Source organism: Plantactinospora solaniradicis (genome assembly GCF_042658085.1).
Taxonomy (GTDB): Bacteria; Actinomycetota; Actinomycetes; order Mycobacteriales; family Micromonosporaceae; genus Plantactinospora; species Plantactinospora solaniradicis.
Genome location: NZ_JBHSPR010000032.1, coordinates 493,962 through 535,811 on the forward strand (window position 1 = coordinate 493,962; position 41,850 = coordinate 535,811).

Here is a 41,850-nt window from a genome sequence, read left to right on the forward strand (position 1 = left end):
TACTCGGCTCCGTCATCGCGTCGACGGCAGCGTAGCCACGCCCGCCGGAGCTTCGGTAGCGAATATCCGCTTTGGCGTGAGTGGCATCACCCGGCTCGACGCGTGAGCCCGGTCGCCTCTGGTCGATCGACCGGGCCGTTCCGCGTAGGCTCGGATTCGTGACCATCGAGCACACCGCGCCACCCACCGCCGCCGAAGTCGGACGGGTGAGCGTCGTGACCGCACCGGAAACCCGTACCGGTACTTCCGGCATTCCCGGCAATCCTGTCGCTCCGGAGGGACGCCGGCTGCTGCGGGTCGAGGCCCGCAACGCCGCGACTCCGATCGAGCGCAAGCCGCCGTGGATCAAGGTCAAGGCGAAGATGGGACCCGAGTACACCCAGCTCCGTGGTCTGGTGTCCCGGGAAGGGCTGCACACGGTATGCCAGGAAGCCGGCTGCCCCAACATCTACGAGTGCTGGGAAGACCGGGAGGCGACCTTCCTGATCGGCGGCGACCAGTGCACCCGCCGGTGTGACTTCTGCCAGATCGACACCGGCAAGCCGGCCGACTTCGACGCGGACGAGCCGCGCCGGGTCGCCGAGTCGGTGGTCGCGATGGGCCTGCGGTACGCCACGGTCACCGGCGTGGCCCGGGACGACCTGCCGGACGGCGGCGCCTGGCTCTACGCCGAGACGGTCCGGCAGATTCACGGGTTGACCCGGCGGGACCAGCCGGCCGCTGCCGGCGAGGGCGCGGTCGGCGCCCTGGACGCGCTGCCGCACTGCGGCGTGGAGTTGCTGATCCCCGACTTCAACGCGAACCCGGCGCAGCTCGCCGAGGTGTTCGGCTCCCGCCCGGAGGTGCTCGCGCACAACGTCGAGACCGTGCCACGGATCTTCAAGCGGATCCGGCCGGCGTTCCGGTACGAGCGGTCGCTCGACGTGATCACCCAGGCCCGGTCCGCCGGGCTGGTGACCAAGTCCAACCTGATCCTCGGGCTCGGCGAGGAACGGGCCGAGATCTCCCAGGCCCTGCGCGACCTGCACGCGGCCGGTTGTGAGCTGATCACCATCACCCAGTACCTGCGTCCGACCCCCCGGCACCACCCGGTCGAGCGGTGGGTCAAGCCGGAGGAGTTCGTGGAGCTGCGCGAGGAGGCCGAGGAGATCGGCTTCGCCGGGGTGATGAGCGGACCGCTGGTGCGCTCGTCGTACCGGGCCGGCCGGCTGTACCAGCAGGCCATCGAGGCCCGGACGGTGCCGGCTCCGGCCGCGGCGCGGTAACCGCTCCCACACCGGCCTCCACCGGCCCTTTTCCGCCGTTTCGCCGGGGCTCGACGGCCCTGTGGCGCAACGGACTCGACGTGTTGAACCGTGCTAGATTCCGGCCGTCCTCTGCCGGGTGGTTGCCGGCGACACGTCGAAGGTGATGAATAGAAGTATGACAGCACCCCACACCGTAATCATCGGAGCCGGCCCGGCTGGCCTGACCGCGGCGTACGAGCTGACCAAGCGGAACGCCACCGTCGAGGTGTTCGAGGCCGACGACGTGGTGGGCGGGATCAGCCGGACCGTCGAACGTGACGGATGGCGTTTCGACATTGGCGGGCATCGCTTCTTCACGAAAGTGCCCCAGGTCGAGGCGCTCTGGCACGAAATCCTGCCCGACGAGGACTTCCTGCTCCGGCCCCGGATGAGTCGGATCTACTACCGCGGCAAGCTGTACGACTATCCCCTCAAGGCCGGCAACGCACTGGCCAACCTGGGCATCCTCGAGGCACTGCGCTGCGTCGGCTCGTATCTCTGGGCCAAGGTGTCGCCACCGAAGGACCAGTCCCACCTCGCCGGCTGGGTGACCGCCCGGTTCGGCCGACGGCTGTTCACGCACTTCTTCAAGACCTACAACGAGAAGCTCTGGGGCGTACCCGCGACCGAGTTGTCGGCCGACTGGGCGGCACAGCGGATCAAGAACCTCTCGCTCTCCAGCGCGGTCCTCAACGCGCTGCTGCCCAAGCGCAACCAGAAGGACATCACCAGCCTGATCGAGGAGTTCAACTATCCGAAGTACGGCCCCGGGATGATGTGGGAACGCTGCGCCGAGCACGTGGAGAAGCGGGGTGGCGCCGTCACCCTGAAGACCGGGGTGAGCGCCGTGCACCGGGCGGACGGCCGGGCGGTCGCGGTCACCGTCACCGGCCCGACCGGCGAGCGCCGGGTGCCCGCCGACCACGTGGTCTCGTCGATGCCGATCTCGCATCTGGTGCTGGCGATGGACCCACCCGCCCCGCCGGAGGTCGTCACCGCCGCGCGGGAGCTGTTCTACCGCGACTTCCTGACCGTCGCGCTGGTGGTGCCCGAGGAATTCAGCTTCCCGGACAACTGGATCTACATCCACGCTCCGGAGGTCAAGGTCGGGCGGATCCAGAACTTCGGTTCCTGGTCGCCGTACCTGGTCAAGGACGGCCGGACCTGTCTCGGACTGGAGTACTTCCTCAATCTCGGCGACGAGCTGTGGAACAGCCCGGACGCCGACCTGGTCGCGCTCGGCACCGCCGAGTTGGAGCGGCTCGGTCTGGTCCGCCCCGGCTCCGTCGAGTCCGGATACGTGGTCCGGATGCCCCGGGCGTACCCGTTCTACGACTTCGCCTACCGGGACAACGTCGCCACGATCCGGGCCTGGCTCGAGACCGAGGTCCCGAACGTGCATCCGGTCGGCCGGAACGGCATGCACCGCTACAACAACGCGGACCACTCGATGATGACGGCGCTGCTGTCGGTGTCGAACATCCTGGACGGCACCGACCACGACGTGTGGGAGGTCAACGTCGAGGAGGAGTACCACGAGGAGAAGACCCCGGGCGAGCACGGCACCGGACGGGCCGCGCCGGTGCTGCCCCGCGACCGCGTACCCGGCTGACCTTCCGCCGTACCATCACGACGCGGCCGACCGGTCGGGGCAACGACCGGTCCACCGTCACCCGGTCGATCCGTCGGAATCCCGGGTCCCCGCGTCGAGCAGTCCGAGCCGGTGCGCCACCGCCGCCGCCTCGATCCGGTTCGCCACGTCCAGTTTGGCGATGATCCGGGAGACGTGCACGCTGGCCGTCTTCGGCGAGATGTAGAGCCGCTCGGCGATCCGGCTGTTGCTGTGTCCCTCCGCGACCAGCCGCAACACCTCCCGCTCCCGCGCGGTGAGCAGGTCCGTACCGGGTGCCGATCCGGGCGCGGCCCGCAGCCCGAGCCGCCGGGCCAGCACCGCCGCCCGCTCCGCCAGCGGTACGGCGCACAACTCGGCGGCGATCGCCGACACCTCCTCGATCGCGCTCGCGGCGAGCGGACGGTCCCCGACCGACGCCGCCGCCTCGGCCAACGAGAGCAGTGCCCGCCCGAGCGGGTACCGCTGGCCGTCCACCCGCCAGGCCGCCACCGCCTCCTGCCAGGCCGCCACCGCCGCACCCGATCCGGCGAAACTGGCCGACACCTGCGCCGCACACGCCAGCTCGGCCGGATAGCGGGCGACGACCCCGCCGGCCACCTCGCGTACCTGCTCGGCCAGCGTCTCGTCCCCGGACGCCACCGCGGCCCGGGCGGCGGCGGCCAGCGCGGGCCAGCCGTACCGGGGATCGGTGTCGAGCCGCCGGTCGAGCAGGGCCCGCGCGGCGGCCACCGCCTGCGGAACGTCCCCGGCGGCGAGCGCCGCCTCGACCCGCAGCTCGTAGAGCGGCAACTCCAACGGCAGGAACGGCCGGCGGAGAAAACCCAGCGCCTTGGAGACCAGTTCGTCGGCGCCGGCCTGACCCCGGGCCAGCCGCAGGCCGGCCCGCAGTTGCAGCCAGTGGTAACCGGTGATGCCCGGCAGGTCCAGCCGGGCCGCCTGCCCGCAGAGTTCGTCGGCCTCGTCCCAGCGACCGAGTGCGATCAGCGCCTCGGCCTGGTTGGAGAGCAGGAACGCGCCGGTGGACCGGCTGATTCCCACCCGTCTCGCCTCGGCGAAACCGGACGCCGCCGCCTCGGCCGACTCGGCGTACCGGCCGATCTCACAGAGCGAGTCGGAGGCGACCACCAGCGCGGTCACCAGCGCCTCCGAGTCGTTCGCCGCGCGGGCCAGCTCCTCGGCACGGCGCAGGTCCGCGAGCCCGCTCTCCGCCGAGATCTGGCGAGTGCAGACCCAACCGGCGGCGAGCGTGGCGCTCAGCACGGCATCCTCGTCACCGAGCGCCGTCGCGGCGGTCATCGCCTCGCCGACGATCCGACCTCCCTCGGCCCGGTCGACCCGAGCGATCTGGAAGGCGACCTCGGCGAGCAGCCGGATCCGTTGTGGATCGTTGCCGACGTCGCTGACCAGGTCGTACGCCTGACGGAGTTCGTCGGTGCCGTCGTTCTTGCCCAGGATCCGGAGCAGCCGGCCACGCAGCACCAACACCCGCGCGGCACGCACCGGTTCCGCCGAACGGTCCAGCTCGGCCAGCATGGCGCGGGTCAGCGCCAACGCCCGGCTGTAGTCGCCGGCGGTGGAAACCGCCGACAGGGTCGCCTCGAGCAGGGCCAGGTGATCCCTGCCCAGCCGCTGTGCCGCGTCGGGCACCTGCTCCCACAGTTCGAGCATCCGCTCCAGCAGCCGCCCCTGCTCGGCGTACGCGTACCGGGAGCCGGCCGCCTCGGCGGCGGCCCAGGCGGCGGTCAGCGCCCGGGGGTAGTCGTGCGCGGCGTACCAGTGGTGGGCCAGCTCGGCCGGGGCGCGGCCGTCGGCGACGAGCTGGGGCTGCGCCTCGATCGCTGCCGCGTACCGGGCGTGCAGCCGGGCGTGCTCCCCGGGCAGCAGGTCCTCGTGTACGGCCTCCCGGACGAGCGCGTGCCGGAACTCGTACCCGCCGTCCGGGTCGGCGACGACGAGCTGCGCGGCGACGGCGGCCCGGAGCGCCTCCTCCAGTTCGGTCTCCGGCACTCCGGCAACCTCGGCGAGCAGTTCGTGGGCGATCCGGGTGCCGCCGGCGCCCGCGATCCGCAGCACCCGCTGGGCCGGCTCGGGCAGTCGGTCGACCCGGGCCAGCAGCAGATCGCGCAGCGTCTCCGGCAGGTCGGCGCAGCCGCTCGGATCGCTGGCGGCGGCGAGTTCCTCGACGAAGAAGGGGTTTCCCTGGGTCCGGTCGTGGATGGTGTCGATCGCCCGGTCGCTGGGCTCGAACCCGAACAGGTCGGCCAGGACCTGACCGGTGCCCTCCCGGTCCAACCGGTCCAGCTCGACCCGCTCCACGCCACGGGCCCGGTCCAGTTCGCCGAGGAACGGGCGCAGCGGATGGCCCCGATGCAGCTCGTCCGAGCGGTACGTGCAGATCAACAGCACCCGCGCGGGTCGGACGGCCCGGGACAGGAAGGCGATCAGATCCCGGGTCGAACGGTCGGCCCAGTGCAGGTCCTCGATCACCAGCACCAGCGGGCGTTCGGCGGCGAGTCGGGTGAAGAGGCCGGCGACCAACTCGAACAGGTATCCCCGGTGCGGATCCAGGGACAACTCCGGGCCGCCGTAACCGCCGTGGCCGGTCTGGACGTCGCCGACCCCCGTCGGTCCGGCGGCGAGCCGGGCCAGCTCGGGCAGGAGTCGGGCGAACTCCCGTTCGTACCCGTCGAAGGCGGCCGGACCGTCCCGGCGCAGTACCTGACGCAGCGCGGCCGCGAACGGCGCGAACGGCAGACCCTGCTCACCGAGTTCCAGGCACTGGCCGACGAGGACCTGATTGCCCCCGTCGACCGCGTGCCGGCCGAACTCCTCGATCAACCTTGTCTTTCCCACTCCGGCCTCGCCGCCGACCAGCAGCGCGGCCGGCTCGTCGGCACGAACCCGCTTCAGCGCGTCGCGCAGGATGGCGAGTTCGGACTGACGGCCGACGAGGACGGTGCTGGCGGCGCGAGTGGTCACAGGATCGAGAATGCCACGCCGTTCGGAGTGATCGAGCATCCGAGCCCGCTGGCTGGAACGATCACCGCCTCCGGGCCCGGATCCGCCCCCGGATCCCGGGGCGGCGCCCGTCAGCTGAGCACCGGAGCCCGGGACGGCGCCGATCACCTGAGCACCGGAGCCCGGGACGGTGCCGATCACTTGAGCGCCGGATCCCGGGACGCGGCGGAATCGAGCGGGTGGCCTCCGGCGGACTTGGCGCGGCTGCGCCCCGGGCGGCGTACCGATCGCGCCAGCCGGGCGGAGTCGGCCTCGGCCCGCAGTTCGTCGACGTGGGTACGGTGCAGGGTGAGCAGGAAGTGTGCGTCGGTGCTGAACATCGCTGAGCTCCATTCGGTTCGGTTCTCTCTGCTGATGTCCACTCTTCGCCCGAAGGTCCCACCGCGGCATTGGTGCACCGCCTCATGTCTGGCCGGGCAGCCTCCTTACTTCCGGGCCGCTGCGGGTGCTTCCGGCCGTAAGGTCCTTACCCGGCCCGTCGGGCCCGGTGGTTGGGCGCCGGCCGGGGATAAGCCGGCGGCAGTCGGCCCACTAGACTCCGACGCATGGCAAAGGCGCAGGAGAAGGTGTCGTTCGGCCAGCGGCTGAAGCAGATCGGGATGGTGTTCTCGTTCACCGCCAAACGCGACAAGTGGTTCGTGCCGCTCGCCGCCGTCGCGGTGCTGATCCCGCTCGCGCTCACCGTGGTCGCGGTCATGCTCTGGGGCTGGCTGTGGCTGCCGATCGGAATCCTGGTCGCCCTGCTCGGCCTGCTGATCGTGCTGAACCTGCGCTCCAACAAGGCGATGATGAACGCCGCCGAGGGCCAGCCGGGCGCGGCGGCCCAGATCCTGGAGAGCATGCGGGGGGACTGGCGGGTGACCCCGGCCATCAGCTCGACCACCCAGATGGACATGGTGCATCTGGTCGTCGGCAAGCCCGGCGTGATCCTGCTCGCGGAAGGGAACCCGCAGCGGACCCGCGGCCTGCTCGGCCAGGAGAAGCGGCGGCTGTCCAAGGTCATCGGTACGGCCCCGCTGTACGACTACCTGATCGGTCAGGGTGACGACGAGCTGTCCATCCGCAAGCTACGGATGACCCTGATGCGCCTGCCGCGCAACCTCAGCGGCAAGGACGTGAACGCGCTCGACAAGCGACTCAAGGCGCTCTCCGCCGCTCGGCCGCAGATGCCCAAGGGCGCGATCCCGAAGAACATGCGCCCGTCGAAGGGTGCCTTCCGGCAGCAGCGCGGTCGCTAGCACCGCAGATCGCTCCCGCCGTGCCTGACCTGTACGCCCCGGACGGCACCCGACTGGCCCTGCACGATTTCGGCGGTTCCGGCACCCCGGTCCTGCTACTTCCCGGCCTGTGCGGCCAGGCCGGCGAATGGTCGGCAACCGTCGACGGGCTCGTCGGGGCGTACCACGTCTTCGCGCTCGACCCGCGCGGCCACGGCGACAGCGAGCGCCGCCCCACCGACGTCTCCCGGGACGCCCACGTCGCGGACGCGGCGGCGGTGCTCGGCGCGGTCGGCCCCGCCGTCGTGATCGGTCAGTCGCTGGGTGGGCACACCGCCTTCCTGACCGCCGCGCGCCATCCCGGACTGGTGACCGAACTGGTCATGGTCGAGGCCGGCCCGCAGGGGCCGGATGACGACACCCCGGACCGCATCGACCGCTGGCTCGGCGACTGGCCGGTGCCGTTCCCCGATCCGGCCGTCGCCGCCCGCTACCTCGGCGGCGGGCTGGTCGGATCGGGGTGGGCCCGGGGGCTGCGCCAGCGGGACGACGGCTGGTATCCGGCGTTCGACCGGGACGTCATGGTCGCCACGATCGCCGCCGCAATCGGCCCGCGCTGGGAGGAGTTCGCCCGGATCGGCTGCCCGACCCTGGTGGTGAAGGGCGGTGCGGGCTCCCTGGACCCCGACGAGTACGCCCGGATGAGCCGGCACCCGATGGTCACCGCGGTCGAGATACCGGGTGCCGGACACGACCTACATCTGGACAGCCCGGACCGGTGGCGGAGGGAACTCGGTGACTTCCTGGCCCGCGCCCCGGGTCGACCGGTCAGCTAGCCGAGGACTTCGGCACGGCGACGATGATCGAGCCCACCGCCCGGTCGTGCAGGCCGCGCCTGTTCTCGTCCATGATCAGCGCCGGTACCACCAGGCCGAGCAGCGCGCCACGGAGCAGTCCACGGAGGATGCCGATCCGCCCGCCGTCGGCGTACGAGACGCATCGCAACCGGCAGATCCGCATGCCGGGCGTCTGCGCGAAGAGGCCGGCGAAGAAGCCGTACACGACGATCAGGGTGAGCACCGGCGCCCAGTTGTCGCGGAACGGGTCGGTGAAGAGGTTGGTGGCCAGGAGGCAGAGCACCCAGTCGATGCTCAGCGCACCGAACCGACGCGCCAGGCTCGGCGTCGGGTTGCTCGGGTCGGCCGCCGGCGCGAGCGGGGCGGCACTGTTCTGCTGTCTCGCCACGGGGAGTCAGAGTATCGGCAGGTCGTGCTCACCGCCCCGGCACCCTTCTCCCGGGAGTCGCCGGTCACCCGAGCTGCGGTCGCGGGTGGATTGCCGAAGGTCGGAACACGGCAAACGAGGCAAACCGGCTAGACGGGAGTATCATCCGGAGAAGCCCGAGTCGCCACCAGCGGAGATCACGCTCCGCAGATGACGTAACACGGCAGAAACATCAGAGACATGCTCGGGCAATCGCGTGGCCATAGCGTCGCCTACCAGCCTAGCCATCAGTGGACGTGCCAGGAGGACGTGTGTTCGCCAACCCCGAGGAACTCCTGCGATACCTCAAAAACGAGGACGTAAAGTTCGTCGACGTACGTTTTTGTGACCTGCCCGGCGTGATGCAGCACTTCAACCTGCCGGTCGAGTCCTTCGACGAATCGGTCTTCACCGACGGTCTCGCCTTCGACGGATCGTCGATCCGCGGCTTCCAGGCGATCCACGAGTCGGACATGCTGCTGCTGCCCGATGTCGCCACCGCGTTCATCGACCCGTTCCGGTCCCAGAAGACGCTGGCACTGAACTTCTTCATCCACGACCCGTTCACCCGCGAGCCGTACTCGCGTGACCCCCGGAACGTGGCGAAGAAGGCCGAGGCGTACCTCGCCGCCAGCGGCATCGCCGACACCGCGTACTTCGGAGCGGAGGCGGAGTTCTACATCTTCGACTCCATCCGGCACGAGACCTCGGCGCACCAGGCCTTCTACTACATCGACTCGATCGAGGGCGCCTGGAACACCGGCCGCGAGGAAGAGGGCGGCAACCGGGGCTACAAGACCGCCTACAAGGGTGGCTACTTCCCGGTCCCGCCGGTCGACCACTACGCCGACCTGCGCGACGGCATCGTGCGGCGCCTGATCGACTCCGGTTTCACCGTCGAGCGCTCGCACCACGAGGTGGGCACGGCCGGCCAGGCTGAGATCAACTACCGGTTCTCCACCCTGCTGCACGCCGGTGACCAGCTCCAGCTCTTCAAGTACATCGTCAAGAACACCGCCTGGGCGGCCGGCAAGACCGCGACCTTCATGCCCAAGCCGCTCTTCGGCGACAACGGCTCCGGCATGCACACCCACCAGAGCCTGTGGCTGAACGGCGAGCCGCTGTTCTACGACGAGACCGGGTACGCCGGGCTCTCCGACACCGCGCGCTGGTACATCGGCGGCCTGCTGCACCACGCCCCGTCGCTGCTCGCCTTCACCAACCCGACCATCAACTCGTACCGCCGGCTGGTGCCCGGCTTCGAGGCGCCGGTCAACCTGGTCTACTCGCAGCGGAACCGGTCCGCCTGCACCCGTATCCCGGTGACCGGCAGCAACGCGAAGGCGAAGCGGGTCGAGTTCCGGGTGCCGGACCCGTCGGCGAACGTCTACCTCGCCTTCTCGGCGATGATGATGGCCGGCCTCGACGGCATCAAGAGCAAGATCGAGCCGCCGGAGCCGATCGACAAGGACCTCTACGACCTTCCGCCGGAGGAGTGGGGCTCGGTCAAGCAGGTGCCGGGCTCGCTGCCCGCCGTGCTCGACTCGCTCGAGGCCGACCACGACTTCCTGCTGGAGGGTGGCGTCTTCACCCCCGACCTCATCTCCACCTGGGTCGAGTGGAAGCGGACCAACGAGGTCGACCCGGTCCGCCTTCGGCCGACCCCGCACGAGTTCGCGATGTACTACGACTGCTGACGTACCAAGCCGCTGACCTGGGGTTATGCACTCTGGACACGAACCGGCAGGACACCGACGCCTGACCCCGTTCCGTACGTTGCGGGCCCCGACCTCATTCCCGAGGTCGGGGCCCGCTTCTTGCTGTGTCGGTGCCTTCCGATCCGGCCTGCCCACCTGCGGTTGGCCGGGGCCGTGGGTGGGAGTGGACGCTACGGGCTCAGACGTACGGTGACGCGCCGAGGTTTATACCGTTGAGCCCCCCTGCGGAGTCCACCGAGTTGCTCTCAGTTTGGGTCTGTCCGAAGCACACTGACCACGAGTCCGGCGCGACCCCCGAGGGCGAGCATTCCCACTCGCCCAGAAACTCGTTGCCTGAGGTCCACAGATCCGTCCACGCTTCCACGCCGAAGCGGCCGGATCGGTTGTTCCGCACGATCACCGCTCCCTGTACGGAATACCCGTTTGCCGACCTGATCGCGCATGCCTGCGCGGACACACCGCTGATGATCGTCGTGCTGCTGGTGCAGCGCCACGTGGCGGAGCTGGAGTCGATCGGGTTCGTGTTGCCGTAAGAACGCCAGGAGCCTGGGTCTGCGGCGGCGGCGGGGCCGGCGGTTGCCAGAGTCAGCCCGGCAACAGCCATGATGACGGCTGCCAATCCTGCGACCACCCGTGAAAATCGCATGTTGATCCCTTCTTAGGCAAGCGAGCCGACCGATCAGCCGCCCGCGTTCGACGCTCGGGAGTTGCGCTGTGACGAAGTTAGAGGAGAGGTGCGCCAGCTGGGATCCGCCACAGGTCGTACTACCCCTGGTTGGATGCGGGGCGCGGAGCGCCTGGGTGATGATGGCCCCGTCTCGCATCCAGCAGATCGGGCGCTCGTACAGCTTGGTCCGTACCTCCGCACTGTCGCCGATGACGACCGCGCCGGAGCACCCGTGCGGAGTGTCGCCCACCGTCGCGGGTCGCCGCCGATGAGGACCGGGTGGCGGGCCTTGTGGACACCGCTCAGGTTGCCGAGGCTCCACCCGGGGTAGTGGGTTCGCGGATCCAACCCCGTCCAACCCGGAGGCCACCCATGACTCTCGCGCTGTTTCTCTACATCCTCGGCACCGTCGGCCTTGCCCTCGAAGCGGTGGGCGTCCGGGCCCCCCGCGTCTCGCTCGGGTGGATCGGTCTGACCCTCATCGCCTTCACCGCGCTGATCCTGCCCGAGATCGACTAACCGGGGCACCCCGTGCCCGGACTGGGCACGGGGATCGCCCCCGGGCCGGTGGCGCTGAGCCGAGCAGCCTCAGCAGTCTCCTGGCTAAGTCAAGGTCGAAGTCGAGGTCGAGGTCGAGGTCGAAGTCGAGGTCGAAGTCGAGGTCGACACTCCGACCGATAGCTTTCCCACCGATATAGCTTGGTGACCGATATACTGCCGGCATGGCCACACCCACTCCACTGCGGGAACCCACGTTCCTGATCCTGACCGCGCTCGCCCGGGAGCCCATGCACGGCTACGGCATCGTCAACGAGGTCGCCGCGCTCTCCGACGGACGACTCACCCTGCGACCGGGGACGCTCTACGGCGCCCTGGACCGCCTCACCGACGAGGGCCTGGTCGAGCCGGACCGGGAAGAGATCGTCGATGGCCGGCTGCGCCGGTACTACCGGCTGACCGAGGGCGGAACGGCGACACTGGGCGCCGAGACCGAACGGCTGCGCCGCAACGTCGAGGCCGCCAGCCAGCGCCTCCGGGACCGCGCCGCCGGCACGGCGGAGGGATCCGCCACCCGTCCGGCGCCGGCCGCCCGCCCCACCGTCCGACTCGCGGGAGGCCCGGCATGACCGAGCACACCGGACCGGACGAACACACCGACGGTACGCAGGGCGCCACCGCACCCGCCGGAAACGACGACACGTCCCCGCTGAGCGGCCACGCGCCACTGGAACGCCGGTACCGGCGACTGCTGTACGCGTATCCGGCCGACTACCGGTCGATCCGAGGTGACGAACTCGTCGGGACGTACCTCGATCTGGTGGACCAGGAACGGCACTGGCCCTCGCCGCACGACGCCGTGGACGTGCTACGCGGCGGGTTGCGGCAACGGCTGCGCACGAACGGCGCCCTCGGGCTGCTCGCCGGCCTGCCGGTCGCCGCGACGATCGCCGTGAGCACGCTGGCGGCGCTCGCGGTGTTCCTGCTCGTCCAGCTGGAGCTCACGAACCAGCCGGTCGACGTGCCGCCCGCGCATGTCGGCCCGACGCAGACCCTCGGCGCGTTCGTCTGGGTCGGCTGGCTGCTGGCCGCCCTCGCCACGACGGTGCTGCCGGCACACTGGGCACGCCGGGCGGTCGGTGCCGCCATCGGTCTGACCCTGGCCGTGATCCCGGCGGCACCGCTGACCGGGCTGGCCCGGCCACCGCTGTACGTGCTGGTGCCGGTGCTGGCGTTCGGCCTGTTGGCGCTGGCGCTACCGGACCGTCCCGGCTGGGCCGGCCGGATCCCGCCGGTGCTCGGGGCGCTGACCGGTACGGCCGCGGCCGCGCTGTTCCAGGCCGCCGAGGGCAGCGGGAACTGGTTCACCGCCTACTACTCCACGGTGGAGGTACTGGGGATGGCGGGTGCGGTGCTGGTCGGACTGGTTCTGGTCGTCGGCCTTGGTCGGGCGATCACCGGTGACAGCAGCGCGCTGTGGTCGGTCCTGCTGCTGCTGACTCCGGCCAGCCTGCTCGGGCTCCGACCGATCACCTACGAGTACTTCGAATCCGCGACAACCTGGCCCCAACTCGCCACCACCGCCGTCGTACTCACGCTGCTCGGCGCGGGCGTGGTGCTCGCCGTGGTCGCCTGGCACGGCGCCCGGTACCGGGCGGTCCGGGCCCGGTCGGCGGGCGGCACGTGTCCGACATGTGGACACGTACCCGACGTCGCGGAGCGGGCCGGGTCCGTGACACGCCGGGCGACGCCCTGATCAACCCGGCGGAGGAGCGAGCTGGGCAACCAGCTCGCGTACCACCTCGACCAGCAGGTCGATGTCCGCCTCGGTCGTCTGCCAGTTCACGATCGCGGGGCGGAGGGCGATCCGACCGTCGTAGACGGTGGTGCCGGCGAAGACCCGCCCGTCGTCGAGCAGCGCCGCACCGAGCCGGCGGTTGAGATCGTCCAGCTCGCCGGCCGGCAGGTGCGGCGGACGGGCCCGGAAACAGACGATGCAGAGTGGCACCTCGGCGAGCCGTTCCAGGTCCGGCGCCTCGTCGACCAGCCGGGCGAGCCGCTGGGCGAGGTCGAGCTGCCGCTCCACCATCGCCCGGTGCCCGTCGCGCCCGTACGCCGCCAGCGTCGCCCAGATCGGTATCGAGCGGGCCCGCCGGGACGATTCCGGGCCGTGCATGGCGTAGTCCACCGGCCCGGCGGGCACCTCCGGTTGGACCGACCGCGCCGAACTGGGGCGCGAGCCGACCGGGCCGCCGGATCCGTCCGACCAGAGTGGACTCGCCGGCCCCGGCAGGTACGTCGTACCGGGCATCCCGAACGCCGCCGGCAACCGGGACGGCTCCCGGAGAAAGGCAAACCCGCTCTCGTACGGCACGTTGAGCCACTTGTGCGCGTCACAGGCGATCGAGTCGGCCCGCTCGACACCGCGTACCAGGTCGGCGGTGCGTGGGGACAGGGCGGCGAAGAGCCCGAACGCCCCGTCGACGTGCAGCCAGGCGCCGTACCGCTCGGCGATGTCGGCGAGCGTGTCGATCGGGTCGAAGTGGCCGGCGTTGACCTCACCTGCGTTGGCGATCAGCACGGCCGGTCCGGCCAGCTCGGCGAGGCGCCGCTCGATGGCCGGCAGGTCGGCGCGACCGACCCGGTCCCGCGCGTACACCTCGACCGTGTCGCGGCCGTGCCCGAGCATCTGCAACGCCTTACGGGAACTGGCGTGCAGGTACCCGCCGGAGAGCACCGGCATCCGGGGCAGCCCGGTCAGCCCGTCGGCGGCCACGTCCACGTCGTGCTGCTCGGCCCACCAGTGCGTGGCGACGCCGAGCGAGGTGAAGTTCGCGAACGTGGCGCTGGTGACCAGCGCTCCGCCGTACGACGCCGGCAGCCCGAACAGTTCGCGGAGCCAGCGCAGCGCGATCGTCTCCACCGCCGCGGCCAGCGGTGAGGTGGCCCGGAAGGCGGCGTTCTGGTCCAGCAGTGCCGTGGTCCAGTCGGCGGCGAGGGCGGCCGGGGTGGCACCGCCGACGACGAAGTGGAAGAACCGTGGACCGGCCGAGTGCGTGGCGACGGTGGTGCCGACCCGCAGCAGCCGCTCCATCGCCGCGACCGATCCGACGCCCTTCTCCGGCAGCCGGCCACCGTCGGCCAGCTCGGCGAGCTCGACCAGCAGCGATTCGGTGGCCGGATCGTGCACCGGCCGGTCGGCGAGCGTGGCCAGGTACGGCACCGCTGCGGCGTACACCTGGCGCAGCGTCGCCTCCGCCGAGTCCCGATCGTGCAGTGGATCGCTCACCCCGACCTCCGATGTGCTCCTCGGTCCGACAACTCGTCCCACCCTGCCAGCCGCGGGTGGTGCCGGCAGCGGGCCAATTCACAACCGGTGGTCGGGCAGCCCCCTCTGTCCCGGCAGCCCCCTGTCCCGGCAGCCGCCGGTGTCGGTCAGCCGGGACAGCGCGGACCCATCCCGGTGAGGCTGGAGGTGATCCGGTAGCGGCCGGCCTGCGGCACCCGGAGCACGGTCCAGTCGCCGTACGGAGCCAGGCAGGCGGGCACGATCGTGGCGGTGGGATCGGACGGCTCGGCGGGCGCCCCGTCCGGACCGATCGGGCCGGCCACCCGAAGCCAGTTCGACCACCTGAGTCGGACCAGGGTCTCGCCGGACGCCGGTACGTCGACCGTCAGCTCCGCCGACGTGGCCCGGACCACCTCGGCATCGGCCCGCCCGGCACCCGGCCCGACAGGACCGTCCGGTGGATCGCCATCCGCTGGGCCGTTCCCCGACGCGACAGCGTTCACGATGGACGGGGCGCCGGTCACCGCGTACAGGGTCCAGTCCCGATGCTGCCAGATCGGTGTCAGGTACGGCAGCCCGCCCCGGATCAGCTCCGCCTCCCGCCGACCGACCCAGGACGGCTTCGCACCGGGCAGCGCCACGTAGCCGACGCCGTTGTCCCGCAGCCACCGGCCGTACGAGTCCACGTCCACGCTGCCGTCCAGGAAGAGCCGGTTGTACGCCTGGTCGGCCTGGCGCAGCCAGCCCCGGGCCAGCGGTGCGGCCTCCGGCACGTACGCCGCCTCCCAGTAGTTCGCCGTCGGCACCACCTCGATCCGCGCCGGTGGGCGACGGGCGAGTTCGGCCAGCAGCGGCTGGAAGTAGCTCCGCGACGCGGTCGGGTCGCCGGCCGCCCGCAGGTCACCGACCAGCACCGGGGGCTCCACCACCGCGACCAGCGCCAGCACGCCGGCCAGGGCGATCCCCGCCACCCGGGGTGACCAGCGCCGGCTCGGCCCGGCCGGCAGTGCCCCGTAGCCCACCAGCACCGGCAACGCGAACATCGCGGCGAGTCGGGTCGCGTTGAGCCCGACCGGCGTACGGACCGCGAAGGCCGCCAGCACCCCCAGCGTGGCCAGGATCGCACCGATCCGTACCGCACGCCGCGACACCAGCACCGCGACCATCGCACTCGCGATACCGGCGGTGACGGTGTCCGTGAGGCTGATGTTCATCCAGCCCCCGGCACCGAAGACCAGTCCCAGCCCGGCCACCGGCACTCCGGCGCCCAGCGCCAGCGCCGCACCGTCGAGCACGGTGCGTCGCGCGTGCCTCAGGTGTGAAAAGGGGGCCCTTCTTCTACAGAAAGCGATAACAAGGGGCCCTTCCTTACACGCCAGCGCAACCCCCGCGAGCCCCACGAAGAGCCCGGCGACCGGGCTGGCGGCGCCGGCGAGCAGCGCGGCGCCGGCGGCGGTGAGCCGGCGGGGCGTGGGGCGGGGGGTGGTCAGGGCCAGTAGGGCGAGGAGGCCGAAGGCTATGCCGATGGCGTAGGTGATCCGGCCGGAGACGAGGTTGCCGGCTATGCAGGCGGCGCCGACCAGTGAGCCGGCCAGGGGGCGGCGGGCGGCGGTGCGGACCAGGAGCAGGGCCAGCGCGGCGGCCGAGACGAGCAGGGCGAGGGCGCCGGCCAGGCGGGGACCGAGCGAGTCCCCGCCGAGCCAGTGCATCAGCGGCGGGGTGAGGAGGCTGTAGCCGTACGGCGACACACCCGCGTACCAGCCGAGGTCCAGGGGCGCGAAGCCGTGCCGGGCGAAGAAGTTGGCCCGGGCGACCTGTGCGGACAGGTCGGTGCCGAGCGGCGGCGCCAGCAGGAACGCCACCGCCAGCGCCGCCGCGAGCCCGACCGCGCCGAGCACGGTACGGACCGGACCGGCCGGCGACACCGTCCGGCGCTGGTCAGGCATTGAGTACGCGTTCCGCAGCGGCCCGGCTGCGCCGTGCGGTCCGCAGGTAGTCGTCGAGGAACTCGCCCGGATCGTCGCCGCCGAGCAGCCGTACCACCCCGGCGAGCTCGACCCCGTGCCGGGGCAACTGGTCGCCGGCCCGGCCACGCACCAGCATCAACGCGTTGCGTACCTGCGCCGCCAGGGTCCAGCCGGCGGCCATCGCGGCGGCGTCGGCGGCATCGACGACGTCGGCGTCCCGGGCGGCGGCCAGCGCGTCGAGGGTACGCGTGCAGCGCAGTCCCGGCAGCGTGCCGGCGTGCCGGAGCTGCATCAACTGCACCGCCCACTCCACGTCGGCCAGCCCGCCCCGGCCCAGCTTGGTGTGGGTCGCCGGGTCGGCGTTCCGGGGCAGCCGCTCGGTCTCCACCCGGACCTTGATCCGCCGGATCTCCACCACCTGCTCGCGGGTCAGTCCCCGCTCCGGATAGCGCACCGGGTCGGCGACGGCCTCGAACTCGGTGCCGAGGTCGGCGTCCCCGCAGACGTACCGGGCGCGCAGCAGCGCCTGCGCCTCCCAGACCTTCGACCAGCGGGCGTAGTACTGCGCGTACGCGGCCAGGCTGCGGACCAGCGGCCCCTGCCGCCCCTCGGGGCGCAGGTCGGCGTCGACTCCGAGCGGTGGATCGGGTGCCGGCATCCCGAGCAGCCGGCGCAGTTCCTCGGCGATTCCCCGGGCTGCCGTGCTCGCCGCGTCCTCGGCGACTCCGGGCGGCGGGTCGTAGACGAACAGCACGTCGGCGTCGGAGAGGTAGTTCATCTCGTACCCGCCGAGCCGGCCCACGCCGATGACCGCGAACCGGAGTCCGGGCATCGCCGGCTGGGTCGCCCGGGCCACCCGCAGCGCGGCCCCGAGGGTGGCGTCGGTGACGGCGGAGAGCGCCGCGCCGACCGCGGTGACGTCGAACATCGCGGCGTCGGCCGTACCCGCCTCCGGGCGGACGGGCGGCACCGGTCCGGTCGGGCCGCTCGAGCGGCCCGGGGTCAGTGAACCGGCCTGGTGGAGCACGTCGGCGCAGGCGACCCGGATCAGTTCGCGGCTGCGCAGCGCCCGGACGGCCCGGATCGCCTCGCTCGGGTTAGCGGGCTGCGGTCCCCGGCCGCCGAGGTGCCGGTCGGCCGCGGCGGCGAGGCCGTCGCGCAGCACGTCGGTGTCGCGTGGGGTCAGTTCGGCGTCCTCGGCGAGCAGCCGGAGTGCCTCCGGGTCCCGGGCCAGCAGGTCCGCGACGTAGCGGGAACCCGCCAGGATCCGAGCCAACCGGCGGGCCACCGGCCCCTCGTCGCGCAGCAGCCGCAGGTACCAGGGGGTGCCGCCGAGCTTGTCGGAGACCGTCCGGTAGTTGAGCAGGCCCCGGTCCGGCTCCGGCGCGTCGGCGAACTCCTGGAGCAGCACCGGAAGCAGGGTGCGCTGGATCGCCGCCGTCCGGGTCAGCCCGCCGGTCAGGGCCTCCAGGTGGCGCAGCGCCCTGGCCGGATCGCCGAATCCGAGGATCTCCAGGCGGTTCCCGGCCGCCTCCGGGGTCATCCGCAGGCCGTCGGCCGGCACCCGGGCGACCGCCTCCAACAGCGGCCGGTAGAGCAGTTTGGCGTGCAGTCGTCGTACCTCGGTGGCGTGCCCGACCCAGTCGGCCCGGAACGCCTCGACGGCGCTCTGGCCCGGCAGTGCGGTGTAGCCGAGCGCGTGGGCCAGCCAGCGCAGTGCGGATGGGTCCGCCGGCACGGTGTGGGTACGTCGCAGGCCCTGCAACTGGAGCCGGTGTTCGACGCCGCGCAGGAACCGGTACCCGCGCAGCAGCGCCTCGCCGTCGGCCCGGCCGACGTAGCCGCCCGCGACCAGCGCCCGCAGCGCCGGGAGTGTGCCCCGGGACCGCAACGACTCGTCGACCCGGCCGTGTACGAGTTGGAGGAGTTGCACGGCGAACTCGATGTCCCGCAGCCCGCCCGGACCGCGCTTGATCTCGCGCTCCAGCTCCTTGGGCGGAATGTTGTCGATGATCTTCCGGCGCATGGCCCGGACGTCCTCGACCGCCTCCGGGCGCTCCGCCGCCCGCCAGACCAGCGGGGCGAGCTGGTCGATCCACTCCCCGGCCAGCTCGGTGTCCCCGGCCGCCGGGCGGGCCTTGAGCAGCGCCTGGAACTCCCAGGTCCGGGCCCACCGCCGGTAGTACGCGAGATGACTGGCGAGGGTACGCACCAGCGGGCCACGGTTACCCTCGGGCCGCAGCGCGGCGTCCACCGGCCACGCCACCAGTCCGCAGATGTGGATCAGCCGGGTCGCCACCTGGGTGGCGGCGGGCAGGTCCTCGTCCGTCGCGGCCACGAAGATGACGTCGACGTCGGAGACGTAGTTCAGCTCCTCGCCACCGCACTTGCCCATCGCCACCACGGCGAGCCGGGGCACCGGGGTGCCGTCCGGCAACTCGCCGACCGCGATGTCGTACGCGGCACCCAGGGTGGCGTCGGCCAGCGCGGAGATCGCCGCCATGGTCTGCTCCAAGCCGCGCCCGCCGGTCAGGTCGGCCGCCGCGATCCGCAGCAGGGCCAGCCGGTACGCCTGACGCAGCGCGGCGATCGGCGGCAGGCGGCGAGGGGTCTCCTGGTCCGTGCCGACCTCCGGGTACAGCATTCCCTCGGCGCTGGGCGGCAGCCCGTCCGCACCGGTGGACAGCGCATGCCACTGCTCCGGGTTCGCCACCAGATGGTCGCCGAGCGCCGACGAGGCCCCGAGGACGGCGACCATCCTGCGTCGGAACCCCGGATCGGCGTGCATCGCCGTGATCAGCGCCGACCTGTCCGACTCGGCGGCCGAGCGCCGCTCCGACTCCACGATCCGGTGCAGTTGACGCAGCGCCAGGTCGGGATCGGCGGCCCGGGACAGCGCGGTGAGGAGTTCGCCGGCCGGCTCGTCGACCGGCTCCAGGGCGACGACGTCCCACAGCCCGAGCCCGTCCGGCCCGAGCAGTTCGGTGGCCCGCCCGGCGCCGTTCCCGGCGACGCCACCGCCGTCGCCCACCCCGAAGCCGTACCGGGCGAGCCGGCCGGGTGCGCTGGTCGGTCTGGTCATCGCCGACGCCTCCTAGTGTCCGAGGAGCGGCAGCGTCCGTCGGGGCTCCGGGTCCGGAAGCTGGCCCTGGGCCAGCGCCGCGAACCGGGCGGCGAACGGCTGCCACACCTCCTCGACGTCGGGCAGCACCTCGGCGCAGGCGGCCACCACCAGCTCCGGGTCGTAGTCCAGCTCGGCCAGCACCGCGGAGTCGCGCGCCCAGTCGGCGATCATGTCGGTGTCGCACTCGATGTGGAACTGGAGTCCCCAGGCCCGGTCGCCGAGCCGGAACGCCTGGTGCGGGTAGCGGGTCGAGGCGGCCAGCAGGGTCGCCCCGTGCGGCAGTTCGGTGATCTCGTCGACGTGCCACTGGAGCACGTCGGGAATCATCGGCACGTACTTGAACAGCGGGTCGCCGTCGGCCGCGTCCCGCTTGCCGACCACGGTCGGCCCGACCTCCGGCCCGGCCTCGCTCCGCTGCACCGTGCCGGCGTGGGCGGTGGCCAGGAGCTGGGCGCCGAGACAGATCGCCAGGGTGGGTACCCGGTACCGGACCGCCTTGCGGAGCAGCCCCTCCAGGGCCGGGAACCAGGGCGCGCCGGGAGTGCCGTCGGGCGCCGGGTAGGGCTGCTGGTAGCCGCCGAGCACCACCAGGGCGTCGTACCCGGTCAGGTCCTCGGGAAGGGTGTCCCCGGCGTACGGGCGGAGCACCCGCAGTTCGAGGCCGGCCTCGGTGAGCCACTCCCCCAGCCGGCGGGCGTCGTCCGTCGGGTCGTTCTCGATCACCAGCGCGATCGCGGTCGCGGTCGCACTCTCGGTTCCGGTCTCGGTTGCCACGGTGTCGAGGCTATCCGGTGGCCCCGTCCCGCACCGATAGGCTCTGGGCCGAATGAACGAGGAGGCACGGTGCCCGACGATCAGGCCGTACGGCCACCGGCGCTGCGCCCCGGGGACACGGTGCTGCTGGTGTCACCCTCGGGGCCGACCCGACCGGAACGGGTGGCCCGGGGAGTCGAACTCCTCACCGGTTGGGGCCTGCGTCCGGTCCTCGCCCCGAACGCGTACGCCCGGCGCGGCTACCTGGCCGGCGACGACGCCCTCCGGGCGGCCGACCTCAATGCCGCCTTCGCCAACCCGGCGGTGCGGGGTGTGCTCTGCACCCGGGGCGGCTACGGCGCGCAGCGGGTCGTAGACGCCCTCGACATGGCGGCGGTTCGCGACGATCCGAAGGTGGTGGCCGGGTTCTCCGACATCACCGCGCTGCAACTCGCGCTCTGGCGCGGCGCCCGGCTGGCCACCGTGCACGGGCCGGGGGCCGCCTGGCTGGACGAGCGCACCCCGCCGGCCTCGGCCGAGTCGTTGCGTACCGCGCTGATGAGCACCGAGCCGGTGGTGGTGCACCGGCTACCGTCCGAGGAGACCGCTCCGGTGCTGGTCCCCGGTACGGCCACCGGCCCGCTGATCGGCGGCAACCTCTGCCTGATCGTGTCGTCGCTGGGCACACCGGACATGCCGGACCTGACCGGGGCGATCCTGTTGATCGAGGACGTCGGGGAGCCGCCGTACAAGGTCGACCGGATGCTCACCCACCTGCGCCGGGCCGGAGTGCTCGCTGGGGTGGCCGGGGTGGCGGTGGGCCAGTTCACCGACTGCGCCGACAACTGGGCGGTCGGGGTGGCCGAGGTGCTGGCCGAGCGGCTGGGTGATCTGGGAGTGCCGGTGCTCGGCGGGCTGCCGATCGGGCACGGGGTCGGCCAGCTCACCGTGCCGGTCGGCGTACCCGCGACCCTGGACGCCACCGCTGGCACCCTGACGGTCTCTTCCGCCGTACGCTGAGCCTCTGGCTGATCACGTAGCGTTCGGCATAGCCGGCAAAGCCGAACGTTACGTGATCACGGTTTCGATACGCGGTCCGGCTATGACGATATGGCTTCGTGGAGTTCAACGCTGCCAGGCAGGTTCGGCCACCGCCGGGTAAGGGTGGCGTCGAGAGCACGCAGTTCCTTGCTGATGCGGGCGGATCCGGTGCCTCCTGCTGTCCGCACGCAGCGCAGCCCGAGCGTGGCCGCACGCTCCGGATCAGGCTGGGACGTCGCAAGCACCGTGTTGGCGAGCTTGGCCAGTTGGTGTCCCTGATCGCGATGCAGATGCTCTGAGGTCTGAGCGATCTTGCGTTCGAAGATGGTGACAGCGATCTCGGCCTGTCCGCAGGCGCGGTAGCCGCTGGCGGACTGCTCTTCCAAGGTGTCCACGTCGTAGTTGTGCAGGTACACCGGCGCGCTCTCGTCCAGTTCCTCGGGATGGCGGGTGAGCAGTTCGGCGGCGCTGTCCAGGCAACTGCGGAAGTGATCGACCTCGCCGTGCAGCGCCCAGCCACGGCCTCCTGCTGGGCGGCAAGGGCAAGCAACTTCGGGCTGACCAGCCCGGGTACCTTGCGGGCGGCTGCGGCAAGGTCAATGCCGTTGCCGGCGTCGTCGTTCAGCAGTGCGATGTTGCTCTTGCGGACGAGCAGGTAAGCGACCATCTGATAGTCGCCGACCGCCTGGGCCCACTGGCTGGCCCGGTCGGACCAGTACATCGCGGCGGTGGCGTCCCCGGCGTCCTGGTGCAGCCAGCCGGCGAACTCGGCGTACTGGGCCAACAGTCTCATCAGCGGCTCGGTGGTGCCTGGTCGGGCATGACGGCGCAGCCCGTCAAGCACGTCGATCTGAGCGTGGACCGGACCGAGAAGTTGGCAAGGACCGAGCATCTTGTCTGCGGTGTAGTGCTCGGCGAGCACGGTGCGGAAGTATCCGAGGACCTGCCGGTCGATCAGACGTGGCTGTTGCAACACCTTGGAGACGCGTTCGGCCAGTTCCTGGTTGACGACCCCGGCGGGCACCGTGGCCTGTAGCGCGCCTGCGGCGATCAGCCGGGTGAACTCGCGCCGGGACAGATTCACGCGCACGGTCCTTCCGTCGGGAGACCACAGCTCCACCATCACGCTATCGCGATCCTCGATGCGGACGTTGGCGGCGGAAAGGGTGTTCGGGGCCCGGCCGGGCTGCTCGTCGGGTACCAGTGAGCGCAGCATTACCAGCAGCCCATCCGCACCGACCGCATCGTCGATGGCCTGAACCAGGGCCGGATCGATGAGGTGTTCGCCCTGCTCCGCCCGGCAGAGACGGCTGTAGTCGTAGTGGCTGGCTTGGCCGAGTGCGCGCAGCGACAGCCTGGCCTGGGTGCGGGCCATACTGGGCGCGGACAGCGACGTCGATCTCGGCTTCTGCCTCACCAGCAGGCCGCAGGGCGCAGCGATCGGCAGCGGCTTCAGCGATCGACTCAGGGAGATGCGGGTACGGCAAGGATTGTCCTTTCGGCGACTTGGGCGACTCGTCCACTATTCGCATGGCTACCTCTGGGACCTCGAAACGGGGAGCAAACGGCCGACGGAGGCGGTGGCATCCGCGCTGGATGCCGTACTCGGCGCTGACGGTGAGCTATCGGCATTGGCGTCGAAGAGTGCAGCCCCGCAAGACCTGGAGCGCAATAGCCTGGGACAGAGCTTCGCCCGGCGGCCGCCGACCGAGCTTGTGGCCGCTACCTCGTTCAAGGTAATGACACCCGAGCCTGCCGCCAGTTGCTCGGCGATCACGTTAACAGTCACGGCCGGCGAGATCGGCATCGTGCGGGTAGTCGTGGAGATCCGATCTGGCTATATCACCGGTGACGGGTCAGTCGCAGGGTTCGATGGCAAAGAATGATCCGACTACTATTACTCCGGCCGGCGGGCCTCAGAATGGCTGGGCGCGTGGCCCAGCGCCCGCTCGTACCGCAGGCGCAAGTCCGGCCGACCAGATAGGATCCCTTCTACCTCAGGCGGGGTCAGGAGAGCGTTTACCTCGCTGGCCGATCCTGTTTCGACAAGCCGGACGAGCGCCTCGGCGGCAAGCCTCTCGTCGCCTTCGGAGTAGCAGGGTCGTAAGTGCATTGCTATCAACGCACCAAGTCGCCGGTCCACCACCTGATCACGTCCGAGAAAGGCTAGGCCACAACGCATCAACCGGTCGGCCGTCCGACCTTCGAGCAGTAACCTGGGATCAAGAGACTCGATGATGTCCACGGACATTGCCGCAGGCAGCTCGAGGTTACTGGCGAGCCTGCTGAGGAGAAGCTCGACGAACCACCGCTCAGCCATGGGATCACGGAGCCGGGCCAGGGTATGCACGAACCGCTGATAGTCGTGGTGCCGCTGAGCTACCGTGCGAGCCTCCTTCGGCGGCATCAGGAACGTAACCAACTGGCGCACTACTGACGCGGCCTGGGACGGGGATACAGCGACGAACTCGTTAATCCCGCGTGGCACGGTGGCAGCGGGCTCCAGCGCGTGTATTAGCACGTCGCCTTCAATCGCACACTGAAGATGCGCCCGTCTCGCCAACTCGCCAAATGAATGGCTATCCCGTATGAGGTGGGGTCCCGTTTGCCGTGGAACCGGCGTGATGTCGTACGTCCAATGCGGATCGACCGCCGGGATCGTCACTTCGGTTGGGTCCGGAACGAGATACAGGGCGATTTCTCGACTGCCGTCGTCGCCCCAGAGCCGATCGAGGCCGAGCGTCTCAACGAGACTGCTCCAGTCCTGGGAGCTAAGCTGGGACTGCCACAGCAGGGTCTCTCGGTGCCAGCACGGCACCACATTCCGGCCAGGGTAGAGCCGACTGCCGTACAGGGTTCCGGCGGCGCAGATCGCCAACAGGAGCAGGTTGACGCTGTACGCGGCGTGCCGGGCTGGCACTGGCAGCCCGTGGGGCTGGTAGGAGTCGAACCGGCGTGCCGGGCGGCTGTGGTGCACGGCCTGGAAGAGCCGGACCAGCAAATCGATCAGGTCCTCCCGCCGCTCGTCGTCCACTCCGGCCATGAGACCACGCATAAAGCCGAGGATCGGTGCGCGCCCGCTCAGCGCTGCGTACGACAGCAGGGCGTGCAGTAAGTCATCGTCGGTTGGTCCGCCCACGAGCGACATGGTGGTGGCGGCCTCCCGCGCCGCGATGTCGGTAAGTACCTGCCCGGTGAGCCGGGCGACCAGGAACTCACCGAAGGTGGCATGCAGGAACTCGTACGTCTCCAACGGATCGTCGTCACGGAGCGCTCGCGCCCGGTGCACGAAGAAGAATCGACCGAGCACGATCTCGGCGTGCCGTAGCGGCGCGCGCAGGTCAGCCGTGCCCGGTGCGGGCGGCGGACCGAAGAGCGCACCCAGGTCAGCCTCCAGTTGAGGCTCGGTGACCCACTGCGCGTTCCGATTGAACATCGCAAAGGCGACTACCGAAAGCCGACGCAACTCCTCATCGACTGCGCGGTCCAGTTCCCGCTCGGGCAACCCGGGGCGGTGCTTGACCACCTCGCGGCGGGCGAATCTGCGGAGCAGCCGCTCGTAGAGTTGGTCCTGGCGCAGCTCGCCCGCCGAGCGGAGGGCGTTGCCGTCGGCGTCGTAAAGCGCCAGCATCAGCAGCAATAGCGGCTGCTCGGCCAGTTCGCGATGGGCGAGGACGGTCGTCAGGTCCAGCGGGGTCACGCCACGGGCGGCGAACTCGTCTGCGTTTACCGCGTTCCAGTTAGCCAGCCAGGCGGCCACCCGAGCTTCGTCGAACGGCTCCAGCCGGAGCGCAATCGTGCCCTCCGGTGGCCGGGCCCGGTCGGCGACGCTGGTCCGACTGGTCACCACGACCACCACCGGTCGACCCTGGTCGGCCTCGCGCCGCTGGAACGCTGCGACCTTGACCAGGTAGTCGGTCTGACTCACCCCGGTCGCCTGGAGCAGTTCGTCGAAGCCGTCGAGCAGCACCACCGGCAGGGCATCACCGGCCGACCGAGCCAGCGCCGGCCAGTCCAGCCGCTCACCCGTGGCTGCGCGAACTGCGTACTCGACCTGCTCCTGCAAGTCAGCGGCGGCCGGCACGTCGCGGAGCACTACCCGGACTGGCAGGAAGTCGGCCGCCGGCAGCCGGGCGGCGAGCACCCGGGTGAGTACGGACTTCCCGGATCCCGGCTGACCGAGCACCAGCAGTGGCGCCTCAACAGCTCTCGGATTAGTCAGGTAGCCAGTAAGGAACTCGGATAGATCGTCCCGGACCGGCTGGTCAGACCACCAGGACTCTTCGCTGGGCCGGGCCGCCAGGCCCAGCTCAGCCACCCGGCACAGCGGCGGAACGTAGCCCACGCCGAGGGTGGGAACCCGGATCCCGGTTGGCACGTCGCCAGACTCGACGACCGAGCGGTCCAGCTCCGCAGCGTACGCCTTAGCCAGCCCAGACCGCCGCTCATCCGGAATCCGACCGAAGGAGGCGTCCCGAAGCAGCCGTTCGAGATCGGCCAACGCGGTGGCCACCTCCCGGACCTCAGCCCGGGTCCCCGCATGCTCGCGCAGCCCGGCCCAGAACCCCACTTCCGGGAAATCGGCGGCCAGCCGGCCGAACAGCTCCTGGTACCGGTCCAGTGCCCGGAACGGCAGCGTGCGCAGTACGGCCCTGAAAGCGGCCCGGCGAGAGTTTTCGAGCCGCTCCCACGCAGCGAGGCCGGCAACGAACGCCTTCAGCCCCTCGGCGACCTCGGTGAAGTACCCGTTGAGCGCCGCATGGAACTGCTCGTACGGCTGCTGTGGGCTGGGTGTCGGAACCCCCTCGGCGAAGAGGCTCCCCAGCAGGGACTGGTCCGTCCGACGCACGCCGGCGATGGCGGCCTGCTCCCGCCCGGTCAGTTCCAGGTCCTCGAACCGGAACGGCAGGTCCGCCGCAGCCAGTGCCTCAAAGAAAGCGCTGACCACCACCACCCGGTGCGCCGCTGCCAGCCGCTCGGTCCGGCCGTACCGGGAGAGGCCAGCTCGCCGTTCGGTTAGCTTGCCGATCAACTCGTGGCTAAGGCGGATGAACTCAGTCTTGGCATCGAACAACGCGAGTACGGCCGGCGCCGCCACCACCGCGCCGAGCAGCGCTCCGCTGGTGAGCTTGTCCAGGGCTGTCACCACTGGACTGCGTCCCCCACCGAGCAGCCGGGCGGCATCGGCGTAGGTCAGCATCCGAGGCACGCGGGAACTCCTGTCGGTCGAGGCGCCGGGCACAAGTATGGCCGCACGGGACAACCGACGGTATACGGGGACATCCGCTAGGTCGACCGCCGCACGGATCGGACAGCCCGCATACGAGATCGTGGGCTGAGCCGGACGAACTCGGCCTTGGCGTCGAAGAGCGCCAGCACCGCCGGCACCGGCACGGCCGTGCCGAGCAGTGCGCCTCCGGCGAGGGTGTCGAGCGCGCTCACCACCCGGCTCCGGTCACCGCCGAGCATGCGGGCGGCGTCGGCGTAACTCAGCGTCCGGGGCACGAGGCAACTCCTGTCGGTCGGGATTTCCGGCCCAAGCATGGCTGTACCGGACAACCGGCGGTAGGGGGCCAGAACCGCCCGGTCGAGCAGGGACCGGGCAGGAAATCGGGGATCCGAGCATGATTCTCAGCCGCCTGCCAGGTCGGCTACGGCTACCACACAGGGTGATGCCGCAGGCTGGGCGACTTGCACGCCCATCGCCGACGAGAGGAAGACCCAGATGAGCAGCTTGCTATCCCGGAAGAAGGTCCTCGGCGGCCTGGTCGCCGCCGGAGTACTGACGGTCGGCATCGCGGCCCCGGCCGTGGCGTTCGCCGAGGACGGCGCGACGCCGACGCCGACGCCGACGACATCCTCGCACAGCGGGACGCCCGCCCAGGATCAGGATCAGCGTGCGACGGATCGGCGCGACAAGCTGGCCGAGGAACTCGCCACCGAGCTGGGCATTCCGCAGGACAAGGTCGAGGCGGCGCTGGCGAAGATCAAGCAACAGCACCAGGCCGAGCACAAGGACCGGGGCAAGGGCGAGCGTAAGCCCGCCGGCATGTCGAAGGCCGACCGGGAGGCGGGGCTGAAGACGCGGCTCGACAAGGCGGTGTCGGACGGCAAGCTGACCCAGGAGCAGGCCGACGTCATCGTGGCAGCGTTCAAGGCGGGCGTGCTGCCGGCCTGGGGCGGCGGACACGGCGGTGGTTGGGGCGGCCCGAGGCACGGCGGCCCGGCCGGTGCTCTGCCGGACGGCGGCCAGACCGACACGCCGGCCACGAAGTAACGCCCCGAACCGGATCGCGCACCCTCCTCCAGCGCGCGCCGGGACCGTACCCACCGGCGCCACGGACGGCCGGTGGAACGAGTACGCGGCGGGGCGACGGTTCTCCACACCGCCGTTCGCCGCCCGCCGCCCGACGGAACGGCGAACGGCGAACGGCGAGGGCGGGCGAGGTCAGGCGATGCAGGCGCAGACGATCAGGGCCGCCCCGAAGTGCGTCGCCGCGCTCACCCGGGCGGCCGGATGCGGCTCCTCGGAGCAGATCACCTCACCGAGCTTGCCCGGGGTGAGCCAGTCGAGCACCATGAACGCCAGCGCCATGATGCCGATCCCGATAACTCCGAACAGGACGGTCGACGCCAGCCCCTTGGCGAAGTCGGTGTAGCTGGTCAGGATCGCGGTGAAGACGATGCCTGCGATGCCGAGTTGGTTGGCCAGCAGCAACAAAGAGGCGTTGGGGTTGCGCTGTACCCAGATCAGTTCACGCAGCTTGCCCGGGGTGAGCGCATCGACCAGCCCGAATCCGGCCGCCATCAGCGCTATGCCGACCACACCGAACACGATGCTTTGCCAGGCTCCCGCGAACAGATCCTCGACCACCGACTGCCTCCCAACGGGCGTGGGCGGCCGCCGGAAGGGGCCGCGTCGGTCAGGACGATAGCGTGCGGTGGCAAGGCCAGACAGCCCCGCGCGGGCTGGGACGGTTAGGAAGGGCCTCCGCTACCGCCCAGAACGGTGAACGGGAGCCCTTCCTGACCCGATCGTCAGAGAAGACCCAGGTAACGCTGGCGCTCGTACGGGGTGACCTCGCGGCGGTACTGCTCCCACTCGGCGCGCTTGTTACGGAGGAAGAAGTCGAAGACGTGCTCGCCGAGCACCTCGGCGACCAGTTCCGATCCCGCCATCACATCGATCGCCTCGGAGAGGTTCTCCGGCAGGGACTCGTACCCCATCGCCTTACGCTCGGCGTTGGACAGCGACCAGACGTCGTCCTCGGCGCCCGGTGACAGCTCGTACCCCTCCTCGATGCCCTTCATCCCGGCGCCGAGCAGCACCGCGAAGGCGAGGTACGGGTTGGTGGCCGAGTCCGGCGAGCGGACCTCGATCCGGGCGGAGTTCGGCTTGCCGTACGCCGGCACCCGCACCAGCGCGGACCGGTTGAGGTGCCCCCAGCAGACGTACGCCGGGGACTCGGTGATCCGGTCCGGCAGCGCCTGCGGGAACAGCCTCTTGTACGAGTTGACCCACTGGTTGGTGACCGCCGTGTACTCGCGGGCGTGGGTGAGCAACCCGGCGATGAAGGCGCGGCCGACCTTGGAGAGCTTCATCGGGTCGCTCGCGTCGTGGAACGCGTTCCGCTCCCCCTCGAAGAGGGAGAGATGGGTGTGCATCCCGCTGCCCGGCTGGTCGGTGAACGGCTTGGGCATGAAGCTGGCGCGTACCCCGGTGGAGAGCGCGACCTCCTTGACCATGTGCCGGAACGTCATGATGTTGTCCGCCGTGGTGAGCGCGTCGGCGTAGCGCAGGTCGATCTCCTGTTGGCCCGGCGCGACCTCGTGGTGGCTGAACTCGACCGAGATGCCGATCCGTTCCAGGGCCAGTACCGCCTGCCGGCGGAAGTCCCGCGCCACCGCATGGGTGGTGTGCTCGAAGTAGCCGCCCGAGTCGACCGGAATCGGCACCGAGCCGTCTGCGGGACCGTTCTCCAACAGGAAGAACTCGATCTCGGGGTGGGTGTAGAAGGTGAAGCCCTTCTCCGCCGCCCGGGACAGCGCCCGGCGCAGCACGTGCCGGGGATCGGCCCAGGACGGGCTGCCGTCGGGTAGCAGGATGTCGCAGAACATCCGGGCGCTCTCGCCGCTGACCCCGCCTTCGAAGGGGAAGACCTGGAAGGTCGTCGGATCGGGCATGGCGACCATGTCCGACTCGAAGACCCGGGCGAAGCCCTCGATCGCGGAGCCGTCGAACCCGATCCCCTCGTCGAAGGCGGCCTCCAGCTCCGCGGGCGCCACTGACACGCTCTTGAGCGTTCCGAGCACGTCGGTGAACCACAACCGGACGAAACGGATGTCACGCTCTTCCAGCGTACGGAGCACGAACTCCTGCTGACGGTCCACCTCAACCCCTCGCACACTCTGTTCGGACCGGCCCAGCCGGCGCACGGCCTAGCAGCCCAGTCTTCCCCGGTTCCGTTACACGGACGTTACGTGAGCTAGACCGCAACGGATGCGCGGGGTGGCCCACCGTGCCCGCATGCTGGGCGTTCATACCAAACATAGCGGGAACGACCGTTCCGCCGCTCTCCGGCGCTGGCCCTGCATTGTTAAGAAGGGCCCCTTCTTATACAAAAAGCGATAAGAAGGGGCCCTTCCTTACAACCAGGAGTGGGCCGGGCCCGTGCCGGGGTGGCTGGGGCAAGATGGGGGTATGCCGAGTTTGCGCATCGCCCTGGCCCAGGTCAATCCGATCGTCGGTGACATCGCCGGCAACGCGGCGGTCGTCCGGGACCGGTCCCGGGCCGCCGCCGAGGCCGGGGCACAGCTCGTGGTGTTCCCCGAGATGATGCTGACCGGGTATCCGGTGGAGGACCTGGTCTTCCGGGACTCCTTCGTCGCCGCCTCCAGGGCGACCCTCGACCAGCTCGCCGTCGACCTGGCCGCGGACGACCTCGGGAGGATGCCGGTGGTCCTCGGCTACCTCGACGCCGACGGCCCGGCCAGCGCCAACGCCGAGGCCACCCCGAGCCGGGGGCCGCGCAACGCGCTCGCCGTACTGCACGAGGGGCGGGTGGTGGCCCGCTACTTCAAGCACCACCTGCCCAACTACGGCGTCTTCGACGAGGACCGCTACTTCGTCCCCGGCGACGCCCTGACGGTGGTCCGGATCGGCGGGGTGGACGTCGCACTCACCATCTGCGAGGACCTGTGGCAGGCCGGCGGCCCGTTCCAGGTCGCCCGCCGCGCCGGCGTCGGCCTGGTCGTCAACATCAACGGCTCGCCGTACGAGCTGAACAAGGACGACGTACGGCTGCCGCTGATCCGCCGCCGGGCCGCCGAGGCCGACGCCACGGTGGCGTACGTCAACACGGTGGGCGCCCAGGACGAGCTGGTCTTCGACGGCGATTCGATGATCGTCGCGCCGGACGGCACCCTGCTGACCCGCGCCCCGCAGTTCGTCGAGCAACTGTTGGTGCACGACCTGGCGCTGCCGGCCGCCCGCGCCGACGCGCCGATCGGCACCGAGCCCGCACAACCGGTTCCGGCGGGTGCCCCGGAGGACATGGCCATCACCCGGGTACGGATCAGCGACGAGTTGCCCGCTCCGGCCGATCCGCCGGCCGTCGGCGGCATCACCGAGCCGGTGGTCGACGAGGGCGAGGTGTGGCAGGCGCTGGAGCTGGGGCTGCGCGACTACGTCGACAAGAACGGCTTCCGCTCGGTGGTGCTCGGTCTCTCCGGCGGGATCGACTCGTCGGTGGTCGCCGTGATCGCGGTGGACGCGCTCGGGCCGGAGCGGGTGGTCGGGGTGTCGATGCCCAGCCAGCACTCCTCGGAGCACTCCCGCGACGACGCCGCCGACCTGGCCAAGCGGACCGGGCTCGACTACCGGATCGAGCCGATCCAGCCGATGGTCGACGGCTTCCTGGCCAACATGTCGCTGTCCGGGATGGCGGTGGAGAACCTCCAGGCGCGGGTCCGTGGGGTGGTGCTGATGGCGCTGTCGAACCAGGAGGGCCACCTCGTCCTGACCACCGGCAACAAGAGCGAACTGGCGGTCGGCTACTCCACCCTCTACGGCGACTCGGTCGGCGGGTTCAACCCGCTCAAGGACGTCTGGAAGAGCCTGGTGTGGAAGCTGGCGAGCTGGCGCAACGCGGAGGCGATCCGACGCGGCGAGACCCCGCCCATCCCGGAGAACTCGATCCGGAAGCCGCCGAGCGCGGAACTGAGCCCGGGCCAGCTGGACAGCGACACCCTGCCCGACTACTCCGTACTCGACGCGATCCTGGTCGGCTATGTCGACGGCGACCAGGGCCGGGACGACCTCGTCGCCGCCGGGCACGATCCGGAGGTGGTGGACCGGGTACTGCGGATGGTCGACGTCGCCGAGTACAAGCGCCGGCAGTCCGCCCCGGGCCCGAAGATCTCGATTAAGGCGTTCGGCCGGGACCGCCGCCTGCCGATCACCAACCGCTGGCGCGAACGCGCCTGAGCCGCCGACGGGCCGGTCGGTTCGTGTGACAACCTGCACTCTTCTCTGCCGGTGCCCCCGGAAACGGTGGGACGATCGGAAGCGACCCGGGGACCGTGGACGCGGCCTCGAGGCGAGAGGAGACAAAGATGTCTGAGCAAGGGATGGAGTCCGCCCCGGCCGAGGTGGCGACGCTCTACGGCGGGCCGGCGACCCGGCGGGTACGGGCCCGCGACCTGATCGCCGCCAAGGAACGCGGCGAGCGCTGGCCGATGCTCACCTCGTACGACCAGTACACAGCGGCGATCTTCGACCAGGCCGGAATTCCGGTGCTGCTGGTCGGTGACTCGGCGGCGAACAACGTCTTCGGCTACCCGACGACGGTGCCGATCACCGTCGACGAACTGCTTCCCCTGGTCCGGGCGGTGGTACGGGCGACCGAGTACCCGCTGATCGTCGGCGACCTGCCGTTCGGCTCGTACGAGGAGGGGCCGACCCAGGCGCTGCGCACCGCCGTACGGTTCATGAAGGAGGGCGGCTGCCACGCGGTGAAGCTGGAGGGCGGCCGACAGATGGCCGAGCAGATCCGGGCGATCACCGGTGCCGGCATCCCGCTGATGGCGCACATCGGGTTCACGCCGCAGCGGGAGCACACGATCGGCGGCTACCGGGTACAGGGCCGGGGCGACGCCGCCGACGACGTACTGGCGGACGCACTCGCGGTGGCCGAGGCCGGCGCGTTCGCGGTCGTCCTGGAGATGGTCCCGGGCGAGGTGGCCAAGCGGATCACCCACGAGTTGACGATCCCCACCATCGGGATCGGGGCGGGCCCGGACACCGATGCCCAGGTGCTGGTCTGGCAGGACATGGCGGGCCTGCGGTCCGGCCGGATGCCACGGTTCGTCAAGCGCTACGCCGACCTGGCCGGCACGCTGGCCGAGGCCACCCAGCGGTTCGCCGCCGAGGTCCGCGACGGCGAGTTCCCGACCGCCGAGCACACCTTCTAGTTCCGCCTGGCACCTTCCGACGGGCCGGAAGCTGCGGCGGTCGCGGCGGGCGGGCGGCTCCGGCCGACCGCCCGACCCGGCCGGGCGCGCTCCGGCCCACCGGTGCCGGGGTCAGAGGGCAGGGGCAGGGGTCAGAGATCGGTGACGCGGATCCCGGCGTGCGCCTTGTAGCGCTTGTTGATCGCGATCAGGTTGGCGGTGAACGCCTCGACCTGGTGCGCGTTGCGGAGCCGGCCCGCGTAGATGCCGCGCATGCCCGGGATCCGCGCGGCGAGGGCGGCGACGAGTCCGACCAGTTCCCGTTCCTCGGTGCAGATCAGGACGTCCAGGTCGATCCGATCGATGCTCGGATCGGCCAGCAGCGGGGCGCTGACGTGGTTGAAGGCCGAGCAGACCCGGGACTCCGGCAGCAGCGCCGCCGCCTGCTGCACGGCACTGCCCTCCTCGACCCGCAGCGGGTACGGCCCCTGCTTGTCGAAGCCGAGCGGGTTGACGCAGTCGATGACCACCTTGCCGGCCAGCGGCTCACGCAGTGCGGCGATGGTGTCCCGGTGTCCGTCCCACGGCACCGCGATGATGACCACGTCCGAGCGGCTCGACACCTCGACGTTGTCACCACCGGACACCGTCGCGTCGGCGGGCAGGCCGGGCAGGGCACCGATCTCCTCCGCCGCCTGGTTGGCCCGTGCCGCCGACCGGGACCCGATGAGTACGCGCTGACCCGCCCGAGCCAGCCGGTAGGCCAACCCTCGCCCCTGGTCACCCGTGCCACCGATGATCCCCACGGTGAGTCCGGACACGTCGGGCAGGGCGCTCGCGTCAAATGCCATGCCGGCATCCTCGCAAACCCGACGTCACGCCGGGGGCGCCGGGCCGGATGCGGAACCTCACATCCGCCCGGCGCCGCCTCCGTCGCCCCCGCGTACGTGCGTCACCGCACCGGAACGCCCCCGCTCCCGGGGCGTTCCGGTGCGGGACTCAACCCATCATCTTCTGGGCGGTCGACCTGATGGCCTTCCGCCCCGGTGACTTCGCCGGCGCCTTGCGGGCCGCAGCCTGCTTACTCGGCGCCTTCCGGGCGGTGATCTTCTTGGCCGGCGTGGCGGTGGTCCGCTTCGCCGCCGCGGTTCCCCGCTTCGCCGGAGCCTTCGTCGCCGCCGCCCGCTTTGCCGTGGCTCGCTTCGCCGGAGCCTTCTTGGCGGTGGCTCGCTTCGCCGGAGCCTTTGTCGCCGTCGCCCGCTTCGTCGCGGCCTTCTTCGCCGGCGCCTTCTTCGCGGGAGCCTTCCGGGCGGTGACCTTCTTCGCCGCCGTCGAGGTGGTCCGCTTCGCCGCCGCGCCCGTCTTCCGGGCCGCCGCCGCCGTCGTCTTCTTCGCCGCCGCGGTGGTCCGCTTCGCCGTCGTCGTCTTCTTCGCGGCCGTCGTACGCTTCGCCGTGCCCGCGCGGCTCGCTGCCGCCCGCGTACCCGTCGTCTTCTTCGCGGTGGCCTTCTTCGCCGGCGCCCGTTTCGCTGTCGCCTTCTTCGCCGGCGCCTTCTTCGCCGCCGTCGCGCGCTTGGCCGGGGCCTTCTTCGCCGGCGCCTTCTTGGCCACCGACGAACTTGCGGTCCGCCGGGCCGCGGTGCCCTTGCTGGCACCCACGGTCCGGCTCCGCGCCGCAGTCTTCTTCCCGGCGGCACTTCTCGCCACCGGGCGGCTGGCCCTGGTTGCTTCGGCCATCTGTGTTCCTCCTTGCGGGACATGCTCTCGGGGGTCTCCTCGCGGAGCACCACGGAGTTTCTCGACGCGGGCTGTCGCCGCGCCGGTCTAGCGCTCCTCCCCGGCCCAGCGGGCATCCTCGGCGTCCCACTCTTCGTTGCGCTGCTGCACTCGCTGCAACGCCTGCTCCGCGTCGGCGGCCGAGGCATAAGGACCGAGCACGTACCTCGCAGGGCACACGTCAGCACCGGTCTCTGTCCGGTGGTGGCGGATGCACCAGAAGTACTGCACATCACTCCCGCTGTCGCTCATGGGATTACTGTGCACGGCAAACCGACCACGCGCTACCGTTTCACGCAAAAAGGCGGGGCGACTTCCACAGTAGACCCCATCGGATAACCCCGGTCGCGGAATCGGCAAACTGCGGTCGTACTCCGGAAAGGCTTTCTGCGGCAAGGGATTCACCACCGTCAGCGACGTGCGGACCCGCCGGCACCGCGCCCCGCAAGGCCCGGGAAAAAAATCCCCGCCGGTACGCTCCGCCGACCGCCTCATCGCCTTGACCTGGCACTTGACGGCGAAGAATGGAGCACAATTCGCAGTGTGGGCATGATGCGACGGGCCGATGGGACAGGGCGGCTTCCCCGGGTGCTGTCAATCGTCGTGCTGGCCATTCTGCTGCTGCTCGTCGCCAGCGTCGGGCACACCATTCTGACCATCACGACAGAGCCGTCGATCGAGGAACGGGCGCATAGCGAAGCGGTACGGCGGGCCGCCCTGATCGGTGACGCACTGGTGCACGGCGTCGCCGACGGCGCCGCGGAACTCGGGCAGAGCGCGGCCCGCAACGATCGCGTCGACGTGTTGGCGGTCGACGGCACCGACCGACGCCACTCCCCCGGCGTGCGGGTCGTCTTCCGGGTGCACGTGACGATGTCCCAACCCCTGATGGCCGGCCGGGCGTCGACCGAGATGCGGGTCTGTTTCCGCCAGGTTCTCGACCAGGAGCGCCGCGACTTCTCCCGGACCCAGGTGCCGTGCCCGGACACCGCCGCGCCCGGCGGGACACCGACGCCGGAGCCCGCGCGGTCGTCGACAGCGCCATCACCGCCGCCGCCGATGCTCGGACCATCGACGACATTCCCGGGTACGCCAGCGGCGAGCCCGCCTGCTCCGGCCCGCTGAACCGGCACTCCCGATCACTGGTTATCGTCCTCGCATGACCGTCCCCGAGTACGTCACACGGCTGCGCAAGGCGGTCGGACACGAGCTGCTCTGGCTGCCCAGCGTCAGCGCGGTGGTGGTGAACGACGCCGGAGAACTGCTGCTCGGCCAGCGCGCCGACGACGGGCGCTGGTCGGTCATCAGCGGTTTCGTGGAGCCCGACGAGCAACCCGCGCAGACCCTGGTCCGGGAGGTCTACGAGGAGGCGGGCGTACGGGTGGCACCCGTTCGGGTGTCGAGCGTGCTGGCCCATCCGCACACCTACCCCAACGGCGACCAGTGCCAGTTCCTGAACATCGGCTTCCGCTGCCGGTACGTCGACGGCGTGGCCCGGGTCAACGACGACGAGTCGGTGGCCGTCGAGTGGTTCCCGCCGGACGAGTTGCCGCCCCTGGACGAGCATGCCCGGATCACCATCGCGCAGGCGCTCGCCCCGGCGGACACCGGTACGTGGTTCGCCGCCGACGCCTCCGCCGTTCCCTCCTGATCCGGACGCACCCTCTCCCGCAGGAGTCACCCCAGGTCAGGACCGCTCGTCCTGTCGTCGGCGGTTCGTGGGCGGGTGTCCTATCGCGGGTGGGCCTGCGGCCGCCCGGCCCAGTACGCCTCGAGCCGATCGGCCAGCTCGGTCGGATGGCCGAGCATGCCCATGTGGTCGCCAGGCATCTCGTCCGGTTCGATGCCCAGCCGCTCGCGGGCGAGCCGACGCGCGAAGCCGACCGGGAGGAACTTGTCGTCCCGGTGCAGCAGCACCCTCGTGTACACCTCGGGCCAGGCCGCGAGCGGCCACGGGTCACCGAAGGGCCTGCCGGCCTGTCGCTTGTCGTGGCGGAACGCCTCGACCGCGAGGTCCGGCGGCAGATCGTTGGTGAACAGCGTGACGAGGTCGTCCTCGGCCCGGCCGTCGCGCGCGTCCTGCTCCCGCCTGGCCTCCAGGTACCCGCTGCTGGTCCACCACTGCTCCGGCGTCTCACCGGGGGTCGGAATCTGCCCGGCCAGCAGTACCAGCATCTCCACCGGCACCCGGTCGCAGACGATCGGCGCGCTGAACCCACCGAAGGAGTGCGCCACCACCGCCAGGTTGGTCCGGTCGCCGATGGCCGCGAGCGCGGCGTCGGCGTACTCCGACAGGCCGGCGGACTCGTCGTCGCAGGGCAGGTCGACCGGCACGACGTCGTGTCCCCGGGCGCGCAGCTCGGCGGTCAGCAGGTGCCAACACCAGGGATCGGCCGCGGCGCCAGGGATCAGTACGTAGCAGGGCGGGGTCGACGCCACGTCATCCGTACCCGTGATGGTCACAGTGGGGCGCCGCCGAAATCGATCTCGTTCCCGTCGGGGTCGTGGTAGGTGGCCTTGCGTACGCCGTTCGAGTAGGTCTCCCGCTTCGAGGGCTCGACTCCCCGGTCGGCTGCCCGGGCAACGAGTGCGTCGAGATCGTCAACGAAGATGGTGTGCATGGCATGACCGGCATGCTCGGGCCGGTGCTCGATGAACACCGACCGATGCTCGGCAAGCTCCCACACGGCCTCCGCGTCGCTCGCGACGAACGTCGGTGGGGAGCCGAGGAGTCGTTCGTACCAGGCCAGCGCCGCCGGGTAGTCGTCGACCGGAATCCCCGCGTACAGGTCAAGGGCCATGAAGCCATGCTAATCGAGCACGGTGCGCGGGCTTCGGCTGGTGTTCGACGGCCGCGAGCTGTTCGGCTGTTGTCTGGTGTGGATTCCCGGTCACTCGGCAATTGGCGGAACAGGCAGCCGGGAACGCCCCGCCGCGCTGTCCGGACGGTCGCGGTCGGGCTTCTTCTCCGGTGCCATGAATCGAGCGGGTCCGTCGATCTCGCTGTCAGGATCGGTCCGCCAGGGCGGCGGCGAACCGCGTCGCGAGCGTCGCGACCGCAGAACGGAGTTCCTGCCCACCGTCGACGCGGAAGGCGAACGGCACATTCGCCAGCCACTCCTGCGCATACATCGTCGGATTGCTCGTGCTGCCGACGAGCACGCATCCGTCTCCCGATGGTTCGAGCCGTCCCATGGGGGGCCGGATCCACGGGGCCACCTCGGCCAGTGGAGCGTCGAACACCACGCGGGTGGGAAACTCCCACCCGGTGCCCAGGTTCTCCTCCAGCGCCGCCACCGGGTCGAGTCCGTCGGGCGGCTCGAACTCGTACGCGGTCTGCTGGACCGCGCGGATCCGGTCGACCCGGTAGGTCCGGACCGCGTCCGCGCGATGGGAGTGACACAACAGGTACCAGCGCCCGTGGCGGACGACGACCGCCCAGGGATCCACCTCGGTTTCCCACTCCTTGCCGGACTCGCTCCGATACGTGACCAGCACGCGACGTCTGGCAGCGACAGCGGCGACGAGTGCGCTGGTGATGGCGGGATCTGGACGGGCCGAGTGCCGGTCGGGCGCGGCCGAGGCGTGCTCCCGCAGGGCGCCCGCCTGCCGGCCGACGCTCTCGGGCAGGGCCTGGATGACCTTGGCCAGGGCGGAACCGACGAGGTCGTCGACGTCGGCGGCGGCGGGCTGGCCGTCGAGCACCGCCATGACCAGGCCCAGTGCCTCGGCCTCCGTGAAGACGACGGGAGGCAGCCGCGTTCCGCGCCGAAGCCGGTACCCGCCGTGGGGACCCCGAGCTGACTCGACGGGAATGCCGGCCTCCCGGAGGATCCCGATATATCGCCGCGCGGCCCGCTCCGTGACACCCAGTCTCTCGCCGAGTTCGTCAGCCGTCGTGCCGGGTCGAGCCTGGAGGATTTCGATGGCACGCAGCGCTCGTGCGGTGGGGCTGAGATCGGTCGGCACATGAGCAGATTAGGTGGCCACGAGAAGAGCCGGAAGTAGATCGTCCGGAATTGGTTCTAGCGTGATGCCCATGACCGAGTTCCATGAGCAGGACCTCGCCGGAGCCTGCTTCGGGCGCGTGAACCTCCGGGGCGCCACCTTCACCCAGGTACGCCTCAACGACGCCCGCATGCGCGAGGTCGACCTCACCGGGGCCCGGATCCGCGGCGCCCTGTTGAACGGGAGCCGCATGCGCGGCGTCGAACTGGTCGACGTCGAGATCAGCGGCGAGCTACGGAACGTCGTCGTGAACGGGGTCGACATCGCACCGCTCGTCGAGGCCGAACTGAACCGTCGCATGCCCGAGCGGGCGAAGATGGCCCCCGACGACTCCGACGGGTTCCGTGAGGCGTGGGCGATCCTGGAGCGGCTGTGGGCGGGCACCGTCGCGCGTGCGAGGACGTTTCCCCAGGCAGAACTGCACCGCAGCGTCGACGACGAGTGGTCCTTCATCCAGACCCTGCGGCACCTCAACTTCGCCAGCGCCGCCTGGGTGGGTCGGATGATCCTCGGCAACGCCTCGCCGTGGCACCAGTTGGACCTGCCGTGGGACGAGGCGCCGGGGTGGGACGGCATCCCGTGGGACCGGGAGGCACGACCCTCGCTCGACGAGGTGCTCACGATCCGACGCGAACGCCAGGCGATGGTCCGGCGCGTCATGGAGTCACTCACCGACGAGCAACTCGGCTCCGAGGTGACCCGCACCGAGCCCGGCTGGCCCCGGACGGAGAACTTCCCTTTCAAGGAATGTCTCCGCATCGTGCTCAACGAGGAATGGGAACACCGGCTCTATGCCGAACGCGACCTGACATCACTAGAGAAAGAAAAGTGATCATGGAAATCCTGCTCATCGGTGGCCTGTGGCTCGACGGATCCGTGTGGGACGACGTCGTACCCGCGCTCGAGGCACTCGGCCACCGACCCGTACCGATCACCCTTCCGGGTCAGGGTGACGGATCCGCGTCCGCCACGCTCGACGACCAGGTGGCGGCGGTGCTCGCGGCCGTAGACTCGGCCTCCGAAAAGCCCATGGTGGTGGGGCATTCCGCCGCCTCCACCCTGGCATGGCTGGCCGCTGACGCGCGGCCGGAGAAGGTGGCCAAGGTCGCCCTCATCGGCGGCTTTCCCAGCGCCGACGGTCAGCCTTACGCCGACTTGTTCCCACTGGAGGACGGCGCGATGCCCTTCCCCGGCTGGGGCCCGTTCGAGGGACCCGACTCTGCCGACCTCGACGAGGAGGCCAGGCGCAACATCGCGGCCGCGGCGATCCCCGTCCCCGAAGCGGTGGCCAAGGGCGTGGTGCGGCTGACTGACGAACGACGGTTCGACGTACCGGTCGCACTCGTGTGCCCCGAATTCACGCCTGCCCAGGCCAAGGAGTGGATCGCCACCGGCGAGCTTCCCGAACTCGCCAAGGCCAAGCACCTTGACTACGTCGACATCGACTCCGGCCACTGGCCGATGGTCAGCGAGCCCGTCGAACTCGCCCGGCTCCTCGCGGCGGCGGCCACCGAGGGCTGACGCAGCGTCCAGGCATGGGGCGCGGGGGCCGTGGTCCACCAACAGCCGGCGGACCGCCGCCCCCGTATTGCGTCAGGCGTGTCGCGAGAGTGGATCAAGACCGTTGGATGGGTGGGGGCTGTGAAGCGAGGGCCTCCACCAAATGCCAATTGTGAGCGCTAACACTCGCCGTGACCGACCGTCCGCAGCCCGGAGTTCGCTGCCGCGAATCGAGCAGGCGAGGAGACTCGAACGAATCAGGGCGTCGACCGCGTCGTCAGTAACATCCCTCGTGGCAGCGATATGTCCCGGAGTGACGAGGCGCCATTGCGACATCCGAAAGGAGTGCAATGGCGGCCTGCGGCCTCACGCCCGCCTGGCGAAGTCTTGGGCTCTCGCGCCGGCCGCCGGAAAAATCAGCAGCCGCTCCTTGACTAAGCCGTCGGCGTCAACCACAGTCAACCACCACACCATGGGCGGCCCCCAACTCCGGAGGGGGAACCGGAGGTCTGCGTGCGACAGTTCGACTGGTCGTGCCGCGGTCGGCCGGGTCGCTCCGTGGCCGGCAGCTGTGACGGGCGATGTGGGAATGCGAGCTACCCGTACAACCGAGACGAGCCTGGTCGTCGCCGCACGGGCCGGCGACCCGCAGGCCCTTGACGAACTCATCACGGCGCACCTGCCGCTCGTGTACACAATCGTGCGCAGGGCGTTGAGTGGCCATCCGGACGTCGACGACGTCGTGCAGGAGACCATGCTCCGTGCGCTGCGGGAACTGCGGACGCTGCGGACGCCGGAGAGCTTCCGGCCCTGGCTGGTGGCGATCGCGATGCGGCAGGTCAGCACGCACCTCCAGCGGCGGCAGGTTGCCGCCGAACGCGCCGTAGCCCTCGACGAGGTGACCGAGACACCGGACGCCGACGCCGACTTCGAAGACCTGACGTCGCTGCGCCTTGAGCTGTCCAACCAACGCCGGCAGGTGGTACGGAGCAGTCGCTGGCTCGACCCGGACGACCGGGCGCTGCTGTCGCTGTGGTGGCTGGAGACCGCCGGCCAGTTGAGCAGGACCGAGCTGGCGGCGGCGCTGGGCGTAACCGTGGCGCACGCGGCTGTGCGCGTCCAGCGGATGCGCAACCAACTGGAGCTGAGTCGGTCGCTCGTGGCCGCGCTGGACGCCAGGCCCGGGTGCGACCAGTTGGCCGCCGTACTGGCGGACTGGGACGGCCTGCCGGGTCCACTGTGGCGCAAACGCATCACGCGGCACACCCGGTCCTGTCCGGTCTGCCTCCGCGCCGGCGAAGGCCTGGTCTCGCCGGAGCGGCTGCTCGTCGGTTTCGCTCTGATACCCGTTCCCCTGGCACTGGCGACCGTGATCATCGGCAAGAGCGCCTTCACGGGAACGGCCATCGGCGCCGCCTCGGCGGCCCTGTCGAGCACGAGCGGCGTCGGCGCCGTCGGCGTGGGTGTCAAGGCCGGACTCCTCGGCCAGCTCGGCCAGGCGATCGGGGCGCACCCCGTCGCGGCGGCGGTCGTCGCCGGTACGTTCGTCGCCGGTGCTGCGGTCACCACGGCGTCCTGGCCTACGCCAGAGCCACCGGCACCCGCGTTCATCGGGGCGCCGACGTCGGCACCGCCGGCGAC

At 70.8% G+C, this 41,850-nt stretch carries 36 protein-coding genes; 20 read left to right on the top strand and 16 right to left on the bottom strand.

All coding sequences use genetic code 11. The features are described 5' to 3' along the window. Window positions 1–158: 158 nt before the first annotated feature. Together ACFP2T_RS30990 and ACFP2T_RS30995 are read left to right on the top strand one after the other, a co-directional pair. Window positions 159–1,265, top strand: a complete 1,107-nt coding sequence (locus ACFP2T_RS30990; protein WP_377427952.1) for a lipoyl synthase — start codon at window positions 159–161, stop codon at window positions 1,263–1,265. Between the two features lie 157 nt (window positions 1,266–1,422). Next, window positions 1,423–2,898: an NAD(P)/FAD-dependent oxidoreductase gene (locus tag ACFP2T_RS30995; protein WP_377427954.1), complete on the top strand. Its 1,476-nt coding sequence runs from the start codon at window positions 1,423–1,425 to the stop codon at window positions 2,896–2,898. Window positions 2,899–2,955: 57 nt separating this feature from the next. Here the strand turns inward: ACFP2T_RS30995 and ACFP2T_RS31000 are convergent, their stop codons facing one another. Both ACFP2T_RS31000 and ACFP2T_RS31005 read right to left on the bottom strand, forming a co-directional pair. Further along, window positions 2,956–5,898 (bottom strand): helix-turn-helix transcriptional regulator, encoded by a 2,943-nt coding sequence (locus ACFP2T_RS31000; protein WP_377427956.1) that lies wholly within the window; start codon window positions 5,896–5,898, stop codon window positions 2,956–2,958. Window positions 5,899–6,074: 176 nt separating this feature from the next. Beyond that, window positions 6,075–6,257: a hypothetical protein gene (locus ACFP2T_RS31005; RefSeq protein WP_377427958.1), complete on the bottom strand. Its 183-nt coding sequence runs from the start codon at window positions 6,255–6,257 to the stop codon at window positions 6,075–6,077. Window positions 6,258–6,482: 225 nt separating this feature from the next. Here ACFP2T_RS31005 and ACFP2T_RS31010 point away from each other — a divergent pair, with 225 nt between their 5' ends. Together ACFP2T_RS31010 and ACFP2T_RS31015 are read left to right on the top strand one after the other, a co-directional pair. Continuing rightward, window positions 6,483–7,175 carry a DUF4191 domain-containing protein gene (locus ACFP2T_RS31010; RefSeq protein ID WP_377427960.1) on the top strand — a complete coding sequence of 231 codons (693 nt, stop codon included), beginning with the start codon at window positions 6,483–6,485 and terminating at the stop codon, window positions 7,173–7,175. Between the two features lie 20 nt (window positions 7,176–7,195). Continuing rightward, entirely contained in the window at window positions 7,196–7,990 is a 795-nt protein-coding gene (locus ACFP2T_RS31015; protein WP_377427962.1) for an alpha/beta fold hydrolase, read from the top strand. Here the strand turns inward: ACFP2T_RS31015 and ACFP2T_RS31020 are convergent. Then, entirely contained in the window at window positions 7,983–8,399 is a 417-nt protein-coding gene (locus tag ACFP2T_RS31020) for an RDD family protein (RefSeq protein WP_377427964.1), read from the bottom strand. The genes ACFP2T_RS31015 and ACFP2T_RS31020 overlap by 8 nt on opposite strands. A gap of 290 nt (window positions 8,400–8,689) precedes the next feature. Here ACFP2T_RS31020 and glnA (ACFP2T_RS31025) point away from each other — a divergent pair, with 290 nt between their 5' ends. The 5 genes from glnA (ACFP2T_RS31025) (at window position 8,690) to ACFP2T_RS31045 (ending at window position 13,056) form a co-directional block, all read left to right on the top strand. Next, on the top strand, window positions 8,690–10,114 hold the full coding sequence (gene glnA, locus ACFP2T_RS31025) for a type I glutamate--ammonia ligase (RefSeq protein WP_377427966.1): 1,425 nt from the start codon (window positions 8,690–8,692) through the stop codon (window positions 10,112–10,114). 404 nt (window positions 10,115–10,518) lie between these two features. Then, on the top strand, window positions 10,519–10,668 hold the full coding sequence (locus tag ACFP2T_RS31030) for a hypothetical protein (protein WP_377427967.1): 150 nt from the start codon (window positions 10,519–10,521) through the stop codon (window positions 10,666–10,668). A 506-nt stretch (window positions 10,669–11,174) separates the two neighbouring features. After that, a complete protein-coding gene (locus ACFP2T_RS31035) occupies window positions 11,175–11,321 on the top strand; it encodes a hypothetical protein (protein ID WP_377427969.1) in 147 nt (48 codons plus the stop codon). A gap of 203 nt (window positions 11,322–11,524) precedes the next feature. Beyond that, window positions 11,525–11,929 (top strand): PadR family transcriptional regulator, encoded by a 405-nt coding sequence (locus ACFP2T_RS31040; RefSeq protein WP_377427971.1) that lies wholly within the window; start codon window positions 11,525–11,527, stop codon window positions 11,927–11,929. Then, window positions 11,926–13,056, top strand: coding sequence for a GlsB/YeaQ/YmgE family stress response membrane protein (locus ACFP2T_RS31045; protein WP_377427973.1), 1,131 nt, complete (start codon window positions 11,926–11,928; stop codon window positions 13,054–13,056). Before ACFP2T_RS31040 ends, ACFP2T_RS31045 begins: the two co-directional genes overlap by 4 nt. On the opposite strand, the gene ACFP2T_RS31050 is transcribed toward ACFP2T_RS31045, so the two are convergent. The 4 genes from ACFP2T_RS31050 to ACFP2T_RS31065 form a co-directional block, all read right to left on the bottom strand. Further along, a complete protein-coding gene (locus ACFP2T_RS31050) occupies window positions 13,057–14,589 on the bottom strand; it encodes a pyridoxal phosphate-dependent decarboxylase family protein (RefSeq protein ID WP_377427975.1) in 1,533 nt (510 codons plus the stop codon). A 146-nt stretch (window positions 14,590–14,735) separates the two neighbouring features. Next, the gene (locus ACFP2T_RS31055; RefSeq protein WP_377427977.1) at window positions 14,736–16,535 is read right to left on the bottom strand and encodes a hypothetical protein; all 1,800 of its coding nucleotides are present in this window, start codon (window positions 16,533–16,535) and stop codon (window positions 14,736–14,738) included. Continuing rightward, the gene (locus ACFP2T_RS31060) at window positions 16,528–19,638 is read right to left on the bottom strand and encodes a bifunctional [glutamine synthetase] adenylyltransferase/[glutamine synthetase]-adenylyl-L-tyrosine phosphorylase (RefSeq protein ID WP_377427979.1); all 3,111 of its coding nucleotides are present in this window, start codon (window positions 19,636–19,638) and stop codon (window positions 16,528–16,530) included. Before ACFP2T_RS31060 ends, ACFP2T_RS31055 begins: the two co-directional genes overlap by 8 nt. A 12-nt stretch (window positions 19,639–19,650) precedes the next feature. Continuing rightward, window positions 19,651–20,454 (bottom strand): type 1 glutamine amidotransferase, encoded by an 804-nt coding sequence (locus tag ACFP2T_RS31065; RefSeq protein ID WP_377427981.1) that lies wholly within the window; start codon window positions 20,452–20,454, stop codon window positions 19,651–19,653. A 69-nt stretch (window positions 20,455–20,523) separates the two neighbouring features. On the opposite strand from ACFP2T_RS31065, the gene ACFP2T_RS31070 reads away from it, so the two are divergent. Continuing rightward, window positions 20,524–21,453 carry a S66 peptidase family protein gene (locus tag ACFP2T_RS31070; RefSeq protein ID WP_377427983.1) on the top strand — a complete coding sequence of 310 codons (930 nt, stop codon included), beginning with the start codon at window positions 20,524–20,526 and terminating at the stop codon, window positions 21,451–21,453. On the opposite strand, the gene ACFP2T_RS31075 is transcribed toward ACFP2T_RS31070, so the two are convergent. Beyond that, window positions 21,377–22,849 carry a hypothetical protein gene (locus ACFP2T_RS31075; protein ID WP_377427985.1) on the bottom strand — a complete coding sequence of 491 codons (1,473 nt, stop codon included), beginning with the start codon at window positions 22,847–22,849 and terminating at the stop codon, window positions 21,377–21,379. The genes ACFP2T_RS31070 and ACFP2T_RS31075 overlap by 77 nt on opposite strands. On the opposite strand from ACFP2T_RS31075, the gene ACFP2T_RS31080 reads away from it, so the two are divergent. Beyond that, a complete protein-coding gene (locus ACFP2T_RS31080) occupies window positions 22,839–23,360 on the top strand; it encodes a helix-turn-helix domain-containing protein (RefSeq protein WP_377427986.1) in 522 nt (173 codons plus the stop codon). The genes ACFP2T_RS31075 and ACFP2T_RS31080 overlap by 11 nt on opposite strands. 11 nt (window positions 23,361–23,371) lie before the next feature. On the opposite strand, the gene ACFP2T_RS31085 is transcribed toward ACFP2T_RS31080, so the two are convergent. Beyond that, window positions 23,372–26,674 (bottom strand): NACHT domain-containing protein, encoded by a 3,303-nt coding sequence (locus ACFP2T_RS31085; RefSeq protein ID WP_377428072.1) that lies wholly within the window; start codon window positions 26,672–26,674, stop codon window positions 23,372–23,374. Window positions 26,675–26,760: 86 nt separating this feature from the next. Then, window positions 26,761–26,979, bottom strand: coding sequence for an NACHT N-terminal helical domain 7-containing protein (locus ACFP2T_RS31090; protein WP_377427987.1), 219 nt, complete (start codon window positions 26,977–26,979; stop codon window positions 26,761–26,763). 220 nt (window positions 26,980–27,199) lie between these two features. On the opposite strand from ACFP2T_RS31090, the gene ACFP2T_RS31095 reads away from it, so the two are divergent. Next, window positions 27,200–27,751, top strand: a complete 552-nt coding sequence (locus ACFP2T_RS31095) for a hypothetical protein (RefSeq protein ID WP_377427988.1) — start codon at window positions 27,200–27,202, stop codon at window positions 27,749–27,751. A 171-nt stretch (window positions 27,752–27,922) separates the two neighbouring features. Here the strand turns inward: ACFP2T_RS31095 and ACFP2T_RS31100 are convergent, their stop codons facing one another. Both ACFP2T_RS31100 and glnA (ACFP2T_RS31105) read right to left on the bottom strand, forming a co-directional pair. Then, complete coding sequence (locus tag ACFP2T_RS31100) at window positions 27,923–28,348, bottom strand: DUF350 domain-containing protein (RefSeq protein WP_377427990.1); 426 nt, start codon at window positions 28,346–28,348, stop codon at window positions 27,923–27,925. 164 nt (window positions 28,349–28,512) lie between these two features. Next, entirely contained in the window at window positions 28,513–29,865 is a 1,353-nt protein-coding gene (gene glnA / locus ACFP2T_RS31105) for a type I glutamate--ammonia ligase (RefSeq protein WP_377427992.1), read from the bottom strand. A gap of 310 nt (window positions 29,866–30,175) precedes the next feature. Here glnA (ACFP2T_RS31105) and ACFP2T_RS31110 point away from each other — a divergent pair, with 310 nt between their 5' ends. Further along, entirely contained in the window at window positions 30,176–31,960 is a 1,785-nt protein-coding gene (locus ACFP2T_RS31110) for an NAD+ synthase (RefSeq protein ID WP_377427994.1), read from the top strand. Window positions 31,961–32,088: 128 nt separating this feature from the next. Continuing rightward, window positions 32,089–32,946, top strand: a complete 858-nt coding sequence (gene panB / locus ACFP2T_RS31115; protein WP_377427996.1) for a 3-methyl-2-oxobutanoate hydroxymethyltransferase — start codon at window positions 32,089–32,091, stop codon at window positions 32,944–32,946. 131 nt (window positions 32,947–33,077) lie between these two features. On the opposite strand, the gene npdG is transcribed toward panB, so the two are convergent. Further along, the gene (gene npdG, locus ACFP2T_RS31120) at window positions 33,078–33,776 is read right to left on the bottom strand and encodes an NADPH-dependent F420 reductase (RefSeq protein WP_377427998.1); all 699 of its coding nucleotides are present in this window, start codon (window positions 33,774–33,776) and stop codon (window positions 33,078–33,080) included. Between the two features lie 179 nt (window positions 33,777–33,955). Between npdG and ACFP2T_RS31125 the strand changes: the two genes are divergently transcribed. The 3 genes from ACFP2T_RS31125 to ACFP2T_RS31135 all read left to right on the top strand — a co-directional run bounded on the left by ACFP2T_RS31125 (window position 33,956) and on the right by ACFP2T_RS31135 (window position 36,352). Then, window positions 33,956–34,753 (top strand): hypothetical protein, encoded by a 798-nt coding sequence (locus ACFP2T_RS31125; protein WP_377428000.1) that lies wholly within the window; start codon window positions 33,956–33,958, stop codon window positions 34,751–34,753. A gap of 491 nt (window positions 34,754–35,244) precedes the next feature. Beyond that, window positions 35,245–35,826 carry a hypothetical protein gene (locus ACFP2T_RS31130; protein ID WP_377428002.1) on the top strand — a complete coding sequence of 194 codons (582 nt, stop codon included), beginning with the start codon at window positions 35,245–35,247 and terminating at the stop codon, window positions 35,824–35,826. 34 nt (window positions 35,827–35,860) lie between these two features. Then, window positions 35,861–36,352: an NUDIX hydrolase gene (locus tag ACFP2T_RS31135; RefSeq protein WP_377428004.1), complete on the top strand. Its 492-nt coding sequence runs from the start codon at window positions 35,861–35,863 to the stop codon at window positions 36,350–36,352. A gap of 80 nt (window positions 36,353–36,432) precedes the next feature. Here ACFP2T_RS31135 and ACFP2T_RS31140 read toward each other — a convergent pair whose 3' ends face one another. The 3 genes from ACFP2T_RS31140 to ACFP2T_RS31150 all read right to left on the bottom strand — a co-directional run bounded on the left by ACFP2T_RS31140 (window position 36,433) and on the right by ACFP2T_RS31150 (window position 38,670). Next, window positions 36,433–37,164 (bottom strand): alpha/beta hydrolase, encoded by a 732-nt coding sequence (locus ACFP2T_RS31140; RefSeq protein WP_377428006.1) that lies wholly within the window; start codon window positions 37,162–37,164, stop codon window positions 36,433–36,435. Further along, the gene (locus ACFP2T_RS31145) at window positions 37,161–37,502 is read right to left on the bottom strand and encodes a VOC family protein (RefSeq protein WP_377428008.1); all 342 of its coding nucleotides are present in this window, start codon (window positions 37,500–37,502) and stop codon (window positions 37,161–37,163) included. Before ACFP2T_RS31145 ends, ACFP2T_RS31140 begins: the two co-directional genes overlap by 4 nt. A 205-nt stretch (window positions 37,503–37,707) precedes the next feature. Next, window positions 37,708–38,670 (bottom strand): helix-turn-helix transcriptional regulator, encoded by a 963-nt coding sequence (locus tag ACFP2T_RS31150; RefSeq protein ID WP_377428010.1) that lies wholly within the window; start codon window positions 38,668–38,670, stop codon window positions 37,708–37,710. 70 nt (window positions 38,671–38,740) lie between these two features. Here ACFP2T_RS31150 and ACFP2T_RS31155 point away from each other — a divergent pair, with 70 nt between their 5' ends. The 3 genes from ACFP2T_RS31155 to ACFP2T_RS31165 all read left to right on the top strand — a co-directional run. Continuing rightward, window positions 38,741–39,541, top strand: coding sequence for a DinB family protein (locus ACFP2T_RS31155; RefSeq protein WP_377428012.1), 801 nt, complete (start codon window positions 38,741–38,743; stop codon window positions 39,539–39,541). Window positions 39,542–39,543: 2 nt separating this feature from the next. Further along, on the top strand, window positions 39,544–40,230 hold the full coding sequence (locus tag ACFP2T_RS31160) for an alpha/beta fold hydrolase (protein WP_377428013.1): 687 nt from the start codon (window positions 39,544–39,546) through the stop codon (window positions 40,228–40,230). Window positions 40,231–40,798: 568 nt separating this feature from the next. After that, window positions 40,799–41,850: RNA polymerase sigma factor (locus ACFP2T_RS31165; protein ID WP_377428015.1), on the top strand; the 1,052-nt coding region annotated here is incomplete at its 3' end.

Bases quoted from the DNA above. Each gene is read 5' to 3' on its own strand.
- panB (WP_377427996.1), top strand. From the start codon at position 32,089: ATGTCTGAGCAAGGGATGGAGTCCGCCCCGGCCGAGGTGGCGACGCTC.
- ACFP2T_RS31110 (WP_377427994.1), top strand. From the start codon at position 30,176: ATGCCGAGTTTGCGCATCGCCCTGGCCCAGGTCAATCCGATCGTCGGT.
- ACFP2T_RS31145 (WP_377428008.1), bottom strand. From the start codon at position 37,502: ATGGCCCTTGACCTGTACGCGGGGATTCCGGTCGACGACTACCCGGCG.
- ACFP2T_RS31035 (WP_377427969.1), top strand. From the start codon at position 11,175: ATGACTCTCGCGCTGTTTCTCTACATCCTCGGCACCGTCGGCCTTGCC.
- ACFP2T_RS31055 (WP_377427977.1), bottom strand. From the start codon at position 16,535: ATGCCTGACCAGCGCCGGACGGTGTCGCCGGCCGGTCCGGTCCGTACC.
- ACFP2T_RS31155 (WP_377428012.1), top strand. From the start codon at position 38,741: ATGACCGAGTTCCATGAGCAGGACCTCGCCGGAGCCTGCTTCGGGCGC.
- ACFP2T_RS31135 (WP_377428004.1), top strand. From the start codon at position 35,861: ATGACCGTCCCCGAGTACGTCACACGGCTGCGCAAGGCGGTCGGACAC.
- ACFP2T_RS30995 (WP_377427954.1), top strand. From the start codon at position 1,423: ATGACAGCACCCCACACCGTAATCATCGGAGCCGGCCCGGCTGGCCTG.
- ACFP2T_RS31125 (WP_377428000.1), top strand. From the start codon at position 33,956: ATGGCCTTCCGCCCCGGTGACTTCGCCGGCGCCTTGCGGGCCGCAGCC.
- ACFP2T_RS31095 (WP_377427988.1), top strand. From the start codon at position 27,200: ATGAGCAGCTTGCTATCCCGGAAGAAGGTCCTCGGCGGCCTGGTCGCC.
- ACFP2T_RS31085 (WP_377428072.1), bottom strand. From the start codon at position 26,674: ATGCTGACCTACGCCGATGCCGCCCGGCTGCTCGGTGGGGGACGCAGT.
- ACFP2T_RS31010 (WP_377427960.1), top strand. From the start codon at position 6,483: ATGGCAAAGGCGCAGGAGAAGGTGTCGTTCGGCCAGCGGCTGAAGCAG.
- ACFP2T_RS31005 (WP_377427958.1), bottom strand. From the start codon at position 6,257: ATGTTCAGCACCGACGCACACTTCCTGCTCACCCTGCACCGTACCCAC.
- npdG (WP_377427998.1), bottom strand. From the start codon at position 33,776: ATGGCATTTGACGCGAGCGCCCTGCCCGACGTGTCCGGACTCACCGTG.
- ACFP2T_RS31160 (WP_377428013.1), top strand. From the start codon at position 39,544: ATGGAAATCCTGCTCATCGGTGGCCTGTGGCTCGACGGATCCGTGTGG.
- ACFP2T_RS31045 (WP_377427973.1), top strand. From the start codon at position 11,926: ATGACCGAGCACACCGGACCGGACGAACACACCGACGGTACGCAGGGC.
- ACFP2T_RS31075 (WP_377427985.1), bottom strand. From the start codon at position 22,849: ATGGCCCGCACCCAGGCCAGGCTGTCGCTGCGCGCACTCGGCCAAGCC.
- ACFP2T_RS31040 (WP_377427971.1), top strand. From the start codon at position 11,525: ATGGCCACACCCACTCCACTGCGGGAACCCACGTTCCTGATCCTGACC.
- ACFP2T_RS31060 (WP_377427979.1), bottom strand. From the start codon at position 19,638: ATGACCAGACCGACCAGCGCACCCGGCCGGCTCGCCCGGTACGGCTTC.